64 protein-coding genes and 1 pseudogene are annotated in these 40,866 nt (G+C 33.6%); 58 read left to right on the top strand and 7 right to left on the bottom strand.

The window, feature by feature from the left end:
* The first annotated feature begins 211 nt into the window (after positions 1-211).
* The 6 genes and pseudogenes from ACZM4J_RS06230 (at position 212) to ACZM4J_RS06255 (ending at position 4,542) form a co-directional block, all read left to right on the top strand.
* Positions 212-1,255, top strand: coding sequence for a helix-turn-helix transcriptional regulator (locus ACZM4J_RS06230; protein ID WP_489485803.1), 1,044 nt, complete (start codon positions 212-214; stop codon positions 1,253-1,255).
* Positions 1,256-1,377: 122 nt separating this feature from the next.
* Positions 1,378-2,055, top strand: a complete 678-nt coding sequence (locus tag ACZM4J_RS06235; protein WP_022165292.1) for a hypothetical protein — start codon at positions 1,378-1,380, stop codon at positions 2,053-2,055.
* 255 nt (positions 2,056-2,310) lie between these two features.
* Positions 2,311-2,868: a hypothetical protein gene (locus ACZM4J_RS06240; protein WP_489485805.1), complete on the top strand. Its 558-nt coding sequence runs from the start codon at positions 2,311-2,313 to the stop codon at positions 2,866-2,868.
* 46 nt (positions 2,869-2,914) lie between these two features.
* Positions 2,915-3,250 carry a hypothetical protein gene (locus ACZM4J_RS06245; RefSeq protein WP_022165294.1) on the top strand — a complete coding sequence of 112 codons (336 nt, stop codon included), beginning with the start codon at positions 2,915-2,917 and terminating at the stop codon, positions 3,248-3,250.
* Positions 3,251-3,363: 113 nt separating this feature from the next.
* Positions 3,364-3,948 carry a macro domain-containing protein gene (locus ACZM4J_RS06250; protein WP_412622448.1) on the top strand — a complete coding sequence of 195 codons (585 nt, stop codon included), beginning with the start codon at positions 3,364-3,366 and terminating at the stop codon, positions 3,946-3,948.
* Between the two features lie 87 nt (positions 3,949-4,035).
* Positions 4,036-4,542, top strand: a pseudogene (locus ACZM4J_RS06255) (CinA family protein).
* A gap of 178 nt (positions 4,543-4,720) precedes the next feature.
* On the opposite strand, the gene ACZM4J_RS06260 reads toward ACZM4J_RS06255, so the two are convergent.
* Both ACZM4J_RS06260 and ACZM4J_RS06265 read right to left on the bottom strand, forming a co-directional pair.
* Entirely contained in the window at positions 4,721-6,298 is a 1,578-nt protein-coding gene (locus ACZM4J_RS06260; RefSeq protein ID WP_489485807.1) for a sensor histidine kinase, read from the bottom strand.
* Positions 6,299-6,300: 2 nt separating this feature from the next.
* A complete protein-coding gene (locus ACZM4J_RS06265) occupies positions 6,301-6,972 on the bottom strand; it encodes a response regulator transcription factor (protein WP_022165299.1) in 672 nt (223 codons plus the stop codon).
* Between the two features lie 307 nt (positions 6,973-7,279).
* On the opposite strand from ACZM4J_RS06265, the gene ACZM4J_RS06270 reads away from it, so the two are divergent.
* The 3 genes from ACZM4J_RS06270 (at position 7,280) to ACZM4J_RS06280 (ending at position 8,111) form a co-directional block, all read left to right on the top strand.
* The gene (locus ACZM4J_RS06270) at positions 7,280-7,495 is read left to right on the top strand and encodes a hypothetical protein (protein WP_022165300.1); all 216 of its coding nucleotides are present in this window, start codon (positions 7,280-7,282) and stop codon (positions 7,493-7,495) included.
* Positions 7,496-7,512: 17 nt separating this feature from the next.
* A complete protein-coding gene (locus tag ACZM4J_RS06275; protein WP_302689895.1) occupies positions 7,513-7,791 on the top strand; it encodes a hypothetical protein in 279 nt (92 codons plus the stop codon).
* A 125-nt stretch (positions 7,792-7,916) separates the two neighbouring features.
* Positions 7,917-8,111: a hypothetical protein gene (locus tag ACZM4J_RS06280; RefSeq protein ID WP_022165303.1), complete on the top strand. Its 195-nt coding sequence runs from the start codon at positions 7,917-7,919 to the stop codon at positions 8,109-8,111.
* 326 nt (positions 8,112-8,437) lie between these two features.
* Here ACZM4J_RS06280 and ACZM4J_RS06285 read toward each other — a convergent pair whose 3' ends face one another.
* The 5 genes from ACZM4J_RS06285 to ACZM4J_RS06305 form a co-directional block, all read right to left on the bottom strand.
* Positions 8,438-10,132, bottom strand: a complete 1,695-nt coding sequence (locus tag ACZM4J_RS06285; protein ID WP_489485809.1) for a hypothetical protein — start codon at positions 10,130-10,132, stop codon at positions 8,438-8,440.
* Positions 10,133-10,662: 530 nt separating this feature from the next.
* On the bottom strand, positions 10,663-11,685 hold the full coding sequence (locus tag ACZM4J_RS06290) for a site-specific integrase (RefSeq protein WP_489485811.1): 1,023 nt from the start codon (positions 11,683-11,685) through the stop codon (positions 10,663-10,665).
* Between the two features lie 171 nt (positions 11,686-11,856).
* Complete coding sequence (locus tag ACZM4J_RS06295) at positions 11,857-12,609, bottom strand: hypothetical protein (RefSeq protein WP_489485812.1); 753 nt, start codon at positions 12,607-12,609, stop codon at positions 11,857-11,859.
* Between the two features lie 19 nt (positions 12,610-12,628).
* A complete protein-coding gene (locus ACZM4J_RS06300) occupies positions 12,629-13,102 on the bottom strand; it encodes an ImmA/IrrE family metallo-endopeptidase (protein ID WP_489485813.1) in 474 nt (157 codons plus the stop codon).
* Positions 13,103-13,458: 356 nt separating this feature from the next.
* A complete protein-coding gene (locus ACZM4J_RS06305) occupies positions 13,459-13,791 on the bottom strand; it encodes a helix-turn-helix domain-containing protein (protein WP_489485815.1) in 333 nt (110 codons plus the stop codon).
* Positions 13,792-13,941: 150 nt separating this feature from the next.
* On the opposite strand from ACZM4J_RS06305, the gene ACZM4J_RS06310 reads away from it, so the two are divergent.
* The 49 genes from ACZM4J_RS06310 to ACZM4J_RS06550 all read left to right on the top strand — a co-directional run.
* Positions 13,942-14,082 carry a hypothetical protein gene (locus ACZM4J_RS06310; RefSeq protein ID WP_489485816.1) on the top strand — a complete coding sequence of 47 codons (141 nt, stop codon included), beginning with the start codon at positions 13,942-13,944 and terminating at the stop codon, positions 14,080-14,082.
* A gap of 128 nt (positions 14,083-14,210) precedes the next feature.
* A complete protein-coding gene (locus ACZM4J_RS06315) occupies positions 14,211-14,432 on the top strand; it encodes a helix-turn-helix transcriptional regulator (protein ID WP_489485818.1) in 222 nt (73 codons plus the stop codon).
* Between the two features lie 21 nt (positions 14,433-14,453).
* The gene (locus ACZM4J_RS06320; RefSeq protein WP_489485819.1) at positions 14,454-14,657 is read left to right on the top strand and encodes a hypothetical protein; all 204 of its coding nucleotides are present in this window, start codon (positions 14,454-14,456) and stop codon (positions 14,655-14,657) included.
* Positions 14,658-14,759: 102 nt separating this feature from the next.
* Positions 14,760-14,876, top strand: coding sequence for a YlcI/YnfO family protein (locus ACZM4J_RS06325; protein WP_290988441.1), 117 nt, complete (start codon positions 14,760-14,762; stop codon positions 14,874-14,876).
* Between the two features lie 67 nt (positions 14,877-14,943).
* Positions 14,944-15,075, top strand: coding sequence for a hypothetical protein (locus ACZM4J_RS06330; protein ID WP_489485820.1), 132 nt, complete (start codon positions 14,944-14,946; stop codon positions 15,073-15,075).
* A 25-nt stretch (positions 15,076-15,100) separates the two neighbouring features.
* Positions 15,101-15,337, top strand: coding sequence for a hypothetical protein (locus tag ACZM4J_RS06335; protein WP_489485821.1), 237 nt, complete (start codon positions 15,101-15,103; stop codon positions 15,335-15,337).
* Between the two features lie 10 nt (positions 15,338-15,347).
* A complete protein-coding gene (locus ACZM4J_RS06340; protein ID WP_489485823.1) occupies positions 15,348-15,659 on the top strand; it encodes a hypothetical protein in 312 nt (103 codons plus the stop codon).
* Positions 15,660-15,701: 42 nt separating this feature from the next.
* On the top strand, positions 15,702-16,319 hold the full coding sequence (locus ACZM4J_RS06345) for a YqaJ viral recombinase family protein (RefSeq protein WP_301955915.1): 618 nt from the start codon (positions 15,702-15,704) through the stop codon (positions 16,317-16,319).
* A 12-nt stretch (positions 16,320-16,331) separates the two neighbouring features.
* A complete protein-coding gene (locus tag ACZM4J_RS06350) occupies positions 16,332-17,249 on the top strand; it encodes a DUF1351 domain-containing protein (RefSeq protein WP_489485824.1) in 918 nt (305 codons plus the stop codon).
* A 12-nt stretch (positions 17,250-17,261) separates the two neighbouring features.
* Positions 17,262-18,194, top strand: coding sequence for a recombinase RecT (locus ACZM4J_RS06355; protein WP_489485825.1), 933 nt, complete (start codon positions 17,262-17,264; stop codon positions 18,192-18,194).
* Between the two features lie 89 nt (positions 18,195-18,283).
* Entirely contained in the window at positions 18,284-18,595 is a 312-nt protein-coding gene (locus ACZM4J_RS06360; protein WP_301955870.1) for a hypothetical protein, read from the top strand.
* Positions 18,579-19,031, top strand: coding sequence for a RusA family crossover junction endodeoxyribonuclease (locus tag ACZM4J_RS06365; protein ID WP_301955869.1), 453 nt, complete (start codon positions 18,579-18,581; stop codon positions 19,029-19,031). The genes ACZM4J_RS06360 and ACZM4J_RS06365 overlap by 17 nt, the downstream gene beginning before the upstream one ends.
* Positions 19,032-19,035: 4 nt before the next feature.
* The gene (locus ACZM4J_RS06370) at positions 19,036-19,920 is read left to right on the top strand and encodes a DUF4373 domain-containing protein (protein WP_489485828.1); all 885 of its coding nucleotides are present in this window, start codon (positions 19,036-19,038) and stop codon (positions 19,918-19,920) included.
* On the top strand, positions 19,907-20,086 hold the full coding sequence (locus tag ACZM4J_RS06375; RefSeq protein ID WP_489485829.1) for a hypothetical protein: 180 nt from the start codon (positions 19,907-19,909) through the stop codon (positions 20,084-20,086). The genes ACZM4J_RS06370 and ACZM4J_RS06375 overlap by 14 nt, the downstream gene beginning before the upstream one ends.
* 21 nt (positions 20,087-20,107) lie before the next feature.
* Complete coding sequence (locus ACZM4J_RS06380) at positions 20,108-20,290, top strand: hypothetical protein (RefSeq protein ID WP_303000841.1); 183 nt, start codon at positions 20,108-20,110, stop codon at positions 20,288-20,290.
* Positions 20,253-20,663, top strand: coding sequence for a hypothetical protein (locus ACZM4J_RS06385; protein ID WP_489485831.1), 411 nt, complete (start codon positions 20,253-20,255; stop codon positions 20,661-20,663). The genes ACZM4J_RS06380 and ACZM4J_RS06385 overlap by 38 nt, the downstream gene beginning before the upstream one ends.
* A 38-nt stretch (positions 20,664-20,701) precedes the next feature.
* Positions 20,702-21,388 (top strand): hypothetical protein, encoded by a 687-nt coding sequence (locus ACZM4J_RS06390; RefSeq protein ID WP_489485832.1) that lies wholly within the window; start codon positions 20,702-20,704, stop codon positions 21,386-21,388.
* The gene (locus ACZM4J_RS06395) at positions 21,373-21,993 is read left to right on the top strand and encodes a hypothetical protein (RefSeq protein WP_489485833.1); all 621 of its coding nucleotides are present in this window, start codon (positions 21,373-21,375) and stop codon (positions 21,991-21,993) included. Before ACZM4J_RS06390 ends, ACZM4J_RS06395 begins: the two co-directional genes overlap by 16 nt.
* Positions 21,994-21,996: 3 nt before the next feature.
* Positions 21,997-22,164 (top strand): DUF6275 family protein, encoded by a 168-nt coding sequence (locus ACZM4J_RS06400; RefSeq protein ID WP_489485834.1) that lies wholly within the window; start codon positions 21,997-21,999, stop codon positions 22,162-22,164.
* Positions 22,165-22,240: 76 nt separating this feature from the next.
* Positions 22,241-22,630, top strand: a complete 390-nt coding sequence (locus ACZM4J_RS06405; protein WP_489485835.1) for a hypothetical protein — start codon at positions 22,241-22,243, stop codon at positions 22,628-22,630.
* A 2-nt stretch (positions 22,631-22,632) separates the two neighbouring features.
* Positions 22,633-22,959: a hypothetical protein gene (locus ACZM4J_RS06410; RefSeq protein ID WP_489485836.1), complete on the top strand. Its 327-nt coding sequence runs from the start codon at positions 22,633-22,635 to the stop codon at positions 22,957-22,959.
* 3 nt (positions 22,960-22,962) lie between these two features.
* Entirely contained in the window at positions 22,963-23,403 is a 441-nt protein-coding gene (locus ACZM4J_RS06415; protein WP_489485837.1) for a DUF551 domain-containing protein, read from the top strand.
* Positions 23,369-23,932 carry a hypothetical protein gene (locus ACZM4J_RS06420; protein WP_489485839.1) on the top strand — a complete coding sequence of 188 codons (564 nt, stop codon included), beginning with the start codon at positions 23,369-23,371 and terminating at the stop codon, positions 23,930-23,932. Before ACZM4J_RS06415 ends, ACZM4J_RS06420 begins: the two co-directional genes overlap by 35 nt.
* A gap of 22 nt (positions 23,933-23,954) precedes the next feature.
* A complete protein-coding gene (locus tag ACZM4J_RS06425; RefSeq protein WP_489485841.1) occupies positions 23,955-24,224 on the top strand; it encodes a hypothetical protein in 270 nt (89 codons plus the stop codon).
* The gene (locus ACZM4J_RS06430; protein WP_489485842.1) at positions 24,214-24,453 is read left to right on the top strand and encodes a YopX family protein; all 240 of its coding nucleotides are present in this window, start codon (positions 24,214-24,216) and stop codon (positions 24,451-24,453) included. Before ACZM4J_RS06425 ends, ACZM4J_RS06430 begins: the two co-directional genes overlap by 11 nt.
* The gene (locus ACZM4J_RS06435) at positions 24,450-24,578 is read left to right on the top strand and encodes a hypothetical protein (RefSeq protein WP_489485843.1); all 129 of its coding nucleotides are present in this window, start codon (positions 24,450-24,452) and stop codon (positions 24,576-24,578) included. The genes ACZM4J_RS06430 and ACZM4J_RS06435 overlap by 4 nt, the downstream gene beginning before the upstream one ends.
* Before the next feature lie 50 nt (positions 24,579-24,628).
* Entirely contained in the window at positions 24,629-25,030 is a 402-nt protein-coding gene (locus tag ACZM4J_RS06440; RefSeq protein WP_301955859.1) for a DUF1878 domain-containing protein, read from the top strand.
* Between the two features lie 81 nt (positions 25,031-25,111).
* Entirely contained in the window at positions 25,112-25,243 is a 132-nt protein-coding gene (locus ACZM4J_RS06445) for a hypothetical protein (protein WP_303000847.1), read from the top strand.
* Positions 25,215-25,637, top strand: coding sequence for a hypothetical protein (locus ACZM4J_RS06450; protein ID WP_489485844.1), 423 nt, complete (start codon positions 25,215-25,217; stop codon positions 25,635-25,637). The genes ACZM4J_RS06445 and ACZM4J_RS06450 overlap by 29 nt, the downstream gene beginning before the upstream one ends.
* 180 nt (positions 25,638-25,817) lie before the next feature.
* The gene (locus tag ACZM4J_RS06455) at positions 25,818-26,306 is read left to right on the top strand and encodes a terminase small subunit (RefSeq protein WP_370751051.1); all 489 of its coding nucleotides are present in this window, start codon (positions 25,818-25,820) and stop codon (positions 26,304-26,306) included.
* A gap of 2 nt (positions 26,307-26,308) precedes the next feature.
* On the top strand, positions 26,309-27,697 hold the full coding sequence (locus ACZM4J_RS06460) for a terminase large subunit domain-containing protein (protein ID WP_489485845.1): 1,389 nt from the start codon (positions 26,309-26,311) through the stop codon (positions 27,695-27,697).
* Positions 27,694-29,235, top strand: a complete 1,542-nt coding sequence (locus ACZM4J_RS06465; protein WP_489485846.1) for a phage portal protein — start codon at positions 27,694-27,696, stop codon at positions 29,233-29,235. Before ACZM4J_RS06460 ends, ACZM4J_RS06465 begins: the two co-directional genes overlap by 4 nt.
* Positions 29,171-29,395: a hypothetical protein gene (locus tag ACZM4J_RS06470; RefSeq protein WP_301955855.1), complete on the top strand. Its 225-nt coding sequence runs from the start codon at positions 29,171-29,173 to the stop codon at positions 29,393-29,395. The genes ACZM4J_RS06465 and ACZM4J_RS06470 overlap by 65 nt, the downstream gene beginning before the upstream one ends.
* 2 nt (positions 29,396-29,397) lie before the next feature.
* A complete protein-coding gene (locus tag ACZM4J_RS06475) occupies positions 29,398-31,062 on the top strand; it encodes a phage minor capsid protein (protein ID WP_489485847.1) in 1,665 nt (554 codons plus the stop codon).
* On the top strand, positions 31,041-31,175 hold the full coding sequence (locus ACZM4J_RS06480) for a hypothetical protein (RefSeq protein ID WP_489485848.1): 135 nt from the start codon (positions 31,041-31,043) through the stop codon (positions 31,173-31,175). Before ACZM4J_RS06475 ends, ACZM4J_RS06480 begins: the two co-directional genes overlap by 22 nt.
* 68 nt (positions 31,176-31,243) lie before the next feature.
* Complete coding sequence (locus ACZM4J_RS06485) at positions 31,244-31,405, top strand: hypothetical protein (RefSeq protein WP_301955853.1); 162 nt, start codon at positions 31,244-31,246, stop codon at positions 31,403-31,405.
* A gap of 81 nt (positions 31,406-31,486) precedes the next feature.
* A complete protein-coding gene (locus ACZM4J_RS06490) occupies positions 31,487-32,155 on the top strand; it encodes a hypothetical protein (protein WP_489485850.1) in 669 nt (222 codons plus the stop codon).
* A gap of 13 nt (positions 32,156-32,168) precedes the next feature.
* Complete coding sequence (locus tag ACZM4J_RS06495) at positions 32,169-33,065, top strand: capsid protein (RefSeq protein ID WP_303000853.1); 897 nt, start codon at positions 32,169-32,171, stop codon at positions 33,063-33,065.
* Between the two features lie 14 nt (positions 33,066-33,079).
* Positions 33,080-33,400, top strand: coding sequence for a hypothetical protein (locus ACZM4J_RS06500; RefSeq protein WP_301955850.1), 321 nt, complete (start codon positions 33,080-33,082; stop codon positions 33,398-33,400).
* 11 nt (positions 33,401-33,411) lie between these two features.
* Complete coding sequence (locus ACZM4J_RS06505; protein ID WP_489485853.1) at positions 33,412-33,801, top strand: head-tail connector protein; 390 nt, start codon at positions 33,412-33,414, stop codon at positions 33,799-33,801.
* Position 33,802: 1 nt separating this feature from the next.
* Complete coding sequence (locus ACZM4J_RS06510; protein WP_303000855.1) at positions 33,803-34,141, top strand: hypothetical protein; 339 nt, start codon at positions 33,803-33,805, stop codon at positions 34,139-34,141.
* Positions 34,142-34,525, top strand: a complete 384-nt coding sequence (locus tag ACZM4J_RS06515; RefSeq protein WP_301955847.1) for a hypothetical protein — start codon at positions 34,142-34,144, stop codon at positions 34,523-34,525.
* Positions 34,525-34,914, top strand: coding sequence for a phage tail terminator protein (locus tag ACZM4J_RS06520; RefSeq protein ID WP_370751058.1), 390 nt, complete (start codon positions 34,525-34,527; stop codon positions 34,912-34,914). The genes ACZM4J_RS06515 and ACZM4J_RS06520 overlap by 1 nt, the downstream gene beginning before the upstream one ends.
* A 14-nt stretch (positions 34,915-34,928) precedes the next feature.
* Positions 34,929-35,363 carry a phage tail tube protein gene (locus tag ACZM4J_RS06525; RefSeq protein ID WP_489485855.1) on the top strand — a complete coding sequence of 145 codons (435 nt, stop codon included), beginning with the start codon at positions 34,929-34,931 and terminating at the stop codon, positions 35,361-35,363.
* Between the two features lie 69 nt (positions 35,364-35,432).
* Positions 35,433-35,729, top strand: a complete 297-nt coding sequence (locus tag ACZM4J_RS06530; protein WP_303001200.1) for a hypothetical protein — start codon at positions 35,433-35,435, stop codon at positions 35,727-35,729.
* 14 nt (positions 35,730-35,743) lie between these two features.
* Positions 35,744-36,079: a Gp15 family bacteriophage protein gene (locus tag ACZM4J_RS06535; protein ID WP_489485857.1), complete on the top strand. Its 336-nt coding sequence runs from the start codon at positions 35,744-35,746 to the stop codon at positions 36,077-36,079.
* A 23-nt stretch (positions 36,080-36,102) separates the two neighbouring features.
* Positions 36,103-39,147 (top strand): phage tail protein, encoded by a 3,045-nt coding sequence (locus tag ACZM4J_RS06540; protein WP_489485859.1) that lies wholly within the window; start codon positions 36,103-36,105, stop codon positions 39,145-39,147.
* Between the two features lie 19 nt (positions 39,148-39,166).
* Positions 39,167-39,574: a DUF6711 family protein gene (locus ACZM4J_RS06545; RefSeq protein WP_489485860.1), complete on the top strand. Its 408-nt coding sequence runs from the start codon at positions 39,167-39,169 to the stop codon at positions 39,572-39,574.
* A gap of 10 nt (positions 39,575-39,584) precedes the next feature.
* Positions 39,585-40,866, top strand: a 1,282-nt coding sequence (locus ACZM4J_RS06550; protein ID WP_489485862.1) for a hypothetical protein, incomplete at its 3' end; no start/stop codon positions are given.

Genomic DNA, 40,866 nt, shown 5'->3' on the forward strand with positions numbered 1-40,866 from the left:
TAATGTAAAAGACATTTTAATTTAATAGAGTAATTTGAAATAGATGAGGCAAAAATGTCGCATCTATTTTTTTATACTTTATAAAGACAACAGAAATATTAAATACTATGCTTACATTAACGTCTGTATGTATTATAATTAAAGTAACTATAAGAGCAGAAGAATTGGATATACAAGGTCATTAAGTAAGTGTGTAAGAAAGGGGCGAAATATGAATTACACTATACCACCAAAGAAAATGATTATAATAAATATTTTAGACATTCTAAAACGTTATAGTGACGAAAATCACAAATTAAGTCAGAAACAAATAGCTGAAATATTAAAGAATGAATATAACACTACTGTTGAACGAAAAACTATAAAAAGAAACATTATGAATCTTATTGATTTCGGATATGAAATTGAATACACCGAGACAGTTCGTTATGTAAAAAACAGAGAGGGGGTTAAGGAAGAAAGTTCGATACTATCTGACTTTTATTTAAAAAGAGAATTTACGGACAGTGAGCTTCGACTTTTAATTGACAGTTTATTGTTTAACAGATATTTACCGGCTAGACAATGTAAAGATATGATTGCTAAGATTGAAGGCTTGTCTAACGAATTCTTTAAATCACGTGTTAAACATATTCAGAATTTGCCGGACAATATGCCCCGCAATAATCAGCTATTTTTTACATTAGACATATTGGATGAAGCAATAACAAAACATAGGAAAGTCGCTTTTACATACAATGAATACGGAACGGACAAGAAACTTCACCCAATAAAAAGTGAACCTTATATAATTAATCCGTATCAAATGGTGGCTGTTAATGACAAATACTATTTAATTTGTAATGTGGATAAATATGATAACGTGGCTCATTTTAGAGTTGACCGAATAACAGATATAAAAATGTTAAAAGAGAAAGTTAAACCACAAAAACAGGTTAAAGGTTTGGAAAACGGAATTGATCTTCCAAAACATGTTATGGAACACATATATATGTTTAGCGGCGAAAGCATACGTGTGAAGTTTAAAGCTAAAAAATACATATTGAGCGAAATCTTTGACTGGTTTGGAAAAGAGGTTCAGTTCATGGACGAAACAGACGATGAAGTAACATGCTTGGTGTATGTGAATGAAATGTCAATGAGAAAATGGGCGTTACAGTATGCATTGCATGTAAAGGTATTAAGTCCACAAAATCTGGTCGATAACATTAAGGAAGATTTAAAAGCAGCAATGGATAAGTACGAGGAAAATTAGAAGAAATAAAAAAGACTGACTGAAATAATAGATAGTTTTTATGGACAAAAAAACAAAGCTTACGTGGGACTATTAGGCATGGTTAAGCAGGCAGGAAAAATTAGAGACAAAGGAGAATGATTATGAGCAAAACAGAACAATTAGATAATTTATTTGATGAATGGAGAAGGAAGCAGGCAGATGAATGGCAACAATGGAATGAAGGGAAGAAGGACAAGAGCAGCTATTTAAAAAGGTATAGGGAACATGAGAATTTGAAAAAAATCAATCCGGCTAAATCATTTACTCCAGATGGAATAATAGATGAAGAGGCTTGGAATAATGGAGAGAAAATACTGTTCATATTGAAAGAGGCAAATGGTCAATGGATGCTTGACGAAAACTTAGAAGATAATATTGTAGAAATAGATAATGGTGAGTTTTGGTTTAGAAAAATTGTTAAAGATAATATAAATCACAATATTAAAAGAAAGTTAAATAAATTATCAGCTGAAAAATTTGGTGAAAGTGAATTGAAAGCGGTTGCATACATGAATATAAATAAAAGAGGAGGTGCAAAATCAGAGTTAGTTGGTGTTTTAAAATCGTATATTAAAGAGTATAAGGAATATATAAAAACGGAAATAGAAATAATTTCACCCGAAATAATATGTATTTGTTGTGGAAAAAATAAAGCTTATGTAAATACGCTAGAGGAAATAATTCAGGAGTTGGAGTGCAAGCCGAAAGTAGAAAAATATTATCATCCTGCAGCTAGGATAAAATGGGAAAAATATAAAGAAGGTATTGATAATATATAATCACAAATCATAAAAGCGTTAACAAAGAACAAAGGAGGTTATTTATGATGAAAACTACTTTGCAGTATTGTGTGAAAATGGAGATGCAATACTTGATGCAAATACGTTTGATTTGGAACCTATAATGAAAAATTTGTAATAACACGAAATAAATAAGTTTTTTTAGAATTAAGAAGCTATGGGATAAATTTGTTCCATGGCTTAATTTATAATATTTAAAGGATATAAAAAAGACGGATATAAGAAAGAGAGGATATGATGAATACAAAAATTATATTTCCGGATAAATGGAATAATGCTAATCCTGACAAATCTACAATAGAAGAAATGTATTTGCCAAACAGAATGAAACTTTTAGGATTTTCAAATGCAGCAATTAAAAAAGTAGAAAATTTTATGTTTTCAAAAAATGAGAAAGATGCAGACATTGAGTCGGGGGCTATAGTGAATGTTATCCTGGAAGAATTCTACGATAATGAAACACCTGTATTGGAAAGATATTATAAGTTGTTAATGATTTTAGATGACGATTTTCTTTGTGCTGAAGATATTGCAGGAATTGAAGATGAAATTCTAAAAATTCGAAAACTTGCAGAATTAGAGTGTTATGTGGAAAGCGAAGCCTATTTGACAGAAGATGAGAAAAAATTTGATGATGTCCAGTCAGCGCTTAAATATGCAACATTATACTTAAAATTTGATAAATATTACATAATCAAAAAGACAAATGGTGCAGGAGAGACTGAATGCAAATTTTGGTACAATAAGAATCTGGATTTGGTAGGATACGATTTGATGGTAAATTCATTTTAAACTTAATTATTTTAATAACCCCAAAATCTAAGTGAAAGGAAATATTATGGCATATTTAGGACCGTTTTTCTATATAAATAACAAATTGATATGCAATAAATGCACATTTGAGCAAGCTAGAATACAAGGTGATAAGTTAGATAATTCTTATGGACACGACCGCTTATATGATGATTATTTTGCTGAAGGTGATTATATTTTTTATCCAAGAGGACGTGTAATTTGGGACAAAATAGAACAAAGAGCAATTATTTATATTGATCCAATTATTAATAACCAAAGGGTTATAGAGGCTGTTGTAAGTGAATTTGAATTGGAAGAATACATAGTGGAATTCGATGAGCATTATCAATGCGATTTTCAAGCAAAGAAGAGGCAATAATTGAAGCATACAATAGTATAAGTAGAATGACTAAATGATGATTACTAGATAAGTAAAAAATATAATGAACTTTATCAATATGGTGTTACAGAAATAATTTTTAGGAGAGAAAAATGAAAGTATATTTATTAGATAGAAACAAAAGAATATCAGATATATGGAAGATATATTTTAGAGACGAACAAGATGTAGAAGTAGTGTGTTGTGGATTTGAGAAGTTTATGGAAAATTATAATGTAGAATGTATAGTATCACCGGCTAATTCTTATGGTATTATGGACGGTGGATATGATTTGGCAATAACAGAGTATTTTGGAGAAGAACTTATGAAAAAAGTTCAGAAATATATAATTAGAAATTATTATGGAGAGCAACCAGTTGGGACAAGTTTTATTATAGAAACAGGTGTAAAAAATATTAAATTAATTCATACGCCAACAATGAGAATCCCCGCAAAAATAAAAGAACCAATGGTTGTATATCAGGCAATGCGTACAACATTAATGACAGCATTGGAGAATAATATAAAAAGTATTGTTATACCGGCTTTTGGCGGCTGTTGCGGAGATATGAATCCACAGGAGCTATGTGAATTAATGTATGAGGGATATAGGCAAATAATGAATCCACCAGAAAAATTAAGCTGGGATTATGCGACAAGGTGGGAACCAGAGATAAGTGAAAAATGGAAATATTAAGTATAATGTATGAATTAATTATAACGAAAAAACTTGTGAAGTTTCTTAAGTGAACAAATAAATGAAGGTAGAGGAGAGAAAAAAATAATGGAAAAGTTTTATTCTGAAAAAGATATTAGAGATGATTATAGGAGTCTGACTAAGCTATTAATTCAAAAAAATATGACTATATCAACAATGGAAAGTGCTACAGCAGGGCAGATTGTATCGCTTATAACAGATACGGAAGGCGCTTCAGCTATTATTAAAGGGGCATTTGTAACATACTGCAATGAAGCAAAAATAATGTAGGGTGTACCGTCAGAAGTTATTGATAAATATACAGTTTATTCAAAAGAAACTGCTATAGCTATGGCAGAAGCATGTAGCAAGGCGTATAAGTCGGATATCGGAATAGGAGTTACAGGAACTATGGGAAATGTTGATCCGTTAAATAAAGAAGCATCTATTCTGGGAGAAGTGTTTTTTGCCATAACTATTAACGGCGAGACCAGAGCATATTATATTGAATTGCCACCACAGCCTACAAGACTTGCTTATAAATTAGCAGTAGCAAAAGAAATATATGATGCCCTTATGGCAACGTTGAAGTAGAAAAAAAGTGAGACTCAGAACGAAAAGAATGTCGTAGCAAATGGCGTAACAAATGAAGAAAAAGTGCTTGCTTTGTTAAGACAGGATGGAAAATTATCAGCCAATCAATTATCGATGTCAATTAAAACCAATGCCTATAGGTGAAAAAACTATAGACATTGGAATTGTGTGTTTTCGTTTATTTAGTTTTAAACCAAAATGTAGTAAGCTCTTTATTGCTGTTACATCCATATTCAAAATGGTGTAGCATTAATATGTTTTTGGCAATTGACAGACCAATACCGGAGCTGCCAAGGCGGTTATGTTTTTTACTTTCTGTTTTGTAGAAAACATCCCATATTTTTTTGATTTGAGTTTTGTCAATCATTTTACCATCATTAGAGACGGAAAGGCTAACACCTTTGTTTGATTTTTCAACGTTAATAATGATTTGACTTGTTGCGTGTTTAATAGCATTTGTAACAAAGTTTTGAATCACTGTTTTTATCATTTCAAGATCAGCATCAATTAATATTTCTGATTCATTATGTTTAAAATTAATATCTAAATTTGACTCAGCTATAATTGGACGTAACGAATTGATAACAGCATTAGTAAGACTGACTAAATCAATAGTCTCAAAATTAAGTGGGCGTTTGTTGGCTTCCAGTCTTGATAATTCAAGAAAATCGGTTACCAAATCACTTAGTTTATCTACTTCATTATTGATTTTTGTGCTGTATAGTGGTTTGTCTTCATCTTCTATATAGTCCCAGTTTTCTGTGTATGATTTAATTAATGCAAGTGGTGTCTTAAATTCGTGTGCAACACCGCTGGTAAAATTATTACGCATTTGGTCATATTTTTCCTGTTGTTTAATAGTCTTGTTAATTAGTATGTTGATTATAATAATTAGTACAATAGCTGCGAAAACAATCAGAACAATTCCTAACATTAATTCTTTTACAGCCATTTCAAACGGGTGGATAACCGTAGCACTGTACACATTGTAGTACCCCATGCCATTGTTGTGATTGTCTTTTAAAATTATTGTTGTTTTAAAGATGTTTTTGTTTTCATATTCTACATTATCATCACTGGCAGGATTTTTTATAACGTCGTAAACAAGAGTTTTGGCTTCGTTATTAACTACATTTTTATTAGAAAATCTGTCATTGGCTAGGAGATAGTACCCATTTATTTTATAATCAATCTTTTTTGCATCAGATGGCACATTGTTATTTGATAAAGTTAGAGTATGTTTTTTTTCATGACTCAAACATTCAAATGTGATTTTTTCCGGATAAATAAAAGATTCATCTTCATATCCTTTGATGTGAACTTTTTCGGTAGAGTTGATGTAGTGTAATAAATCGTATTTGATAGAATGTTCATCAACTTGTCCACCTAAAAGAATATATTTTTGAGTATCGTTAGTTTCGTTATCAACAATAAGCATATTCTGTGTGTTAGCTAAAACGTTCCCATTTAAATTCGTAAGGACTGCATAAAAGCCAATATGATAATTAAGTCCTGCATTAGATAATTCTCTGTAAAAATAAGAACTTGCTGTTCTATCATCTTTCTTTTGGTCTAGTGCAAGAGTAGCTCTATAGGCTTTGTCTGCTCTGGTGCAATATTCATTATACATATCGGTAAGATAATCATCTTGAATTTCTATTGCCTTATATAGTGTCAAACTAAGACTGCCTAATATTGCTGCAACAAATATCATAACTGTTAATTTTACTTTTAAACGTTTGTAGTGATTTTTCATTATTATTGCCTCCAAATATATCCACCTTTTATAATTGTATGAATATAATGGTTTTCCTCTCCAAGTATTGCTCTAAGTTTTTTTACATGAGTGTCAACGGCTCTGTCATAACCTTCATAATCATAACCCCATACAGCATCAAGAATCTGGGTTCGACTAAGTACCTGATTTTTATTGTCAATAAAGTACATTAGAAGCTCATATTCTTTTGGAGCAATGGAAATGACTTTTTTATTTACTGTCACAATACGTCTGGCAGGCTCGATTTGAATATTGCCAATTGTTATTAAACCTTTTTTGATTGTAAGACCATGGTATCTTTTTACCAATGAATTAATTTTCGCCATAAGTATTGGCATGGAAAATGGCTTGGTAACATATTCATCTGCTCCAATTTCATAGCCTTGAATAACATCCTGTTCTTTACCTAGTGCGGTAAGAAAGATAACAGGCACATCATATTTTGTTCTAATGTATTGACAAATCTGCCTGCCATCAATTTCAGGCATCATAATGTCTAATACAATAATATCAAATACATTTTTATCAACTGCGGCTATTGCCTCGGCACCATTTTTGGCAGTGATTACATCAAATCCGTTTCGTTCTAAATATTTTTTTGTAATGTCCCGTAAACCTTGCTCGTCATCTGCTAACAATACTTTGTAAACCATATATATTCTCCTTACAGTTGAAACAATAATTAATTCATGTGTATTCTTTATGTACATAATAACATAAATAAAAAAATTTTGATGAATAGGATAAATGATTTGCGATAAGTTTTACATTTAAACGTGGTTGAACAATTTGAACAATTTATTACAATATAGTTGAAGAGAAAACGAAAGCTAGATGTAATCTAGCCTCTGGCAGTGTGCAAAATTTACAAAGTAGTGCTACATTTACCAGGTATGGGAATTACTTTTCAGCATTAGAAGTAGCTGATAAAGGGCATGACAAAAGGAGGAATGAAAGAATATGAGTGAAATGTTTGAATATGATGGAGTACAGTATACAAAAGAACAATGTGATCAAATAGCTTCTGAGTTTTTTGATCCAATTCTTTTAAATCAGTATCCTTTTGTTCATGCGGGGATGACTGTTAGAGATTATCTGGAAGAAAAACAATACTATTTAAATCATTGTAAAGAAGTTCGCAATGGAACATATAAGCCGTTGTGGAAACAAAAATAGATGGAGAGTGAATGTATATGATGAAAAAACAAAGTGATTGGGCTTCATATGGAATGATGGAAGAACCTTTTTGGCGAAATGATATGACACCGGAAGAATTCGAATTAGAGCGTGCATATCTTGTAAATATATATAGTAGGGGAATAAAGGCTAAAATTAATTATAAACCACTTTGGTATCCAGGGAAAAAGGTTAATTATGATTCATCACAGGATTTTATGGAAATTGTAGAGCTTGCAGGTAAAATAGCACATATGACAGATGACGAATTAGAAAAGATTATTATTGATGTATAAACATAATATTATTAAATGCTAAAAAGAAAGGTATAATATGGAAGTAGATACTTTAAAAAAAGATGTTTTTTGGGATTCACATGGACTCTCGCCAGAAGCGTTGGAGGAGAGTGTGAAAAAAGCAGATGAGTAAAGTAGTTTATGATTTTCAGGTTAGAAATTATAGAGTGTTAAAATTAGATGAAATGCCTAAATTGGACTACAAAAAGTATAGTATAGATGGAAAAGAATATGAGCCAGTAACAATATACGACGAACAGAATTGTATAGCTATTGAATCAAAGGAAGAATTCTGTATTGTTCCAAGCTTCACTTATTAAAGTTGATTTCTCTTTGTAGGTGTAAACTTCTTCCTGACTTTTCTTTTTTCTATGAATAGTATAAGGTGCTTTTTTAAAGCTGATTTCTCTAAATATATTTCTGTCAATAATGTTAAATTCTTCATCAGAAGCCAAATCAAAAATTTCTCGTAATATCAATGCTATACTGCCAAAGGCTTTAGAGGTTAATTGATAGTCTATAATTTTTGAATAAGCTCAATCCTTGAGGTAACGTTTTGTCATATGGCTGTTTGTCTATTTCAAAGCATTAAAAAAGAAGAGAAAACCGGATTTTGGCTTTCCCTTCTTTTTAACTGTTTATAATTTTATTTTTTTATCTTAACCTGCTTTGGCTTTGACCATTTGCCCTGATAAGTTTTCTTTCCTTTGACAACAATGGCTTTTGCTCTTGCATACAATTTTTTAGCCTTTTTAAACTTGCTATTTGATACACTATATGTCAATTTCTTAGTTGTTTTTGTCAATATTGTCTTTTTAAACTTCTTATCTTTTGCAATCTGTACTTTGTACTTGGTTGCGCCTTTAACTCTCTTCAATTTAAGACTAATTTTCTTAGCATTTTTCTTTTTAATTGCTTTTTTAACAACTGCCTTTCCAACCTTTACAGATGATTTTTTTGTAGTCTGACTTGGTTGTTTTTTAGTTGTTGTTTGTGCATTTGTCTTTGACTCCTGTGGCTTTGTAGTTTCTGAAGTAGTTGTTGGTTCTGCAGTAGTTGTTAGTTCTTCAGTAGTTGTTGGTTCTGCAGTAGTTGTTGGCTCAACTACTGGTGTTGTTTCAATTTCTGAAGTTGGTTCTGCAGTAGTTGTTGGATTTGTAGTTGGTTCCTCGTATTCTGAATATGCAGGATCTGCAAGTTCTGCAGGTGTTTTTCCTGAGAGTCCAGGGTCTGCTTTAATTGACACAGTTTTCTTTAATCCAAATGATTCTACATTGTTACTTGTATACTGTGATCTTACTTCTACTTCATATGTACCTGTCGCAAGTCTGTTTTCATAGTAACTTGCCACTTTCCCATTGATTCCTACCTTAATACAAACACCATCTACAAAAAGATTCAATCTTTGACCTGTTAAATCTGCCACATCAGACCATGCAATAGTAAATCCATAGTCTATACCTTCTGTTAAAATTGAAAGTCCAAGTGGTAATGTTGGCTGATTTGGTTTGTCAAATGACTGTGCATTATCTATAACCTCACCTTTAACAGTAACCTTTGATGACTGACCAAATGATGGTGCCGCCAAAGCTGACTCTCTGCCTTCTGCATCCACCGCTGATAAATATGCCAGATATTCACCTGATGATACACTTTCCAATATAACATTTGAATTGGTAATTCCATCTACATATACACGTCTGTAAGGTGTACCTGTCTTTGCATCAAATAAATATAAATTGTAACCTACAACTGATGAATCTGCTGATGGAATACTTGCTTCTGATGATGGTGCCCATGCAACACCTAATTTATTGTCTGCCTGCGCCGGATTGTCAGCAGGAACTTCCGGATTTCCTGTAATATAACTTAATCCTGCCGGTGTTTTTGGACCTATGCAATCAACAGGATATGTGTAATTAAGAGTTGCTCCTGTTACTGTAAAGCTAACTTTCTCTGATAATGTTCCCTCACCCATGCTGTTTACATTTGCAGCCTGCGCTGTATATGAACCTGCTGGAAGTCCACCTACTACACCGCCTTTTGTAGCATTGCCAATCTTTGTAACTAACTCTCCATCCTTGTAAATATAAATGACTGTTGCTGTAACTGTTGGATCATATCCAGCTACATTTGCTGGGTCATCGGCTCCTGCCCATGCAAACATAATTGCATTATCAATTGTATCCGAACCACTTTTGCTAACAGCAACAAGTCCTATTACTTCCTTAGGTAATGATGTTGCTGCTGCACTTACATTGCTTGTTGGATAGTATGTAATCGAAGATACTAACATTGCAATGGCACAAATAATCGCACCAAATTTCTTTAATCTTTTCATTTCATAAACCTCTCTTTCATTTGTTTAAACATACATTATAATTATACACTTCTAAAGAGTTATTTGTTAGTAGCCTATTTTTATATATGGTGTTAATTTTTTTGGAAGGTGTTTTAATTTTAAGATTTTCCATATATATGTACAAACACAAAAAAGTCCTAAAAATGTCAAAAAAAGTACGAGACGTGTTGCGGGTGTCCTGTGGACACCTCTGGACGGAGTCAGAAGCAACGACCGAGGCGGCAGCAGAAAAATCGAACCTTCGAGCCTGAACTCAGGCTCGATTTTGCAATAAAAAAGGGCACCTGTTAAGGTACCCTTTTTATTGCAAAAAAAGAAGCGCGAGACGGGGATCGAACCCTATTATACAAAATCAGCAAAACTCCTTTATTTATCGCAATCCCTTTATTTATCGGCAGTGTAGCGTTTTACATAATTGTGATTGAAGTGACTAAAAAGGTATGTTTTGGATAAAATGCAACGCAAAATGCAACGCAAAATAGCCCTAGAAGTTAATCTAAGGCTATGGTTTATAGTTTTGAAAAATAATCATTTGTCATATCTGTATATTTTCTCTGATAGTCTGTTAGGGAATTTCTGTAAATAGCTTTCAGTGTCTTGTCAGAACTCCATCCACCACGTTCCATTATGTAAACGTCAGGAACTCCAATAGCATGCATTATTGATGCAGAGTAATGTCGTAAATCGTGAAATCTAAAATGAGGTAGTTTCAAATGCTTCACAGCAGAAGCAAAATTTCTTGTCAATGTTCGTGGAACAATATGCACCAATTTTCCACTTTTTGGTAATTCATCAATGACAAATTGGGGTAACTCTATAACTCGTGTGCTGGATGTATTTTTTGTTGCTTTCAGGATAAGTCCTTTATCGTGAGCATCAACTAATGCTTTATTAACCGTAAGTTTATTTCCATGAACATCATCAGCAGTAGCACCACAAACTTCTGAACGTCTCAATGTGCCATAAGCTGCAAGATAAACAGCAACGAGCATATCTTTATTATCTTGGTCTTTAAAATATTGTATGAGTTTCTTTACGTCACTATCTGTAGGAATATATATGTCTACATCTTTTTTCTTCTGTGGCAATTTCACTTTAAAATTGAATGGTATATCTGCATAGTCAATTGCAGAATGAAACAAACCATATGCATTCAATACTGTTTTAGGTGAAAGTCTTTGATTCAAGTCACCAATCCAACGTTGAAGGATATTTGAGGTAAGAACATTTATTGGTGAATCTAAGATTGCCTTATAATGATTTCTGTAGGAACATTCATATCCGCTGATGGTTGTTGGAGACAGCGTTGTTCGTTTAGAATCAATGTATTCTGATATAATTTGACCAACAGTGCAGTTACCTTTATCTTCTTTGCAGTCATTTTTGTTCATTTGATATTCAGTGGCAAGATACTCACTTTCCTTTTTCGTGTTTGCAGTGAAAGACTTATAATGTCTTTTGCCTTTTTCATCAACATAGTCAAATACCAATGTTCTCCATTTTCCTGATGATGTTTTCTTTGCTTTAGCCATATTGTATCTCCTTTCCCACTTAAAAGGGTATAAAAATAACACCCAGCCTATGAACAGTAGTTCGGATTGACCAGATGCTCCTAAAAGTGATAAAATACAACTTGTCTAGGGTGGTATTTATATCACTTGGAGCTGGTCGTGAGTGGCTGGCTCTTTTTTTATTTGTAATAATTATTTATTATGTGCAATTACATCAAGCATTGATAATACCTGTTGAGCTTCAGTTGTAGCCTGAAAATAATCTTTTGTTCCGACTTTTACAGCTTTAGTTACAATAGGAATGCAAATGCAAGGTGTCTTGAAATCATTTAAGGTTACTCTAATAATAAGAGATTCAATTTTTTTCTTCTGTTTTCTTTTTCCGGTAATGCCACCGGCAACTGCACCGGCAGCACCAAAGGCTAAACCACCTATTAATGCTTGTCCTACACCACCACTTACGACAACAGAATCATCAGCTAAAAGCTCATAGCTTACCAAGTCATCAAAGCTATACCAATTTTTGTTTCCTGATGAACTAATGCTATTTCCTATTAGGTTTGATAGACCAAGAGATTGTATTGATAAAGCACCTTTTAAAGCTTTTCCGACACCTGTACCCTTATGTTTTGGAACATATCCTTTAATTTGAAAAGTTTTATGTTGTTCGTCCACCTTAATTACATTAACTTTTGATGTGGCATGGTTTCTGTCATTCCAAGATGCTAAAGCTTTGCCGGCAAAATCCTTTACTGTGTCGCTGATATTAGCTGTAGATTCTTCTGTTTCATCTTCCATAATAGGATCCTGCTCTACAAATCCATCAGAATCAGAAGTAGCATTATTTGAATCTACTGAATATTCTGTAGGACAACCACATTCAGGACAAGCAGAGGCTTTGTCTGAAAATTCCTTTCCACATTCTACACACTTAATCATTGCCATACTTTTTCCCTCCTTAAAATTAATTATATTGCTTTATTACATTTACTGAATTAAATCCGAATTCAATAACATAATTCTTGTACTTTATGTAACATCCATATTTATGCATATAAGCATTTATTGTGTCTGCAAGAAACTGCTCTGTAACACCAAGAAAAGTTGCTGTCTCATACAAGTTAGCACAATGGTGTTCAAAAGCATTAATAAAACCTTGTAAATCTATCAATTTATTGTAACTCCAAATTCTTGCCTTCTGTTCCTGATTACGATTGGAAGCAGAACTCATATCAAGTATGTTGCCGGCAGAAGTATGATGGTGCCCAAGCTCTTCTGCAAGAACGCATAACTTTTCAGCATTCGTTTTTAAATTATCACTGATTCCAACAGTTCCGTCACAATACAACCCTTTGATATTTGGGCTGTCAAAAGAATAATCTACAACTTTTATACCATCCTTGCAGGCTTCTGATTCTAACTGTTCTAATTGATTCAAGTTAAATCACCTCCCCACTAAAGTATATCGCATGGAGTGTCCCATAAATGGGACGTATTGAATAATTTTAAAAATTTGATATAATATACTTAACAAGAGAACCGAAAGCTAGACGAAACCTAGCCGCCGGTAAATAAGTTTTAAAGAAATAGTGCCTTACTTTACCAGAGCAGGGGCACTATTTTTTGTGTGAGAAATAAGTAATAACAAGAGCTATCACACTGCACAACATTGTCACGAAAGCAAATAAGTCGCTGTATGTAACCATTGGCACCAACCCCTTTCTTTTGTAAAGTCCGGCAGTTGGTATGTCGCCCCTTCGGTTCCCCTGGTAAGTATATTATATTTTCATTGTTCTATTTTCTTTTATTCTTTACGAACTCCACAAAGTTTTTAATTTCATCCATTTCTTCTTCTGTAAACTCCTCACCCTCAAAGTGTGCTGCAAGAGTATTGACTTTAGGGATTGAAGATTTATCTTCTATTAAGTCAGAACGATTAATGCCAAAATATTTAGCTAAAACATCAACTTTATCCATTCTAGGTAAACGTGTGCCATTACACCAAGTAGAAATAGCTGATTTATTTAATCCTAAATCGTTAATCAGATCAGTTTGAGTTTTTCCATTTATGGACATATAATGTTTTAAATTTTTTGAGAAAATTTCTTTATAAATATCTTCACTCATAGGAAATACCTCCTTATGTAATAAGGATAAAACAGAATAAGAAAAAAAGCAATACAAAAAGTAGAAAAAGTTTACAAAAAGTATTGACACTCTACAAAAAGTAGAGTAATATATAAGAGTAGCAAGGAGATAGCAGGAAAGGAGTTACTTATGGAGAATGAAGAAATGAGCTTAGCAGAATTACTAAAAGAAACTACAGAAGAAAATCAAACAAGAAAGATCTTAGCAATCTTAGAAGAGAGCGAAGATTTGGAGAAAGCAAAAGAAAAAGTAAAAGCCCTACTTAAATAACTAAGTAGGACGATAAATAACAAGCACACACAAGGGCGACACTTCTTAACATTCCTGCTAAGTCGCCCAAGTGATATAAGAAATTATAGCAGGAAGATAATTATTTGTAAAGGAAGGAGTGATAAAAGGTGTCTAAAATACAAATTACTTTAGCAGCAGCTAGAGTTAATGCAGGATTTACACAAGAAGATGTTGCAAAAAAAATGGGAATTAGTAAACAAACAATAATTAATTGGGAGAAGGGAAAGAATATTCCAGGAATACCAGAAATGGAAATGATGTCAAAAATATATAATATGCCACAAGACTATATTTTTTTACCATCATACTCTACAAAAAATAGAAAATAATTAATAAAAAGGAGCAACAATATGGAAGATAAACAGAAAATATGTGACTTGCTTTTACCTGCATTACAGGAAACAAGAAATTTACAGGACTTGGAAAATTTAACATACAACGAAAACAGTGAAACAGTTATAGCTACATTCTGTTACGGCAGAAAGAAAATAGTCAATGTTCATTTGGATTCGGGAACAGCAATGATTAGTGACATAGTTAGACAGATTGTTTAATGAAATAGTCGAAAAAGGTTGACAAACCTCGTGCTTTACAGCACAAGGGAAACCTCGGATTAAGTCGTATCATAATGCTATCAAAACGAAAGGAGTAGAGAAATGATACAGACAACAATAAGGATTCCAAAGGAATTGCACCAGAAGTTAAAAGAGCTGGCGAAGAAGAAAGGATTAACAGTTAATGCTCTGATAGTTCAGGCATTATGGAAGTTGTAGGAGGTAGTAAGTGAAAAGAATAGAATAAGTTAGAGCTGTAACAGACAGCACAAAATTAGCGTCATTGATGATTTATTTAGTTAATAAAAACCCAACAGTTGATGAACTAACAGCACTTTTGGAAACGGAGTTAACAGAGAAACAGCTACAGACAATTAAATCCATAGCTGTTAATAATGATTATTCATTGTCAATTTAAGAAAAGGTAGCAGGAGGTGAGAGATATGCCTGTAAGAAATTCAATAGCAGACAGAATTAACGAAACAAGAATAATACTTAAAACTGCATTAATAAGAAACAACAAAGTCCCAAAGGACATTGAAAAGCGAAAAATAATGCATGCGAATACGTTCTACAAGAAACAGAGCAAAGCAGATACGTTTAAATTGAGTGACTTGTGGAGATTAGACGACATGCTACATTTTACAGATGAAGAAATATTAAAAATGTTTGGAAGATAAGGAGGAACTAATGGAACAAGACACAAGACTTAAAGTAAGAGAAGTAAAAGAAACCAAAAAAGAAGAGCCTGAATATACACCACTACATTCAAGCTCTCACAAAAATAATACACCTAAAGATTACCACGTTTTACAGGAAAAGTACAGAGTTGCAAACAGATACAAGAATCTGATGATTGGTATCGTTGTTGTAATTGTAATGTGGTACAACAATTGGATTTGCGTTGACAGTATTCCAATGAAGCTGTTGTATTCAGCAGGAATGGTGTTAGCAACAAGCCTACTGTGTGGAGCAGTGGACGAGATTTTGATGGAGGAATAGGCAATAGTTACCAGAAAGAGTTTTCCGACCAAGGAATTATGGCTGGAAGCAAGAAAAGGGAAAATAGGCGGTTCTGATGCAGCAGCAGTGTTAGGTCTTAATCCGTACAAAACAAATGAAGAGCTTTGGAAAGAAATGGTAGGAATTAAAGAACCTATTGATATTTCAGACAAGCCCTATGTTATTTACGGAACAAAGGCAGAAGAACATATAAGAGCAATATTTGCATTAGACCACCCGGAATATAAAGTTGAATACTTTGGTGACAACATGCTTCTCAATGATAAATATCCGTTTGCTCATGCATCACTTGATGGAGAATTAACAGAAATTGAAACTGGACGAAAAGGTATATTTGAATGTAAGACCAGCGAGTTGTTCGGTTCAATGCACAAGGAAAAATGGGATGGTGAACACATTCCTGATAACTATTACATACAGGTGCTGCATTACCTGATGGTAACAGAATATGAGTTTGTGGAGTTAAGAGCGCAGATTAAAAGTGTTTGGAACCAAAGAATAAGACTTATCACAAAGGATTATCACATTGAAAGAGAAGATGTGACAGAAGATATAGAAATACTAAAAAAGGAAGAATATGAGTTTATCAAATCAGTTAAGCAGAGAAAACAACCGGCTCTGATTCTTCCGGAGATTTAATGGAGGAAACAAATGGAATTAGAAATTTACAACCCAACTAAAGAAAATACAGTTAAACAGATTGACTGGAACTTTGAAGAATTAAAGAAAGAAATAACAGAAAAGGCAGAAATGTATGGTTCTTTGGTGTATACAGATGAAAACATCAAGGAAGCAAAAGCGGACAGAGCAAAATTAAACAAGTTCATTAAGGTTTTAGAAGATAAGCGAAAAGACGTTAAGAAGATGATGCTTGAACCTTATACACAGTTTGAAAGTCAGGTTAAGGAATTAGTATCGATCATTGGTGAAGCAAATGACAATATTGCTTCTCAGGTAAAAGCCTACACCGAAAAGTTGAGAGAAGAAAAACGTGAAAAGGTAAAAGAAATCTATGATAAGGCAATGTCTGTTGAAGGAGCAGAAGGCATTGCAGAGATTTTAACGTTTGACAGAGTATTCAAGGAAAGCTTTTTAAACAGCTCAACAACTTTTAAATCTATTGTAAACGAAATTGAAGATTTGAGAGACAGAGTGAGACATGATCTTGAAGTAATTAATGCTGATACCAGAGAATACCAGTTTGAAATGAAGCAGGCATACCTTAAGAATCTGGATATGACTGAAGCTATATCAGTTAAGCAGCAGTTTGAAGAAAACGCAAGAAAGAAAGCTGAATATGAAGCAAAGCGTAAGGCTGAAATGGAAGAGCGAAAAGCCAGAGAAGAAGCAGAAGCACAGAAAGTTGTTCAGGCAGGTAAGCAGGTAGTAGTGGAACAGCAACCGGAAGAAACACAGCAGGAGGTTGAAGCTACAAAGATAGTTGAAGCAACAGTTACAGAGGAGAGAAAATTTGCAGTTTCTTTTAAAGTTTATGGCACACAGAAACAGCTTAGAGAGCTTAAGGAATTTTTAACAAGCAACAATATAGAATATGGTCCAATACATTAGGAGGAAATGAAAATGGCAGTATCAAACAGTTTAGCAAAGAGAAGTAAGGAAACAAGTTTTACAGCATATCTTAAGAATGATGCAGTAAAGAATCAGATTAATGGTGTAATAGGTGGAAAGAACGGTCAACGTTTCATCAGTTCAATAGTAAGTGCGGTTGGTAATAACCCAACATTGCAGGAGTGTGAGAACTCTTCAATAGTAAGTGCTGCACTTTTAGGTGAGAGTTTAAATCTTTCACCAAGTCCACAGTTAGGTCAGTATTACATGGTTCCGTTTAAGGATAACAAGGCAGGCATTAAGGTGGCACAGTTTCAGTTAGGCTACAAAGGTTATATTCAGTTAGCCATCAGATCAGGACAGTATAAGAAATTAAATGTGTTAGCCATTAAGAAAGGCGAATTAATCAGATTCGACCCACTTAATGAAGACATAGAAGTAAATCTCATTGCAGATGAAAATGAGAGAGAAAAGGCAGAAACAATTGGCTATTATGCAATGTTTGAATATACAAACGGATTTAAGAAAGCCATATACTGGTCAAAGGAAAAGATGAAAGCTCATGCAATTAAGTATTCACAAGGTTATGCAGCAGACATAAAGAAAGGAACAAAGTGGACTTTCTGGAGTAAGGACTTTGATGGAATGGCATATAAGACAATGCTTAGACAGATTATCAGCAAGTGGGGAATTATGAGCATTGACATGCAAAGAGCTATTGACAGTGACATGGCAGTCATTAATGAAGATGGAACAAGAACATACGTGGATAACGAGCCGGTTGAACAGCAGGAATATGAAGAAGTCAGTGTTTCAGAAGAAAACCAGGAAATTGTGCAGGAACAGACACAGAGCAGTAACGTAACAGTTGAAACACCAACTGATAACACAACAACAAATAACATAGAAGAAAAGGATGTACAGTCAGCATTTTTTAATTTTTAGTAATAGGCAACAGTCAGAAATAGGAAAAATATTTTAATCACGAAATAAGCCTGCTGAATTTACAGCAGGCAGGAAAGGAGGTTGGTTAATTGAAAGAAAGTATAAAGATAGTTGACTACATTCCTTTTGGTAAAGAAAATGCCATATCAAGGCAACAGTTGGAAAGAGTAACCGGATTAAGTGATAGAGACGTAAGAGAAGCAATATCGTTGGCAAGAAGAAATACGGTTATATTGAATCTTTCAAACGGAAAAGGATACTTCCAACCAATTCAGGGAGAAGAAGATGATTTGGTAGTGAAGTATTTTAAGCAGGAAGACAGCAGACTAAAAAGAATTGGCTGGTCCTTGCTGGCAACACGAAGAAGGGTAAAGGAGATACAGAATGGAAATGCAGTTTAAGGTTCCGGGCCCACCAAAGGGAAAAGCAAGGGCGAGAACATTTTATAATCCAAAACTTGGGAGAATGCAGAGCATTACTCCCGAGGGAACTGTTCTCTATGAAAACCTGATAAAAACAAGTTATGTTCAGCAGGCAAAAGAGAACAGGTTTGAAGGGTATTTTAATAAAGAGCCTATTCACATGTACATTGAGGCAGTTTTCGAAATACCCAAAAGTACAAGCAAGAAAAGACGTTTGTTAATGGAAGCAAGAGAAGAACTTCCATGTAAGAAACCGGATGCGGATAATATAGCAAAGGTTATATGTGACGCATTAAATAAAGTAGCTTATGGAGACGATACACAGATTTGTGAACTGGAAGTACATAAAAGGTACACAGAGCAGAATGAAGAAGCTGGTGTGTTGGTAGGCATAGAGACTACGCAAGGAGACTAAGAGAATGGCAAGACCAATAAAAAAAGGTTTGGAATACTTTCCCTTTGATGTTGGTTTTTTCTCAGATAAAAAGGTGAAAATCTTGAAAAGCAGATATGGAGCAGATGGAATAGTTATATACCAATATCTGCTTTGCGAGATTTACAAGGAGAATGGTTACTTTCTAATTGTTGATGAAGATTTTGAATACATTATTTCAGATGATTTAAACATGGAAAGCAACAAGGTGAAGCAGGTATTAAACTTCTTATTGGAACGGTCACTGTTTGATAGCACACTTTTTCAGTCGGACAAGGTTCTTACCTCTGCCGGAATACAAAAAAGGTATCAGGAAGCTGTTAAGACAAGAGCCAGCAAAAAAGCAATTGTAGTTGATAATTATTGGCTTTTGAGTAAGGAAGAAACAGCATCCTATATTAAAGTTACCCTTTTTGAAGATAAATCCGAGATTAATAAGCATAAATCCGAGATTAATCCTAATTTGTCTGTAGAAAAAACACATAAAGTAAAGGAAAGTAAAGTAAAGGAAAATAAAGAAAATAAAAGCAGTGGTTATTTTTCTGATAAAAAATTAAATGAATTATTCGAGCAATATCTGATAATGCGTGAGAAGAAAGGAAAACCGGTGGTTGGCTATCAGTTAAAGATTTTAATTGACCGCTTAAATCAGGTGGCAGCAAACACAAAAGAGAAGATAGAAGTTGTTAGTAATGCAATAGCAGGAGATTGGAACACATTTTATCCGATTAAACGTAACACAAAGAAAAACACCTTTGCTGCATTTGAGAAACGTGAATATGATCATGATGCATTGGAAAAGCAGGCACTGTTAAATAACCGGAAGATGTTTGACGATATGAAGAAAGGAAAAACTAATGAACAGATTTAATTCTAACGTGGTTGTAGAGATAAATAATAGAATTGCAGAACTGGACCGACAGGAGTTTATGATTCAAATGGCAGAATTTTTATCATACGAAGACAAAGAACAGTTGAGAGCAATCGCAAGAGAAAGAGCAGAGCTGGAACTAAAAAGAAAACAGTTAGGCAACTAGCCAGCAGGAGGAACAGCGTTAGTGAGAAATACGGAAAAAGCATTTGGACACATATTAACGCATGAAGAAGATTTATTCGTTAATTTTGGAAGACCGAGAAGTTATGCTGTGAAAGCATTCAGGTCTAAACCATATGCAAACGAATTAAAAGTTGGAGGAAAGAAAAATGGCAAAAATATCAAAAGAGGAGCAGGCGAGACGTGAAGGAATGGCTTATGCTTTAAGGCTTGCCAAGGAAAAGGGAATAGATGCATTGGAAGAAGATTTGAAGATGCGAAATGCGATAGACCTACCTTTAAGGGTATCTAAGGCAGATTTAGATAAATTCAGTGATAATGTTAAGTACAATACAATTCTATACATAAAAATTCTAATGGCCGTAACAATGCATGATGAATTTGGTTTTGGTAACAAAAGAATTAAGCAGATGTTTAAAAGATTTGACCTAAAAGCTGAATGTATTGCAGAGGATTACAGCAATTGGGAAGAGCAGGTAAAAATAATTGCAGAAGAATGTGGAATTGACATGGAGACTGAAAGAAGAGAATTGACATGGAGACTGAAAGAAGAGGCTTGAGAACGGTAATTAAATAAAAAAATCGAAAGGAGAAAGAGTTGTGCGCACAGAAAAGAATTCTTACTCCTGATGAAGAAATGGAAGGACAATTTGAATTTTTAATAGAAAACAATGAATATGTAACAAAAGATGCTCCTGATTTTGTAAAGAATGCATGGAAGAAAGCAAAGCAAGACAAAAAAAGAGAATTTACGGAGAAGCAGAATCTTGCATATGAGGACAAGTTATCAAGACAAAAAGGTATAGCATGGGAGTTTTATGATGAAATGCATGAACGTGGACTTAATGCTCATGTATCTGTTGGTGGTTTAGATAGTATTACGCTATACATATGGCTTAAAAGCATAGGAATAAATGTACCGGGAATATCTGTATCGGGAGTTGAAGATAAAAGTATTCAAAAAGTACACAAAGCATTAGGTATAGAAATTGTTAAATCATACAAGACAAAGGTTGATGTATTAAACAATATTGGTTTTCCAGTAATAAGTAAGCGTATTGCAGGAAAAATACAGTTACTTCAAAATCCTACAGATAAGAATAAGACTGTAAGACATGCAATTATAACAGGAGAATGTGGAGAGTTAGGACATTTTGCAAAGAATAGCAGAATGAAATTGCCACAAAAATGGTTGAATTTATTTGGTGGTTACGAAAATGAGAATGAAGGTGTTAATTATAACAAACCTGATTTTAAAGTATCAAACAATTGCTGCTATTACTGAAGGAAAAGCCTTGTGATGATTGGGCAAAAGAGCATAATTCACATGCATATCTTGGAATGATGGCATCAGAAGGTGGTCAGAGAGAAGAAGCTCTTGTGGAACATGGATGTAATTACTATGGCAAGACAACCATCAGATCAGCACCATTTGCAATCTTTTTAAGGCAAGACATATTGAAGTTAGCCTTAGAAATGAATCAATGGTATTTAGAGCATATAGACATTTTTGAACAATTATATATGCAACAACCTTATAGCAGAAATAAGGAAGGAAAGATAATTCCATATGAACCACTTAAAACAATCATTCCAGAAATATATGGTGTGATTGAAAAAGAACCGGATGGAACACTAAGAACAACAAAAGCTCAAAGAACCGGATGCTCAATGTGTGGATTTGGAATACATCTTGAAAAAAGACCACACAGATTTGACAGATTGAGAGAACAAAATCCTAAAGAATGGGAGTTTTGGATGTACAAATGTTGCAAAGATAAAGCTACAGGAGAAAAATACGGATGGGGCAAAGTTTTGGATTATATAGGAGTTGAATGGGAAGATATTCCAGCAAAGCAGATGACAATAGAGGATTTAAAAAAATGTTAAGAAATGTTAAGGAGTGAGAGGAATGACAAGTGTACCATTTGGGGACAGCCAATGGGTAACAAGTATGCGGAAGTTACATACAACAGAGACAAGGATGAAATGTATGTTGATATTTATCAGAAGATTATCAACATCAAGATTTCATCTGATGAGTTTAATTTCGAAGCATAAAGGAGAATATGCATATACATATAAGATATTACACTAGATTCAGCTAATAATTTTAAAAATAGGAGGATATTATATTATGCTTAATATTGAATATTACAAAGATGAATTAAAGGAAATAATAATTAGACACATAGGTATCGATTCAATAACGGGAAAGCCGAAAATGTGTGATGAGCTTTTCTGTTTAGATTGTGTGTTCAAGGACCAAGACGCTTGTAGTCCTAAAAAGGTAGAGCAGTGGCTACAATCTGAACACGTTGAACAGGTCGATTGGAGCAAGGTTGAGGTTGATACACCAATTCTGGTTAGAGATTATGAAAGCAGTGAATGGACTAAAAGATATTTTGCTAAATTTGAAGACGGGAAAGTCTATGCGTGGAAGTATGGAGCTACATCTTGGACAGCAAATAATGAATATGCTGTAAGGTCTTGGAAATACGCAAAACTAGCAGAAAGTGAGGAGTAGTAATGGACGAATATATTAAGAAAGCAGATGTTTTACAGATTTTAGCTGATAACAACTACACTGATGAAATAACTCTAGATTTATATGACAAGATAGTTAGAGACGTCAATAAATTAAAAGTTAAATCGAGACCTGTAAGACGTAAAGGACAGTGGATAGGAACTGAATATGACGGTTATGCAGATAGTTGCCCTGTTTACAACGTGTTTGAATGTACTTGTTGTGGATGGGAACATGACGGAGAAGAAGACACATTGACAGATTACTGCCCAAATTGTGGAGCAAAAATGAAAGAACATTTAATTGTACAACAAGAAAGCGAGGACTAGATTATGAGCAGAGAAACAGAGCAGATTTTAAAAAATCAAGTAGTGATAATGGGAATACTGCAAGACTTGCAAGACGAACTTGAACCAATACAGAACATAGAAGACACACATCAGTTGTTAGTTGATAAAAACAATGGCTGGATTCCGTGTAGTGAGAGGATGCCAGAAGAAGGTGTCCCTGTAAACATTACATATAAAAACAGTAATCCACCATCATATTATAGCAATATTAAAAATATTCCATTTACAGCTACAGCTATTTCATACAAAAATAAATGGTATTGGTATTCCTGCATTTGTCTTGATATTTTAAACGAATATGGAAAAAATGAGGCTGATGCTGTGAATAAAGATATTGATATTATTGCATGGCAACCATTACCAGAGCCATACAGAGAGGAGCAGGAAGATGAACAGGAAAGCGATAACAATGTTTCTAACTGATTTATTAGAAGAGAGTTTGCAGGACAGAAAATATTATGCCAAAGAGGTTACGCTAGATTATGGAACAGCTCATCCGAAAAGAGTTGACTTAATACAATTTATTCCAGCAGGTGTTACTTGTGTGAGTGATATTGAGAAAGGAAGATTTATTTGTTATGAAATTAAATCGTGTGTGAATGATGTATATAGCGGTAATGGATTAAGATTTTATGGAGAACAAAACTATATAGTCACAACAATGGAAACGTACAAGGAATTAATGGACGATTTAAGAGAGGATAAGTTTTGGAAGTATCTTAAAGAAAATTATCCAGAAAGTAACAATAACGTGGGGATTATGGTGCCAATACCTACTCATATTAACTTAAAAGATGCACGAGAAATATATGAAGAATTTAAAAATCCAACACCTCTGGAAGCAGATACGAGTTGGAAATTATATAAAATAATACTAAGCAGACAGTCATCAAGAAAACGTTCAATGAACGAATTGTTATTCTGTATGTTGCGTTCTAAACATAGAAATTAGCAAAGAAGGAGAGTGATTAGGGATGCGATTAATAGATGCAGATAAATTAATGGGAGAATTACATGAATCATTGAAAGGTGATTGTGATTTAAGAAAAGATTATGAATTTATGGGCATAGATGAGTTCATTGAAAATCAGCCAACAGCCTATGATGTGGATAAGGTTGTACAGAAATTAAATGAACAACAAAATAACAAAGGATTTGGAGGCACGTTACAAGAAATGTTTTACGATTCAGGTTTAGATGCTGCAATCGAGATAGTGAAAGGCGGTGGAATAGATGGAAGATAGATATTTATTCAAGGCAAAAAGACTTGATAACGGAGAATGGGTGAAAGGAGCTTTAGTATATGACGATATGGACAGATTGTACAGAATAATTATTGAACTTGATTATTCTACAGGAACTTGTATAAGAGCAGGTAAAGCTCCAAGAGTTGATGCATCTACAATTTGTCAATGCACAGGCTTGAAAGATAAGAACGGCAAACTGATTTGGGAGAATGATAAAGGCAGGTGATTAGATGGCGTGCATATTCGGAATTGAAGCACCTTGTGACGAGTGCAGAATGTGCGAGAGCGTACAAGCTGGAAAGAGCGAAGAAGAATAAAAGCGACAGAACATTGACAATTGAATATTGGTAGTTGGAATGATATAATTATGTCAATAAATATTTAGGATAGGAGGATAAGATATGAATATTGAAGAATTAAACAAAAAATATGGGGAATTATCCCAAAGAGTAGAGCAATTAGAATTTAGAGAAAAATTAATATTAGATAATTCTGAAGTTAGTAGAATTTTTCTAGAATACAACATAACTAGAGATGAATATTTACAAATTCAAGATGTGATGGAAGATATGCGTAATAAAATTGAAAATGGTATATCTGTTTCAAGTGCAGAATACGAGACATCAATTCAAGATATATTTGGAGGATTTATAGCGGCTAGTCATAGAAATCCAGCCATTGAATATCATTTTTGCGAATTTATAGCAAAGGCATTTTGGGAGGAAGGATGCTGGAAGGAAGTTTTTCCAGCATTATATGGTAATGATATCAAATATAAGCATCTCTTTGAGAATGAAGATTAATGAATAGTTCTATAGTTAGAAAACAGACCAACTACCAATATTCGGTGGTTGGTTTTTTTATGCCCGGAAGGAGAGTGAGCAGTGATAATAGCATACATACTTTTGTTAATAAATGCAGTATTTCTAGGATATTGCATGTATAAATTAGGACAGGAAGAGTACAAAGAGGAGGAAAAGAAAAACAGTGGAAATGACAGCAAAGGAGTATCTTAATCAGGTAAGAAATCTTGAATCAAAAATGAAGATGCTTAAAGAAGAGATAGACACATTGAGAGAAATGGTGGTAAGTACCGGTGCAGTTCAGCAGCAAGAGAGAGTAATGTCTTCTGGAGCACAGGACAAGATGGCTGAGACAATATGCAAGATAAACGAAAAGGAAGATGATTGGAACAATCTTATGCGTGAATTTGCTTTAGCTAGAGCAGAGGTAATTATTAGCATACAGAAGTTAAACAACACTGACTATGAGCAGATACTGTACAAGCGGTATTGCCAGAGCAAGAAGTGGGAAGAGATAGCAATGGAATTGAACTATAGTTATAGATGGATTCTAAAGTTACATGGCAGAGCTTTGGAAGAGTTTAGAAAAATTAACAAATTAGCATAGTTCACAATAGGACATATTAGTTCACATTACATAATGCTATAATGGTATTGTGTTAAGAATGGTTGATGTTTTAATTTTTTCATTCCCCCATAAGATAATTAGTATAGTTCGGAAAAGGCACCTTATGGTGTCTTTTTTCGTGTTCAAAAATAAATGCGTAAGTAGAAAGGAGTGGTTGTAGTGACAATTAAAGAACAGAAATTTTGTGATGAACTTTTATCAGATACTGAATTTAATAAAACATTGGCTTATAAGAAAGCTTATCCAAGTGTTAAGAATGATAATGTTGCTGCAGCAGCCGCTTCAAGACTTATGAATAAGCCGGAGATTAAAGAGTACATAGATAAGCAACTATCTAAATTACATAATGAAAGAACAGCAGATGCTCAGGAAGTGCTTGAATATTTAACGTCAGTGCTTAGAGGGGAAAGTTCTTCAAGTGAGTTAGTAGTTGAGGGAATAGGAGATGGATGCAGTGAAGCAAGAACAATTGAAAAGCCACCATCAGAGAAAGAGAGATTAAAAGCAGCCGAACTTCTTGGCAAGAGATATGGTTTATATACAGACAAAGTAGATGTAAACAATGAAGCAGAAGAAAAGAAAGCCAAGAAATTAGACAATATAGCAAGCATATTAGAACAGATAAAGCCTGTAAGAGAGGGTGATTAATATTGTTACAGTTATCACCTAAGTTTAAAGAGTTTATTTTAACAGAAACCAAGAGAGATTTTCTTGAAGGAACTACTGCGGCAGGGAAGACTACAGTAGGTATATTTAAGTTTATGCTTATGGTGGCAAAGAGTGATATTAAGTATCATGTTATTGCCGGAGCAGACCTTGGTACAGTTGAAAAGAATGTAATCAATAATGAAAGAGGCCTTTTGGATCAGTTTGATGGTTTAGCTGAATATTATCCTAAAGGTCAAGGCAGAATTGGTCTATCACACATTAAGTATCAGACACCAAATGGTGAAAAGATAATATATGTCTGTGGTTATGATAATAAAGCACGTTGGAAAAAGGTATTAGGTTCACAGCAAGGTTGTGTGTACATTGATGAAGTTAATACTGCTGATATGGAGTTTTTAAGAGAAATCTCACATAGATGCAAGTATATGATGACTACGTCAAATCCTGATAGTCCGGACTTGCTTGTATATAAAGAGTTTATCAACCACAGTAGACCTTTGAAGAAATATGTCAAAGATTATCCGAAAGAACTGCTGGCAGAACTAAATGAGCCTGAAAAAGTTGGTTGGGTTCATTGGTATTTTACTTTTTATGATAATGCCAGTTTAACAGAGCAGGATATTCAGGACAAAATAGATGCAGTTCCTGTGGGAACTAAGATGTACAAAAACAAGATATTAGGTCTTAGAGGAAAGGCAACAGGTCTTGTATTTAGTATATTTGATAGAAAACATCATCTAATTACAGTTTCTGATGCAAAAGTATTTGTTAGAAACAGGGCTGATAAGAAACAGACCGAATGGTTTGAAATATATACAAGTGGATTAGATACTGCTTACTCAACAAAAAGCCCTGATACCATTTCAATGAGTTTTGGAGGAATTACCAACAAAGGAAGATACATTCTTTTAGATGAAAGAGTTTACAACAATGCTGAAATAGGCACTCCTGTAGCTCCATCTGATACTGCAAATAACTATTATGATTTCTTAGAAAGAAACAGAAAAGAATGGGGGATTGCAAAGCACGTATTTGTTGATTCAGCAGATGCGGCAACTATTACAGAGTTAAACAAATTTAAGAGAGAACATGCGCAGTGCTTATATGTATTTAATCCTGCATATAAAGCTGTGAAAATTATAGACAGAATTATATTACAGCTTGGTTGGATGAACTTTAAAGATGATAAAGACATTCAGCCAAGTTTTTATATTGTAGAGACTTGTAGGGAATACATAAAAGAGTTAGAGAAGTATTCTTGGTTAGAAGAAAAGGACCAGGAACCGGAAGATGGAAATGATCATATGGTCAATTCTGTTCAGTACAGCTGGATTCCATACAGAAAGAAAATAGGAGTTAAAAAAGAATGAGGTTAATGGATAAAATGAGAGATGGAATAAGACATTTTTTGAAAATACAAGATGCTCCAAAACAGACCTTTAGTATTAGAGAATTATTAGATCATGATGGAAACTGTGTAAAGAATATCATTTGGTATCGTGGTGAAAGTTATGAATTAACACAGTTTTATCAGAATATTCCCGGTGGTGCTGATGGTGTGAAGTTTTGGGCTGCAAAGTCAACTGTTGGCAGAGAAATAAGAAAAATTCATACAGGTTTACCTGGAATAATTGTTGATAGACTTACAGACATAGTTATCAATGATTTTAGCCAGATTTCTTTTAATAAGGAATCAGATAAAAGAGAATGGAATGATATTTCCAAGGATAACAATTTCAAAGAAATATTGAAAGATGCAGTAACTAAAATGCTTATTCTTGGTGATGGTGCTTTTAAATTATCTTTAGATGAAAGTGTAAGCATGTATCCTATTATTGAGTTTTATGGAGCAGATAAGGTTGATTATGTGTATAACAGGGGAAGAATACAGGAAGTTGTATTTATAACAGAATATACACATAACGAAACAGTGTATGTGTTAAAGGAACATTATGGATATGGTTACATCAGATACAAACTTTACAGAGAAACAGACAATATCGAAGTGCCACTAAATACTATCCCGATTTTAAGTAATTTAGTAGACATGGGATTTGATAAATCCCTGATAATGGCACATCCGATTAAGTATGGTAAAAGTCCAAAATGGGAAGGTAGAGGACAGTCAATATTTGATAAAAAGACAGATGATTTTGATGCGCTTGATGAAGCATGGAGTCAATGGATGGATGCATTAAGAAAAGGCAGAAGCAAGGAGTGGGTTCCTGAATCATTACTTCCAAGAAATCCTGATACTGGAGCAATAATTAAGTCCAACGCATTTGATAATTCTTACATAATAAAGGGTGATGATATGTCAGAGAACTCTCAAAATAAAATTGAAGTTACTCAGCCTGCCATTCCACACGATTCATACCTTGCAACATATATTACAGCTTTGGATTTATGTTTGCAGGGGCTTATCAGTCCAAGCACATTAGGAATTGATGTAAAGAAGTTGGATAATGCAGATGCACAGCGAGAAAAAGAGAAAACAACTCTTTATACAAGAGGAAATATAGTTGATATATTGCAGGACCAAATACCTTTATTTATTCAAAAGGTGTTTGATGTTGTTAGTATCAGTCAGAACAATATGCCAACAGAGATTAAATGTACAATAGATTTCAGCGAATATGCTAATCCATCATTTGAAAGTCAGGTTGAAACAGTTGGAAAAGCAAAAACACAAGGAATTATGAGTGTTGAAGCTTCTGTTGATGAATTGTATGGAGATACAAAGGACGAAGAATGGAAAAAGGAAGAAGTAGCAAGATTAAAAGCAGAGCAGGGAATCACAGATGAGGAAGAACCAGCTTTGAAGTTGGAAGGAGAAATGATTAATGAAGGTAATAGTGGGGAAGAAAGTTTATCAGATGTCGAAGAACAAGGCAATGAACCTACTTAGATTAGCAAGCGAGCAGGTACCAAGAGGTATATATGCTTTGGAAAAAGACAAAGTGATTGAAATGCGTAATGACAAATGTAGTTCAGTTACACAAGTAAAGAAGTTGAAAAGACAGTTTAAAAAGGCTGGATTTAGAGTATATGCTAATGGAGTTGATTAGAAATGCCAAAAGATTATGATGTAGAGGAAGCTTTTAGAGCAATAGAAAATGAACTACTTAATTCTATGATGAAAAACTTATCTCATCATAGAGCAGAAGAAACAAAGGAAGGCTATAATTGGACTTCCTGGCAAGCAGAACAATTAAAGGCTTTAAATATCTATAAACAGAAAAATAGCAAGAAATTCAATAAGCAGTTTAGAGATATAAATGATAAGATTAACAAATCCATATTGTTGCATAGAAAAACCGGAGCAACAGATCAGGAAAAAGAAATCTTGGAAGCCATTAAAAAAGGAGCAAAATTAACACATAAAGCAGAGAGCACCATTGAAGGTGCTTTTTTTCGTATTAATGACAGAAAACTTGATGCATTACTTAATGAAGTAAATGGTAGTATGCAACGTGCTGAAACTGCAATGCTAAGAATGGCAAATGACCAATATAGAAAAGCAATATTCAATGCACAGGTATATTTTAATACAGGTGCCGGTACTTATGAGAAAGCAGTTGATATGGCTACAAAAGATTACTTAGGAAGAGGCATTAATTGTATACAGTATAAAAATGGTGCCAGAGTTAATATAGCTTCATATGCTGCAATGGCTTTAAGAACAGCAAACACTAGAGCATATTTACAGGGAGAAGGTGCAAAACGTCAGGAATGGGGCATATCAACAGTTGTAGTTCATAAACGTGGATTACCTTGCCCTAAATGTGCAAAATGGACTGGAAAAATCCTAATAGATGATGTTTGGAGTGGTGGGAAGGCTAGTGATGGTCCTTATCCATTAATGTCACAGGCAATAGCCGGAGGTTTATATCATCCTAATTGCAAAGATGGTCATAGTACATATTTTCAAGGAATTTCTGATAAACCTGAAAAGATAACAAAGAAAGAAATGAAGCAGGCTGTGATTGCAGAAAAGCAGGAAAACAGAAACAAATTGATACAGAGGAATGTAGATAAGTTTGATAGGTTATCTAATTATTCTTTAGATGAAGAAAATAAGAAAAAGTATGCGACTAGAACAAATCAATGGAATAATATAAAAGAATTCTCAAATGGCATAAATATAGAAAAGGTTGCAGAAAGTGGGAAATTTAATAGTAAAAGAGTTGGAAATAATAATGTTGATTTGATTAAAATGAAGAAAGAATTTGGAAAGAAATTTAACCAATTAACTAATGATTCAGCAACAAATAATTCTCTAAGAAAATATGCAAAAGCTATGCTAACCCATAGAAATGGAACTGATGGAGAAGATCTTTATATTATTAGTAAGAAAGCAGGAAAAAAATTATTTTCTAAAACGAATAGTAACAATATTTTAGGAGTAGAATTAAATAAAGAAGAAATTGAATTGATAAGGCAAATGCCATCAAAAATAGGAATACACAATCATCCCACAAATATATTGCCAACTGGTAGTGATTTTGTAGTTGCTGGATATCGAAAATATGATTTTGGATTAGTAATTACACATGATTTAAAAGTTTTTAAATATAAGGTAGGAAATAGACCATTTCCAGCTACATATTTAGATAATAAAGTTGACAAATATATGGGGAAAAATTATAATTTACCTATATTAGAAGCGCAAGAAAAGGCATTACAAGAACTTTCAAAGGAGGGGCTTATTGAATGGAAAGAGATACTGGCATAATTAAGGAAAGAGATTATATTGAAAAAACAGACAGAAGTCCAGAGGAAATTGAAGAAGCAATAAAAAAATCTGAAGAAGAAATGAAAAAAATGAAAGAATGGCCAATGGCATAGATACCATCTAGTTTTTTACTAGGTGGTATTTTTATGCAACAAAATAAGAAAGGAATAGGAGGTAACAAATGTTAATAGCCAAGATTGATTTCTATGATAAGGAAAACAACCTTACTTTGGTAAAAGCAGGGGATGAGGTTAAGGCAAAAACAAAAGAGCGTAAAGAGTATTTATTAAAACTAGGCGCAGTAGTTGAAAAAGACGAACCAAAGGCATCTACAAATAAGTAGGTGCTTTTTATATGCCCAAAACGTGATGGCTTAAAACTCTCGGAATATGCTGACGAGCTAAAACGGAAAGGAATATATGTAATGAAATTTAGAACAAGAAAAACAGGGAAAATGCCTATGAATATTCAGTTTTTTGCAGAAGGTTCAGGAGAAGGCAGAGAGGGTAACGGCAATCCAAACAATAATGCCGGTGAAGGTAACAGTAACCAAAACACTGGAAACAATAACCAGGGTGCAACATACACTCAGGAACAGCTTGATGGAATTGTAAATAGTAGAACTGCAAGAGCAGAGCAGTCAGCACTAAAGTCATTTTTTCAGCAACAGGGAATGTCCCAGCAGGAAGTGACACAGGCAATTAATGCTTACAAGGAACAGAAAGCAAAGAATACACCGAATATTGCGGGAATGCAGTCACAAATAGCACAGGTGCAGAGCCAAAATTTACAACTAATTATTGAAAATTCTGCAACATTACAGGCTGTGGAATTAGGTATTGATTCAAAATCAATTCCTTATGTAATCAAAATGGCTGATTTTAAGGAAGTGGCAGGAGAAGATGGGACAGTTGATGCTGAAAAGGTAAAAGCAGCAATTAACAAAGTTTTAGAAGATGTTCCTGCACTTAAACCAGCAAACAGTGGAGAAACTAGTAATCAGGGATTTAAACCTATTGGTGCTCCAAACAACAATCAAAATCAAAACCAGGATGACTTATTAAGAGGCATCTTTGGAATAAAGAAAAAATAGGAGGTAGAAATACATGGCAGTATTACAGTATGCTGAAATTTTCAGAAACATTTTAACAGAATTATATGGTCAGGCACAGATTTCTGTAGACCTGTATAATTCAAATTCAGACATTCAGATTGTGAATGGAAAAACTTTAAAAATTCCTAAATTATCTGTAAGTGGTTATAAGGACCATTCAAGAAACAATTTAGGATTTAATGCAGGCACATATTCAAATGATTATGAAGTAAAGACTTTAGATCATGATAGAGATATTGAGTTTGCTATTGATCCAATGGACATTGATGAAACTAACATGGTAGTTGCAGTTGCTAATATTCAGAAAAGATTTGAGACAACTCAGGCTATTCCTGAAGCTGACTGCTACACATTTAGTAAGCTTTACACAGAAGCTAAGAGAGTAGGAGCAAAAGTTAAAACAGAAGCTTTAACTACAGCTAATGTTCTTTCAGATTTTGACGATAATCTTGAAGCAATGACAGAAGCAGGTGTTCCACTTGACAGAGTAATTCTTTATTGCACACCAGCTTACTATAAGCTACTTAAGAATGCAGATGGTGTTCAGAGAACACTTGAAGTAAGTGGAGCAAAAGGAATTGACAGAAGAGTACATTCTATTGATGATATTGGAATGATTAAGCAGGTTCCATCAGCAAGATTTAAGAGTGCTTATAACTTTACAAATGGTTGCGTGGCAGATGGCTCTGCTGTTCAGATGGACTATATTTTAATCGATCCTGAATGTCAGGTATCTAGAAATAAGTACAGCTATATTTCAGTTTTTACACCGGGAACAGATTCAAGAACTGCTGACAACTATGTTTACCAGAACAGAAAGTTCAATGGTACATTCGCCATTGATGAACTTTTAAAAGATGGTTGTATTATTCACACAGCAGCAGCTTAGAAAGGAGAATAGGAATGACAGCTAGAAAAGACAATAAAGTTTATACAGTTTCTGAAATTGAGATGGAATCATACCTTTCAATGGGATATGACATTTTTGATGAAGAAGGAAAACTTTTAAAGCGTTCACCTAAAGCTACAGTTCCATACTCTGAATATGAGCAGGTAGTTAAGGAAAGAGACGAATTAAAGTCTCAGCTTGAAAAAGTTAAAGGCGATAAATACTCTTCAATGGAAATTGAGGATTTAAAAGCCTATGCTACAGAGCACAACATTGATTTAGGTAATGCCACATCAAAAGATGGAATTATCAAGAAAATCAAAAGTGCTGAATAGGGGGTGAGCCTATGGCTTATACCCCTTATGCTAACATAAATGACTATTTGGAATTGTCTGATTTAAAAAGCATTCCACAAGAGGATGTGCTTAATAAATTAAGACAGGCAAGCAGACACATTGATTCACTGACTTATAACAGAATTAGAAAATATGGATTTGATAACCTAACAGAGTTTCAAAAAGAAATTATCTGCGAGGTTGTATGTAGACAGGCAGACTTTGAGTACGAAAATCAAGATTTAATTTCATCTGTACTTTCAAGTTATTCTATAAATGGAGTATCAATGAGTATTGGTAGTACATGGAATATTCACATTGAAAGAGGAGTTGCAATTCAAAGAGATTTGTACTCACTTTTAGAGCAAACAGGTTTATGTTGCAGATTGGTAGGTGTATAGCATGAAATATCCTAAATTAGTTCCAGACAGAATATGTCAAACAGATATTACAGTGGTAATTTATGGTGAAGGTGTATCAGAAACCGGTTCTCCAATTATCGTTAGTAATGAAGAATTAAAGTGTAATTATCAGGATAATGCGTACACCAAACTAACTGCAGAACAAAAGATTGTAACTCTATCAGGTAAAGCTTATTTTAATGGTGATATATGTCCTAGACAGGCGATTATAAGTGGTGGATATGTTGAAGTTCATGGAGTTAAAAGAACAATTTATAAAGGAACAAAGTCACGAAATCCTGATGGGACAGTTAATTTTACAGTATTGGAGTTGAATTAGATGTTAAATGCAAAATCAGTAATTAAATTGAATAAAGGTGTAATTAACAAGCTGAATAAGGCTGCAATCGTATCGTTAGAACAAACTGCAGATGCAATACAGTCAGATATTAAACAGGCAGGAATAATGCCTTTTGATAAAGGTACACTTCAAAATACTGCTACGTTTGTAGATTATGATGGAAGTAGCAAAGGTGAAGTTCAAATCGTATCATCTACCCCGTATGCGAGAAGATTATATTACCATCCAGAATATAATTTTAATACTGCAGAAAATGCTAATGCAGGTGGAAAATGGTTTGAGGACTATCTTCCAAAAGGCAAAAAGCAAAATTTTGCAGTTGAAACATTCAAAGAACTGTATAGAAGAAACGGAGGTCTATAATGTTATTTTTAAATGATGTTAAGGATTGGCTTAAACAATTTAATCTTGCTGAACATTATTATATGGGAAAGCTGGATAATAAGTTGGATAAGTCCATAGGTGTTTATCAGTTAAACGCTAATAGAACACCTAGAAAATGTATAGGCGGTTTGGAGAGCTACGATATAAAGCCTATTTCAATACTGCTTCATTGGAATAATGATGCAAACGATACAGAACGTCAGGCATATGACCTTTATAGAAAAATAAGTGAATCAAGAGATGTGGTTATTAACAATATAGAAATACCCTACATAGAAATGTTATCATCAGAGCCTATTGATGTTGGTACTGATGATAAGGGAATATATGAAAGGGTAATTGAATTGAATATTTATTACAAAATATAGGAAGGAGCAGTAAAATGGCAAAGAAACCAGGTGTTTATCCGGTGTATGAGAATCAGTTTCAGGTAGGTGCAGAATCGTCAAGTTTATCTGATATTGCTGACATGGAATCTTTTTCAGTTTCATTTGACAATGGTGTTGAAGAATGGACTCCAATGAATACAGAAGGCTGGATAAGAAGATTAATGACGGCTAAAGGAATGACTATTTCAGTTTCCGGTAAAAGAAATGTTGGAGATACAGGTAATGATTATGTAGCCAGTAAATCATTTAAAAACGGAAGAGATGCAGAAGGAACTTTTCAGTGGACATTCCCTGATGGTACAAAAGTGCTTATTGAGGGGGCTGTATTTAATATTACAGCATTGGGAGCAGCAGATAGTACAAATGTTGCACCGTTGGAATTTGATGTAATGTCAAACGGAAAGCCAACAATTACACCGGCAATTTAATTTGTTGGAATAATAAAGAGCAGGTTAGCAATAGTGTTAGCTTGCTCTATTTTTTTAGGAGGAATTAATATGTCAAAAGTAGTAGATATAACAGATAAATTAGATTTTGAAGAAAACCCAAAGATTAAGATTAAGGATGCAGAACTTGAAGCTGATGCGTCAGCAGAAAATATGTTAAAGGTGTTAGGTCTTGTATCTGATAATCCGACAGCAGAGGATGTAATTAAAATGTGTGAAATTATATTCACTAAGGAATCTCATAAAAAGTTAATGAATATGAAGCTGAGCTTTAAAGATTTTCAGACAGTTGTAATGACAACTATTTCTGTGATTATGGGTAATGAGGAAGAAGAATCGGGGGAGTAGATCCGTTCTATGATTTGATTGATGATTTTGACTTAATAGTGGCTTCTTTTACTACACAGTATGGATTAAGAATTGCCGACATAAAAGAAATGAAATGGAGTGAATTTCGAAGCCTGCTTGTGGGAATAGGTCCTGATACAATTCTTGGAAGAATAGTTGCAATTAGGGCAGAAGATGATAAGGACATGCTTAAAAATTTTACTGCTGAACAGAGAAAAATTCGAAGTGACTGGAGAAATAGAAATGTTAAGCAAATGGATAAGAGAGAGGCAGAAAAAGCCACAATAGAATTTGAAAAGGTATTTCTTGAAATGGCAGGACTTAATTCAGAAGCTATTGTTTTTAAATAAATTAGGAGAGGAGGGAAAAATATATGGCTCAAAGCGTGGGAACAGTTGCTCTTGACTTGAAATTGAACTCGCAAGGTGTCAATTCACAATTGAATGGACTTATGGGAGTTGCGAAAAAAGTTGGTGCAGCAATAGCTGGAGCATTTGCAATTAAAAAGACTATTGATTTTGGAAAAGAGTGTATAGAACTTGGTTCTGATTTAACTGAAGTTCAAAACGTAGTTGATGTAGCCTTTCCTAAGATGAGTGGAACAATTGATAAATTCGCAAAGAACGCAGCTACGCAGTTTGGTTTATCAGAAACAATGGCTAAAAGATATGCGGGTACATTTGGCTCTATGTCAAAATCATTTGGCTTTTCTGAAAAAGAAGCAGCAGATATGAGTACAACTTTAACAGGATTATCCGGTGACGTTGCATCTTTTTATAATATTAGTCAGGATGAAGCCTATACAAAGCTTAAGTCAGTATTCACTGGTGAGACTGAATCCCTAAAAGATTTAGGTGTTGTAATGACACAAACAGCATTAGATCAGTATGCGTTACAAAATGGATTTGGTAAGACAACTGATAAAATGTCAGAGCAGGAGAAAGTTGCATTAAGATATTCGTTTGTACAGAGTAAGTTAGCTGATGCCTCAGGAGACTTTGCAAGAACATCAGATAGTTGGGCAAACCAAACAAGAATACTTTCATTACAGATGGATAGCTTAAAAGCTAGTATAGGACAAGGATTAATAAATGTATTTACACCGGTCTTAAAATTAATCAATACATTACTCGGAAAATTAAGTGCTTTAGCTAGTGCGTTTAAATCTTTTACAGATATGATAACAGGCAATAAGTCAAGTGAAGAATCATCAGTTAAAACTACAAGTGATGAATTAGCAAAAGCTTCAGATAATTCTGATAGTGCAACATCAGGAGTAAATAATCTTACTAAAGCGACAAAGAAAGCTGCTAAAGCTGCGAAAAGTCTTGCAAGTTTTGACCAGTTAAATGTAAAGCAACAAGACAGTTCATCAGATAGTGATGATTCAGGTTCAGGTGGTGCCAGTGCAATTGCAGGAATGTCTGACGCAACAAAAGGTATAGATGCAAGTAGTGGTGCTTTAGGAAAGATGGATAAGTTATTATCCACTGTATTAAATAAATTCAAAAAACTTGCAAAGTTATTTGGAGCAGGATTTAGTCTTGGTTTTAAAAGTGATGGCTTTGATAAGATTTTAGGTTATCTAAAGAACATAGGAAGTAATTTAAAAGAGATCTTTACTGACCCGGAAGTAGTAAACGCTGCAAGTAATTGGGTAGATACCATTATATATAATTTCGGTAGAATATTAGGCTCAATTGCATCCATTGGAGTTAGCATTGCAACAATGTTGATTGGTGGAGTTAATAAGTTCCTTGACCAAAACAAAGATTTTATAAAAACTAAATTAGTAGAGATATTTAATATTTCATCCGAGAGAGCCACTATATGGGGCAATTTCTTTGAAGCTATAGCAGATATATTTACAGTGTTTGAAGGTGATGATGCACAGCAGATTGTAGCTGATATATTAGCAATATTCACAACTGCTGGATTAGAATTGTACGTTCTGTGTGAAAAAATCGGAAGAGATGTTTTATCAGCAATTACTACACCAATTATTGAAAATAAAGATGAAATAAAAAATGCAATAAGCGATACTCTTGCACCGATTAAGGAAGTTGTTGGTGGAATAAAAGAGTATATTCAGGGAGTTTTTCAAATTATACAGAGCAATTATGACGAATATGTTAAACCTGCATTTGACAATATAGGTTCCGGATTATCAACAATTTTGTCATATGTTATTGATGGTTACGAATCGTATATTGCACCTGTTTTTGATAGAGTTGCAGATGGAATATCAGATCTTTTAAATACTTACATAAAGCCGTTAGTAGGAAGTGTAGTAGGATTTATTGGCAGAATTATTGATGCAACAGGAAAGTTGTTTAACTTTTTATCACCTATCATTGGATGGATTATACAGAATATGATGGCAAAACTTGGTCCAACAATTGAGTTTATATGGATAAAAGTGAAAACTGTTATTAGTTTTATAAGTGTAGCTATTACAACACTTATGAATGTAATTAACGGAATAATTGATTTCATTGTTGGAATATTTACAGGTGATTGGCAAAAGGCTTGGGATGGAATAAAGGAAATATTTGGCAGTGTTTTTGATGGAATAAAGAATGTTATTAAAATTGCAATGGATTTTGTCAAAAGTATAATAATTGCAATTTGTAGCAAAATTTCATCCGTCATAAAAAATGTAGCATCAGGTATTTTTACAATTCTAAAAAAAGCATGGGAATTAATCAGGAATGTATTTGCGGGAGCATCAGGAGTAAGAGAATTCTTTAAAAAATCATTCTTTTCAGCACTTGAATCCATTAAGGAAATTTGGAAGAATCCGGGAGCATTTTTTGTTAAGGTGTGGAATGGAATCAAGGGAGCTTTTTCACACGTAGGAAATTGGTTTAAAAATACATTTAGTGGTGCATGGAAAGCAGTGAAAGATGTATTTTGCAAGGGTGGAAAAGTATTTACAGGAATAAAAGAAGGAATAACATCTGTGTTTAAGACTGTAGTAAATGCTCTTATTAGCGGAATTAATTTTATTATAAGTAAACCGTTTAATGCCATTAATAAAATGCTTAATATGATAAGAGATGTAAAGATTATGAAATGGCATCCTTTTAAGAAATTGTGGAATGAAAACCCATTGGCAGTGCCACAAATTCCTAAGCTGGCTAATGGTGCAGTATTAAAACCAAATGCTCCATTTCTTGCAATGGTGGGTGATCAGAAACATGGAACTAACATTGAAGCACCACTTGAAACTATTAAGCAGGGCTTAAGAGAAGTGCAGCAGGAAAACGGAATAGGAAATCAGGAACTGTTAAGTGCTCTTTCAGGTGTAACTATTCAAATAGTAGTACAACAAAATTCAAAGGGTGTATTCAATATGGTTAAGCAGGAGGTTATTCAGGAAAAGAGAAAAACCGGTAGACCGGTTTGGAATAATTAATTAGTGGAGGTATAGGATTATGGCAGAATATAAAGGATATTTACTTAAGTTTGGAATCGCAGTTTTTCCAATGAAATATATTAAAAGTGAATCTTATGTCTCCACTGATAATCAGAGGACGGAATTAAAAGCATACAGAAACGCTGATAATTATCTTGTTAGACAAACTTCTCCAAATTACAAAACAAAAATAGAATTTGAAACACCACCTCTTTTACTAAGTGAATATAAAGAAATATCCAGTATTATTGCAATAGGAACTGTTAATTCAAGAGAGAGAAAGGTTCGAGTTACATATTGGAGTACAGAAAGTTTGAGATACCAAAAGGCATATATGTATATTACAGATACTGATTACACTATAAAAAACAGCTTTGGTAAGGAACTTTTGTATAATCCAATTAAAATTACATTAATTGAGTATTAAGGAGGAAGATATGTTAAATGTAAATGATGATACTATTAGAGCTTATACGGAACATAATGTAAATAAAAAGCTGACAATATCTTTCCCTAATGATTCTAATATCAAAGACATAACAAACGATAATATAAAAGAAGATAGCATGAATTTGTTAAGATCTATATGCTCTGATTCAAAAATGATGGTTCAGGGATGCATTGCTACAGAATTTAAAGTTACTACCTTTGATATAAATGACGATATTACGAATAAGGATATAGTAGTATCTTTAAGTGTAAAAGATGATAACTATAAGGGTGAGTGGCAGGAAGGAGTGAATTATGTTGAGGGTGATATAGTCAAATTTGACGGAGAGTATTATAAATATAACGAAACACCTATATCAACATCAAGATCAAGTTTATTGAAAAGAACGGAAGTTAATTTCAATGAATGGAATTATAAAGAATCAGCTTCAAAGTACGCACTTCCTGGTAGGTCCCCTGAAAGGTTAGTGGGAGTTTACATAGAAAGAACAAAAGTTGTTCCTGAAGGCTTATCAATGTTTGTTAGAACGTGGTATAAAAATGGACCATACTATGGACACATTAATAATTTGACATCAAATTATGACAATAAAGACATAATTTTTGCGAAAAGCGATTCACATGGAAATTCACTAGAGGGATGGTTTTCAGAAGTAAAATGTGATGATAGGGATGTTTTGGTAGATTTCTTAGACAGTTTAAGAGTTTACGAACTAACAACTCTTATGGAGTACGAACTTTACCCAACTAAGTTAGATTACTGTGAAAAATTATATGGTTACATAGATACATCTAATACTCAGGATATTGTTATTTTTAGAGGGAAAATCAAAAGCTTCATAAAACAAACATCTGATCCACGCTATAAGGATTTGACAGCCTACGATAAATTGTATGATTTTCAAAGTACATCTATAAAAAGTTTAATAAATACTGTGGACAGCAATGGAAAAGGTTATATTGAATTGTATGACTATCAGGGAAAATACACTCAAAATATAGAATATAAGACAAATCAGGTAGTTTATGAAGACACAACTGTAAATGGCAAAACAGTTAGATATTACTATCGTTTTAAACGTACTTATGATTTCCCAAGTTTCAAAAGAATGACTCTAGCTAATGTATATACTGCAAGTATTAATGGAACATTACTTGGAACACAATATATACAAAGATTATCGAACTATTATCCTAACAGACCTACTTTTAAAACATTGAGAGATGGAGTGTGTAAATATTTAGGAATTACTCAGCAAAGTACCACGT

Source organism: Eubacterium sp. (assembly GCF_057858645.1).

Bases quoted from the DNA above. Each gene is read 5' to 3' on its own strand.
- ACZM4J_RS06545 (WP_489485860.1), top strand. From the start codon at position 39,167: ATGGCAGAATATAAAGGATATTTACTTAAGTTTGGAATCGCAGTTTTT.
- ACZM4J_RS06275 (WP_302689895.1), top strand. From the start codon at position 7,513: ATGATGAAAAAACAAAGTGATTGGGCTTCATATGGAATGATGGAAGAA.
- ACZM4J_RS06285 (WP_489485809.1), bottom strand. From the start codon at position 10,132: ATGAAAAGATTAAAGAAATTTGGTGCGATTATTTGTGCCATTGCAATG.
- ACZM4J_RS06245 (WP_022165294.1), top strand. From the start codon at position 2,915: ATGGCATATTTAGGACCGTTTTTCTATATAAATAACAAATTGATATGC.
- ACZM4J_RS06250 (WP_412622448.1), top strand. From the start codon at position 3,364: ATGAAAGTATATTTATTAGATAGAAACAAAAGAATATCAGATATATGG.
- ACZM4J_RS06525 (WP_489485855.1), top strand. From the start codon at position 34,929: ATGGCAAAGAAACCAGGTGTTTATCCGGTGTATGAGAATCAGTTTCAG.
- ACZM4J_RS06495 (WP_303000853.1), top strand. From the start codon at position 32,169: ATGGCAGTATTACAGTATGCTGAAATTTTCAGAAACATTTTAACAGAA.
- ACZM4J_RS06330 (WP_489485820.1), top strand. From the start codon at position 14,944: ATGATTTATTTAGTTAATAAAAACCCAACAGTTGATGAACTAACAGCA.
- ACZM4J_RS06415 (WP_489485837.1), top strand. From the start codon at position 22,963: ATGAGCAGAGAAACAGAGCAGATTTTAAAAAATCAAGTAGTGATAATG.
- ACZM4J_RS06310 (WP_489485816.1), top strand. From the start codon at position 13,942: ATGGAGAATGAAGAAATGAGCTTAGCAGAATTACTAAAAGAAACTACA.
- ACZM4J_RS06325 (WP_290988441.1), top strand. From the start codon at position 14,760: ATGATACAGACAACAATAAGGATTCCAAAGGAATTGCACCAGAAGTTA.
- ACZM4J_RS06430 (WP_489485842.1), top strand. From the start codon at position 24,214: ATGGAAGATAGATATTTATTCAAGGCAAAAAGACTTGATAACGGAGAA.
- ACZM4J_RS06480 (WP_489485848.1), top strand. From the start codon at position 31,041: ATGGAAAGAGATACTGGCATAATTAAGGAAAGAGATTATATTGAAAAA.
- ACZM4J_RS06305 (WP_489485815.1), bottom strand. From the start codon at position 13,791: ATGAGTGAAGATATTTATAAAGAAATTTTCTCAAAAAATTTAAAACAT.
- ACZM4J_RS06515 (WP_301955847.1), top strand. From the start codon at position 34,142: ATGTTAAATGCAAAATCAGTAATTAAATTGAATAAAGGTGTAATTAAC.
- ACZM4J_RS06490 (WP_489485850.1), top strand. From the start codon at position 31,487: ATGAAATTTAGAACAAGAAAAACAGGGAAAATGCCTATGAATATTCAG.
- ACZM4J_RS06475 (WP_489485847.1), top strand. From the start codon at position 29,398: ATGCCAAAAGATTATGATGTAGAGGAAGCTTTTAGAGCAATAGAAAAT.
- ACZM4J_RS06440 (WP_301955859.1), top strand. From the start codon at position 24,629: ATGAATATTGAAGAATTAAACAAAAAATATGGGGAATTATCCCAAAGA.
- ACZM4J_RS06530 (WP_303001200.1), top strand. From the start codon at position 35,433: ATGTCAAAAGTAGTAGATATAACAGATAAATTAGATTTTGAAGAAAAC.
- ACZM4J_RS06335 (WP_489485821.1), top strand. From the start codon at position 15,101: ATGCCTGTAAGAAATTCAATAGCAGACAGAATTAACGAAACAAGAATA.
- ACZM4J_RS06240 (WP_489485805.1), top strand. From the start codon at position 2,311: ATGATGAATACAAAAATTATATTTCCGGATAAATGGAATAATGCTAAT.
- ACZM4J_RS06385 (WP_489485831.1), top strand. From the start codon at position 20,253: ATGGCAAAAATATCAAAAGAGGAGCAGGCGAGACGTGAAGGAATGGCT.
- ACZM4J_RS06470 (WP_301955855.1), top strand. From the start codon at position 29,171: ATGAAGGTAATAGTGGGGAAGAAAGTTTATCAGATGTCGAAGAACAAG.
- ACZM4J_RS06465 (WP_489485846.1), top strand. From the start codon at position 27,694: ATGAGGTTAATGGATAAAATGAGAGATGGAATAAGACATTTTTTGAAA.
- ACZM4J_RS06295 (WP_489485812.1), bottom strand. From the start codon at position 12,609: ATGGCAATGATTAAGTGTGTAGAATGTGGAAAGGAATTTTCAGACAAA.
- ACZM4J_RS06320 (WP_489485819.1), top strand. From the start codon at position 14,454: ATGGAAGATAAACAGAAAATATGTGACTTGCTTTTACCTGCATTACAG.
- ACZM4J_RS06375 (WP_489485829.1), top strand. From the start codon at position 19,907: ATGAACAGATTTAATTCTAACGTGGTTGTAGAGATAAATAATAGAATT.
- ACZM4J_RS06520 (WP_370751058.1), top strand. From the start codon at position 34,525: ATGTTATTTTTAAATGATGTTAAGGATTGGCTTAAACAATTTAATCTT.
- ACZM4J_RS06270 (WP_022165300.1), top strand. From the start codon at position 7,280: ATGAGTGAAATGTTTGAATATGATGGAGTACAGTATACAAAAGAACAA.
- ACZM4J_RS06505 (WP_489485853.1), top strand. From the start codon at position 33,412: ATGGCTTATACCCCTTATGCTAACATAAATGACTATTTGGAATTGTCT.
- ACZM4J_RS06400 (WP_489485834.1), top strand. From the start codon at position 21,997: ATGTTAAGGAGTGAGAGGAATGACAAGTGTACCATTTGGGGACAGCCA.
- ACZM4J_RS06350 (WP_489485824.1), top strand. From the start codon at position 16,332: ATGGAATTAGAAATTTACAACCCAACTAAAGAAAATACAGTTAAACAG.
- ACZM4J_RS06235 (WP_022165292.1), top strand. From the start codon at position 1,378: ATGAGCAAAACAGAACAATTAGATAATTTATTTGATGAATGGAGAAGG.
- ACZM4J_RS06280 (WP_022165303.1), top strand. From the start codon at position 7,917: ATGAGTAAAGTAGTTTATGATTTTCAGGTTAGAAATTATAGAGTGTTA.
- ACZM4J_RS06355 (WP_489485825.1), top strand. From the start codon at position 17,262: ATGGCAGTATCAAACAGTTTAGCAAAGAGAAGTAAGGAAACAAGTTTT.
- ACZM4J_RS06260 (WP_489485807.1), bottom strand. From the start codon at position 6,298: ATGAAAAATCACTACAAACGTTTAAAAGTAAAATTAACAGTTATGATA.
- ACZM4J_RS06340 (WP_489485823.1), top strand. From the start codon at position 15,348: ATGGAACAAGACACAAGACTTAAAGTAAGAGAAGTAAAAGAAACCAAA.
- ACZM4J_RS06290 (WP_489485811.1), bottom strand. From the start codon at position 11,685: ATGGCTAAAGCAAAGAAAACATCATCAGGAAAATGGAGAACATTGGTA.
- ACZM4J_RS06405 (WP_489485835.1), top strand. From the start codon at position 22,241: ATGCTTAATATTGAATATTACAAAGATGAATTAAAGGAAATAATAATT.
- ACZM4J_RS06370 (WP_489485828.1), top strand. From the start codon at position 19,036: ATGGCAAGACCAATAAAAAAAGGTTTGGAATACTTTCCCTTTGATGTT.
- ACZM4J_RS06365 (WP_301955869.1), top strand. From the start codon at position 18,579: ATGGAAATGCAGTTTAAGGTTCCGGGCCCACCAAAGGGAAAAGCAAGG.
- ACZM4J_RS06410 (WP_489485836.1), top strand. From the start codon at position 22,633: ATGGACGAATATATTAAGAAAGCAGATGTTTTACAGATTTTAGCTGAT.
- ACZM4J_RS06500 (WP_301955850.1), top strand. From the start codon at position 33,080: ATGACAGCTAGAAAAGACAATAAAGTTTATACAGTTTCTGAAATTGAG.
- ACZM4J_RS06420 (WP_489485839.1), top strand. From the start codon at position 23,369: ATGAACAGGAAAGCGATAACAATGTTTCTAACTGATTTATTAGAAGAG.
- ACZM4J_RS06425 (WP_489485841.1), top strand. From the start codon at position 23,955: ATGCGATTAATAGATGCAGATAAATTAATGGGAGAATTACATGAATCA.
- ACZM4J_RS06230 (WP_489485803.1), top strand. From the start codon at position 212: ATGAATTACACTATACCACCAAAGAAAATGATTATAATAAATATTTTA.
- ACZM4J_RS06540 (WP_489485859.1), top strand. From the start codon at position 36,103: ATGGCTCAAAGCGTGGGAACAGTTGCTCTTGACTTGAAATTGAACTCG.
- ACZM4J_RS06485 (WP_301955853.1), top strand. From the start codon at position 31,244: ATGTTAATAGCCAAGATTGATTTCTATGATAAGGAAAACAACCTTACT.
- ACZM4J_RS06265 (WP_022165299.1), bottom strand. From the start codon at position 6,972: ATGGTTTACAAAGTATTGTTAGCAGATGACGAGCAAGGTTTACGGGAC.
- ACZM4J_RS06510 (WP_303000855.1), top strand. From the start codon at position 33,803: ATGAAATATCCTAAATTAGTTCCAGACAGAATATGTCAAACAGATATT.